Below are 57,671 nucleotides of genomic sequence, written 5' to 3'. Positions count from 1 at the left end.
AAGTGCCCTAGTTGTTCTACTCAACTCTCATTGGATGATGCCCGGTCGCCAAGTGGTAAGGCAGCGGACTTTGATTCCGCCATACGCAGGTTCGACCCCTGCCCGGGCAACCAGTATGCAGTATCGCCTCTCCAAATTAGAAATAGGGAAACCCCTCGACTTAAGGAGCCTTTGTGTCTCGACCACTTCTAGTCTTCTCTGGGCGCTCAAATCCTAATTTTGCTAACGCAGTTGCAACAACGCTCGGGGTTAACCTCGGGGAGCTTGAAGTTGTTCAGTTTAGCGACGGCGAGCTGTCGGTTGAGATCGGCGATAACGTACGGGGAGGGGATGTCTTCGTTATGCAGAGCACCTGCACCCCAGGTAACGATCATTTGATGGAGCTCCTGATTATAATCGATGCGCTTAAGCGTTCCTCTGCAGGGCGCATCACGGCGGCACTACCATACTTTGGCTACGCCCGGCAGGATCGAAAGATAAAGCCCCGTGTGCCGATTACAGCAAAATTAGTGGCTGATATGATCACGACTGCCGGTGCCGATAGGGTTCTGACGATGGATCTTCACGCTGGGCAGATGATGGGATTCTTCGATATTCCGGTTGATAATTTGTATGCGTTGCCGATCATGGTGCCGTACATTAAATCTAAATACGGAAGCAGCGGAGTTACGATCGTATCCCCCGATGTTGGTGGATTGGAGCGTGCCCGATTCTTGGCAACTCGACTTGATAACACGCCACTGGCGGTGATCGATAAACGGCGTGCTGGCCCAAACCGAGTTGATTCAATGAGCGTAGTGGGAGAGGTAGCGGGAGATATCTGCATTATCGTGGATGACATCGCCGATACCGGTGGAACGTTGCTTAAGGCTGCTGAAACCCTGCTCAAGGCGGGGGCGAAGAAGGTCATAGCGTGTTGTGTGCACCCGGTTCTTTCGGGGGATGCCCGCCAACTGCTTAACGACTCAGCTATTGAGGAGGTGATCGTCACCGATACGATTCCGCACAATAAGGGCGCTGCTGGCGATAAAGTTACGGTCCTTTCGGTAGCGCCACTCTTTGCTGAGGCGATCCGTCGTATTCACTCAGATGATTCGGTAAGTAGCCTGTTCCGCTAGTAATTACACTTGGTTGACGAGGCGACTGAGAGCTTTGAGTGGCCCCGTATTGGCCCTAAAGACAAGCCCCTAAGGGGGTCGATTTACTCCGCAAATCGGGGGTGATAGTTACGCATACCAGCTCTTTACCTGCACGGGGGCTTCTGATAACGTCGCCGTTCCATTTTTACTAAGGAAGTTATAGCCGTGGAAAATTTTACAATTCAAGTTTCTGAGAGATTACAGCTCGGTAAAGGCGCTGCCAACCGTAGCCGCAAGCAGGGGTTAATTCCTGGAGTTGCCTACCACCGACATGACACGCCTACAGCAGTGCAGGTTCCGTTTAAGGAATTTACCCTTCTTGCACAGAAGGCGCGTCTTTCTCAGGTCTTTACCTTCAAGAGTGATTCGCCTCTTCTTGATGGCAAGGTAGCGATAGTAAAGGAGATTCAACAGGACTACCTAAAGGGTATAGTTATCCATGTTGACTTTCAGACACTCAAGGATGATGAGCAGATCTCAGTTGATGTTCCTATTAAGATAGTAGGCGACGCCCCGGGCGTAAAGGTACAGAAGGGTATTCTGGCTGTTGTTACGCACGAGATCTCGGTGCGCTGTTTCCCAAGGAATATTCCATCAGTTGTTGAGGTAGATATTACCGCACTCGGCTTGGGCCAATCGATTCACGCTGAGCAGCTAATCTTAAACGCAGGGGTAACGCTCACAGACGATCCTCAAAAGACGATCGTAAGCGTTATTATTCCTCGTGCTATTGAGGAGGAAGCTAAGCCAAGTGCAGCGGGTGCGCTAGCGACAGCAGGTGCTGCAGCGGCTCCAGCGGCAGCAGGTGCTGCAGCAGGTGCAAAGGCTCCAGCTGGTAAGGCTGCAGCTGGTAAGGCTCCGGCTGGCAAGGCTCCATCAAAGTAAGCACTGGAGTATAGCCGTGAGTGTTGGATATCTCACCGTCGTTGGACTTGGGAATCCTGGCGCTAAGTACGCATCTACCCGTCATAATATCGGCTTCGCCGTTGCTGATCTCTTACGCGCTTCATCAGGCGCAGTGTCTCCTGATGAGTTGCATTCAAGATTTGGGACCCATGCAAGAGCAGCGCTTAGTGGCGATCTAGCCGATAATGGTTGGCAGGAGCGGGCGGGGCGACTTGAGAGTACGGCCACCCTGATCGATTGGGAGTCTGCCCTGATCAAGCCTCAGACCTTTATGAACCGTAGCGGAGAGCCGCTGCAAAGCTTTCTCTCCTTTCGTAAAATACCGATCTCTCAGGTGATAGTCGTCCATGATGAGATCGACCTGCCGCTCGGCGTTGTCCGGGTTAAGATTGATGGTGGGGAGGGTGGACACAACGGGCTTCGTTCGATCTCTACCGTATGTGGGGGTAGAAACTATGCGCGGGTGCGCGTAGGCATAGGCAAGCCCCCCCCGGGGAGCCCACTTGCCCAGGATGATGAGGGTATCGCAACCTGGGTTTTAAGCCGTTTTTCACGTGAAGAGGGTCCATTTGTTGAGGAATTGGTTATTAAGGCTGCGGCCGCGGTCGTTCTCCTTGCACGCGAAGGGCTGCGGGCCGCCCAAAATAGGTTTAATGGTTAGCTGATTGGTAACTTATTGATCCGCTGATCGTTAACTTCTCCCTACATCGGTTGTGTTTTTATCCTAATCTGATAGACTTGAGCGGCTTTTAAGGGCGAATGGCCGCTATTCGTCGAGAGGTTCTCTCGCATGGCAATCGCCTGGAAAGCTGACAGAAATTAGGTTCGCAGATTTAGTTAATTAAAGAATATAGTATAGGTGCCTCATGGAAGTTCGCCGTTATGAGTCGGTGGTGGTGTTTAACCCCCGTTTAACCGACTCTCAGATTAAAGATGAGATCAAGAAGGTTGAGGGTATCCTCGCATCAAACAAAGCGAAGATTACAACAGTTGATCAGTGGGGCAAGAAAGAGGCTGCATTTAGCTTTAACAAGCAGCGTTTCGGCTACTATGTTGTATTCAACTACGAGGCTTCTAATCATGAGGCTCCAAATGCTCTTCAGTCGGTTCTTCGTATTACAGAGTCGGTGCAGAAGTTTCAGACGCACCTGATTAAGAGCACAACTCGTAAGTTCAAGGGCAATCCTAAGCGTCTTACGGAGCCTCGTAGGGAATCGGATGATTTCGATTCATCCTCGGATTCATTTTATTAAATTCTAGTCTGCCCATAGCCTGGTGCAAAGTTTAGAAGGAATTACGGTCATGCAAATAATTTTACGCGAAGATTTTCTCTCACTCGGTTATATCGGCGACACGGTAAGTGTTAAGCGCGGCTTTGCCCGTAACTTTCTCATCCCGCGTGGATTGGCAGTTGAGGCTTCGCAGACTAACGATCGATTGCTCAAGCACAAGCTCAGCGTGATCCTAGCAAAGCGCCTTAAGAAGAAGCTCGAGGCTGAGCAGTTTGGAAATATCCTAAAGCAGGTTGTAGTTGAGTTCACACTTAAGGTAGGCGCTAAGGGCAAGAGCTTTGGAGTTGTTACTAGTAAGGATATCGAAGCTTCACTAAAGGTCTTAGGCTATCAGGTTGATAGGCGTCAGATCCGCTTGGTTGATGCAATTAAATCTTCCGGTCTTCATACTGTAGAGGTAAAGCTTCATTCAGAGGTTTCAATCCCTCTTCAGATCAAAGTTATCGCAGCACAACTGGCTGCTCCGGTTGTTAGTGCAGAGGAAGGGGAGACTGGTAAGGGTCGACGCAGGGGTCGTAAAATGGCCGCAGCTGAGGATGCCTTTGACGGAGATAGCGAGGCTGCCGCTCAGACAGACCAGTCGGTTGAGAGCGAGTCCGCTGAGTAGCTCTATCCGCTCGAATCTTCCTGAGTAGCTAGGCTTCGCATCCGTATATGCACGGGTGCATGGACGTGCTACTGCGAAGGGGAACGCCAGATGTCAGGCTCACAAGCCTTAGAAGTTAATGCTGATACTCAAACCAAGCAGGGTGCTTTAAGCGCTCGATCAAGACTGCGTTCAAAGTGGGCCTTGATAGGTGGTTTCTGTGTTGCCTTTATCGCTGCATATCTTGGACTGCTGTGTATAGCTTCATTTTTTGCAGCGGGGCGCTCCTCCTTTGGTGAATCTGGAGGGGCCGTGCTAGATGATGTATTCGACGGCGCCTTAATAGTAAATGCCCCAGGAATTGCTCTGCGTGTGCTGCATGCGCCGTCACTCAATCCTAGTAGTACAACCGATTTTCTCTTTTATGTCTGGTTTAAATTACGCGAGCCGCTCGACAAAGAGGAGCGTGCCTCATTAGTTGCTAAGTACGATCCGCAGAGCAAAGTGCGTAACGGATATGGGATCTCGTTGGCCGGTGGTCCTGATGGTGTTCGTCCGCAGGTCTATTGGCAGGATAAGTTAGGACAGGGACGTTGGTATACCTTTGCGGCTACGCAGATTAAAGCGCAGCAGTGGTATCTACTAGCTCTGAGCATGCGCGAACATAAATTCTTAGGGCTACACCTGGCGGCACTAGCGGATAAGGGCAAGCCCATAGTGTTGGGGGGCTACAGCATAGAATCCTCTGAGCTCCCAGATACAAGTGCGGATCTTCTGGTGGGAGCATTCAGCTCAAGCAAATTTCGTGGTCGCATAGGGCCATTTGGAATTATTCAGTCACGGGGGTTCTCTGATGATCTTAGCTCATTTATCCGTACGATGGCGCAACAGCCGTTGGTCCTTCCTGATTCAGTTACTCCAGAACAGGTAGCACTATGGGCTTCTCCTAAAAAAGATAGAGGAGCAATGGCTCTAACTATTCAACCCGGTAAGGTTGGACATGAGCAGCGTAAAATAAGGTAACTATTCCCAGAATCAGGCCGTGTGAATAGTTATCTAATCGCAGCTCGCTACATTTTGGGGAATATTCTTGAGTAGAGCCTCAAGACGCTTCTTGCGCGCTGCCTTGTCACTAGTCAGGGACTCAAGACCCCGAGGGGTTCTGGTGTAGAGTCGATTAAATAAAGCGTTAATCTTATTTTTATCTACCTTGATAGTGCGACACGATGCCACCACAACCTGGCAGGTGTACGTATTGTAGTAAGTAGAGATCTGCTGCGTAATGGCAGCGAGGACCTCTGATCCACGCTTGGTGATAAAGCGACTGTTAGCTCGATTTTGTTTCGATGGTTTGCTAGTAGCAATTCTGTTGGTCTTAGTAATTTGACTGACAATTACCTTGTTCGTGTAGATCGTAATCTCATTTAGCGCTATCTCGTCAGTTGGAGTGCAGAGTTCGCTATCTCCTCGATCTGCACATATTTCAAGTTGTCCGTCGATAATAGCCTGCTCGCCAAGAAAGTTCCATGTGCCAGCATATGTGCCTGTGCTGGTTGCAAAAGCTGAGAGCTCTCTTGCAAACCCATTCTTACCGATGGCGAAGAGCGTTTCAGGTGCCGGGGCTGGGTTAGGATTGTCGGTAGGTGAGAAAATCTGATTGAGCTTGCTGTAAATAAGAGGAACCTCTATTTGGACGCCGTCCGGCAGGCCTGGAATCGAGCTAGTTGTATTCTCGTATGGGAAGAACGCCAGCTCTATAGCATCGTTTCGCAGAACTCGACAAACGGGGCCGTCGAGACGAACGTTTCTCTGCATCGGTATAATTACAGGGCTGCGTTCGGCAAGGCTCGCACCAGATTCAAGTATATCGGTAAAGGATACCGCGGCTACTCCCCCTAAATTGGCTGGCAAACCAGAGGTGATCTTGTACTCATTTTTTTCTTTCAGGATAACAGCGAAGGCTCCAAGCTCGTCGGTTGTTACAACGTCTCCGTTAATGTCGAGCGGCATGTAGGCTAGCGGAGTTAAATCGATCTGCGCAGATCCGAAAACGTTAACATCGCGGTTAATCGGAGTATCCGTAAATGTTGCGGTAGCAGTTGCTGTCGGTGTGATAGTACTGGTCGGCGTAACGGTAGGAGTCGATGTCGGTGTATTGGTTAGAGTTGCAGTTGGGGTTGTCGTTGGAGTAGAGGTCGGCGTATTAGTTGGCGTAACTGTGGGAGTTGTTGTTGAAGTATTAATTGGAGTAGATGTTGGAGTTAATGTTGGGGTTGATGTCGGAGTGTTAGTGGGAGTTGTCGTTGGCGTTATTGTTGGTGTGTTAGTTGGAGTAGTGGTTGGCGTATCCGTTGGAGTATTCGTTGAAGTATAGGTTGGTGTTACGGTAGGGGTGTTTGTTGATGTATTGATTGGAGTATTAGTTGGCGTTGATGTTGGGGTATATGTTGGAGTGTTAGTTGGGGTGTCTGTTGGCGTGTTGGTTGGAGTCCTAGTTGGTGTAACTGTTGGCGTGTTAGTTGGGGTATCTGTTGGAGTGCTAGTTGGCGTAACTGTTGGAGTGTCCGTAGGCGTATCAGTTGGTGTGTTTGTTGGAGTGTCTGTTGGAGTATTCGTTGAAGTATCGGTCGGCGTATCAGTTGGTGTATCAGTTGGTGTGTTAGTTGGCGTAATTGTTGGAGTATTCGTAGGCGTATCAGTTGGTGTAACTGTTGGTGTGTCCGTAGGTGTATCAGTTGGTGTGTTAGTTGGCGTAACTGTTGGAGTATTCGTAGGCGTGTCAGTTGGTGTGTTTGTTGGAGTGTCTGTTGGAGTGCTAGTTGAAGTATCGGTCGGCGTATCAGTTGGTGTATCAGTTGGGGTGTTAGTTGGCGTAACTGTTGGTGTGTCCGTTGGTGTATCAGTTGGTGTGTTTGTTGGTGTAACTGTAGGAGTATTCGTAGGCGTGTCAGTTGGTGTGTTTGTTGGAGTGTCTGTTGGAGTATTTGTTGACGTATCGGTCGGCGTATCAGTTGGTGTATCAGTTGGTGTGTTAGTTGGCGTAACTGTTGGAGTATTCGTAGGCGTATCAGTTGGTGTGTTAGTTGGCGTATCTGTTGGAGTATTCGTAGGTGTATTGGTTGGAGTGTCTGTTGGAGTATTTGTTGACGTATCAGTTGGCGTATCCGTTGGTGTATCAGTTGGTGTGTTAGTTGGCGTAACTGTTGGTGTGTCCGTAGGCGTATCAGTTGGGGTGTTTGTTGGCGTATCTGTTGGAGTATTCGTAGGCGTATCAGTTAGTGTGTTTGTTGGAGTGTCCGTTGGAGTATTTGTTGACGTATCGGTCGGCGTATCAGTTGGTGTATCAGTTGGGGTGTTAGTTGGCGTAACTGTTGGTGTGTCAGTAGGCGTATCAGTTGGGGTGTTTGTTGGCGTAACTGTTGGAGTATTCGTAGGCGTATCAGTTGGTGTGTTTGTTGGAGTGTCTGTTGGAGTATTTGTTGACGTATCGGTCGGCGTATCAGTTGGTGTATCAGTTGGGGTGTTAGTTGGCGTAACTGTTGGTGTGTCCGTAGGCGTATCAGTTGGTGTGTTTGTTGGAGTATTTGTTGACGTATCGGTAGGCGTATTGGTTGGTGTATTAGTTGGCGTAACTGTTGGGGTATGAGTCGGCGTATTTGTTGGTGTATTTGTCGGCGTGTCTGTTGGAGTATTCCTAGGTGTATTGGTTGGAGTGTTAGTTGGTGTATCTGTTGGCGTATTGGTTGGTGTTGGAGTGTTTGTAGGTGTATTAGTCGGAGTTTTTGTTGGTGTATTAGTCGGCGTATTTGAAGGTGTGTTAGTAGGCGTACTAGTTGGCGTATTTGTTGGAGTATTAGTCGGCGTTGGAGTGTTTGTAGGTGTATTAGTTGGAGTTTGAGTTGGTGTATTAGTTGGCGTATTGGTAGGTGTAGCGGTTGGCGTATTAGTTGAGGTTGGGGTTGCAGTAGGTGTATTAGTTGGAGTCTGAGTTGGTGTATTAGTTGGTGTATTTGTTGGAGTGTTTGTAGGTGTATTAGTCGGAGTTTTTGTTGGCGTATTTGTAGGTGTGTTGGTTGGAGTATTAGTGGGGTTGCAGTAGGTGTATTAGTTGGAGTCTGAGTTGGTGTATTAGTTGGTGTATTTGTTGGAGTGTTTGTAGGTGTATTAGTCGGAGTTTTTGTTGGCGTATTTGTAGGTGTGTTTGTTGGAGTGTTTGTTGGAGTATTAGTTGGAGTATTAGTTGGCGTATTTGAAGGTGTGTTAGTAGGCGTACTTGTTGGTGTATTAGTCGGCGTATTAGTTGGTGTTGGAGTGTTTGTAGGTGTATTAGTTGGAGTTTGAGTTGGCGTATTAGTAGGTGTAGCGGTTGGCGTATTAGTTGAGGTTGGGGTTGCAGTAGGTGTATTAGTCGGAGTTTTTGTTGGTGTATTTGTTGGTGTATTCGTCGGCGTATTAGTTGGTGTTGGCGTATTTGTTGGAGTATTAGTCGGCGTATTAGTTGGTGTTGGAGTAATCGCGTAAATAACGACCGTACCGTTTCCACCGGTTGAGGCCGTTGCTCCTCCAACACCGGCCCCTGAGACATAATCAGCGTCAGTTCGTCCCGCAGCATTTCGCACGTCACCTGAGTCACCACCTGCGGTTGTCGATGCAGTGGTGAGTCCTCCCGTGTAGCCAGAACCGCCGCCTCCACCGCCTCCGCCATAGCTGCCAGTCGCACTGCTGCCTCCTCCACCGCCGCCGTAGTAGCCGCCACCACCACCGCCACCACCGCCCTCACAAGATACATCTGCCCCTGAACCGCCACCTCCGTATCCTCCGGCACCCACAAGGGAAGCGCCTTGCCCCTGGCCACCTTGAAATTGAGTGCCCGCGCCCGCCGCACCGCTATTTCCGCATCCAGCGCGGTATTCTGCGCCCGCTCCACCTGCCGACTGCGTACCGGCCCCACCGCCCGAGTAGCAGATACTTTGACAGGACGTTGATGCGGTTCCACTGCTTGCGCCTCCTGCGCCGCCACCCATACCCGCACTGCTGTAGTAGCCATCCCAACCCGAGCCTCCGCCCCCACCCGCCGTTGCTAGCTCTGTAGAACTTCGGCGAATCGCGGAGCGTCCCCCTCCACCACCAAAGGTAGAAGTCTGGCCACCACCACCAACGATGACCGCCAAGCTTTCGCCTGGTGTCACCGCGAGATAGCCCGTTGTGTAGCCCGCGCCACCTCCACCAATTGAAGATGCAGTTCCAGCCGTTGGTCCCGTTCCGCCTCCACCACCTGCTCCCCAAAGCTTGACCTGAAGACTAGACACATTGGCCGGGACGACATACGTTTGAGAATAGCCTAAGTGTGAGTAAACCGTGCTGCTCTGTGCATGCACCCCCATAGGCGCGAGAAACACCAAAATAAATGTGATCAGGTGGAGGACGCGGACAACACACTGGCTCCAGAGAGGTCGAGTTCTCTTTTTGCGATCACGGATCGCCTTAAGCCCGCGCGGCTGTAAAGAGATGGCGGTAAAAAGGCAAACCGATAGCATCAGCGCTATATATGCGCCCACGCCCCTTATTCTATTCTCTATGTGATGCCACATAGATCTAATGCCCTACGATTGCTTTACGCTGCAACTACCTAGATCGACATGATCTGAGGAAAACTTAAGATCCTCTGAGATGAGGTTATAGGGCTTCAAAAGGCGGGTATGTTTTTCGAAATTTGATAGATTTAAGTGAGTGAAATTATGTAATTTTCTACTAATTTCCTCTCCTAAGTCTCAACCACCTTGTAGTACGGAGATCCACCACCATTTTAGGCAACAAAGAGGGGAAACTCTCGAATGTACTTGATGTTGCTTAGAGTAATGCCCCTAACAGTGATCCAATTATTTCTAAGAGGGGTGCCGCTAAGATTGCTGCGGCGCTACATTGCAACCGCACGCAGCTACTCTCCAGCAACGCTCTTTGCGCTTACGGTAGCCCTTGGACAACTGCTCTGTTGGTTTCTAAGTCCAAGCCTTATGTTATCTACGGTGATGGTGCTTGCATTCCTCCTTGCAGTAACCGCCAGGGGATTTCGCGGTCTTCTAATGGGGCTGCTTATAGGGGTATTCTCCTGTATTGTGGCAATTTACTGCGACAGTAGTGCAGCGCCTAGTAGGGAGCTCGTAACGATAGTTCAGATTGAGGGTGAGCCACGACGCACTACTCCAGGACGGGTCGTATTTAAAGCCCGTGATCTCCTTGCATCTGACTCGCCACTTCTCTCCTGCAGAGCGCTAGAGCTACCGTGGCGTAATAGTGCAAGTCTCCTGCAGGGCGATATAGTTTGGCTGCGTGGAGTTGCCCAGGGGGTGCAGAGAGAGTCTAACCCATGGTCGTGGCAGAGCTGGCTCTGGCGCCGAGGGGTGCGCTACGAGTGCAAGGCAGATTTTATCTCAACACCGATTTGGCGTGAAGCAAGTGCGCCGTTTACAATCGGTAGGGAGATGGTTATGAAACGCGTTGATGGCATCGCGCAAGAGCGCCGCGGAGCAACACTCTTTCTTTCCATGGCGCTTGGATACCACGATCTCTTAAGCAAGCCCGTAGAGGATGCCTTTACACGGCTTGGATTAACGCACCTGCTGGTCGTTTCGGGATATCAGGTCAGCCTAGTATTTGGGGTTGTTGCAGCGTGCTTGGCTGGGCTTGGGGCGCAGATATTATCGGGACGCTTTGTGCGTCTTGCTGTAATGATTGCTGCACTTGGCGTAGCGCTCGTGTATGTGCTTTTTATCGGAGCAGAGATGTCAGCAACGCGCGCCTTCGTAGCCGCTGCCTGTGTTTGCCTAGAATCTTTGGGAGAGTTCGGGCGGCGGTTTGCGCAGCGCTGGGGTGTAGCGTTGCTTGTGATGCAGCTTATATGGCCGTGGGCTGCGCTAGAGATCGGAGTTCAACTGACATTTGCCGCACTCGCCGGAATCGGCGTAGGTATGTGTCTTGGTCGTGGAAGCTGGATTCGAAGCTATCTCTGGATTAATACGGCGGTCTGGCTCTTTACAAGTGCAGTCGTTGTGGCATGGTCCGGCGCAGTTTCGTTTGCAGGCTTAATCCTTAACCTGCTGCTGGCTGCACCGTGGTCGTTTCTGAACTGTACCGCAGGGATCGTTGGATTAGCACTAAGCTGGCTCGATCTACCCCTTAGCAGTGGGCCCTTTCTTGTGGTGGTATGGATCAATGAACTTATCGCAGAGTGCTTGCTTCTGCTAAGTGAATCAGCCCTTGCTGGAGGTACGGTTGAGGGGGTCTGGCAGCTTGTAACGTGTGCGGCGTTAACGCTTGGTTCAGGGCTTATTCTACTGCGCGCCGCGCGCCAGCAGAGTATAAATGCACCCTTAGATCTGGTGCGATAGATCTGGTGCACTAGGCCGCTATACAGATCCCTCGTAAAGTATCGAGGTTCTCTACGACACGCCCAACTCCGCGCATCACGCAGGTAAGTGGATCCGAATCTCGAACGAACTTAATACCACTCCTCTCGCTGAGCTTCTCTGCTAGCCCGCGTAGCAATGCGCCACCACCTGCAAGGTGCACTCCGTTTGCTAGGATATCCTGAGCAACTTCAGGGTTAACGTTCTCAAGGGCGGTATAGATAGCGCCTACAATCGAACAGAGTGGCTCTTGTAGCGCGGTACGAACTACCTCGTTGTTAATCTCCATGGAACGGGGCATTCCAGTTGCAACGTCACGACCAAATACGGTCATGACAAGGTGTGGAACGTGCGTTAATAGAGATCCGATCGTTATCTTTACCCGCTCGGCTTCGAAGATGCTGATCTCAATGCCGCACCGTTGTTTAATGTGGCGCTGAATAGCCTCATCCATTTCGTCACCAGCGATACGAATAGCGTAAGAATAGATCGTACCGCCAAGGCTGAGGATCGCTATCTCAGTTGTTCCGCCCCCTATATCGACAACCATACTGCCGATCGGCTGCTCAATAGGAAGACCACTACCAACGGCTGCAGCCATTGACTCCTCAACCATAAATACCTGACGAACGCCGGATGATAGCGCGGCGTCGAGCACTGCGCGCTTCTCTACCTGGGTGATATCTGACGGAACTCCTATTACAGCGCGCGGACGTACAAGTGACCAACGATTTCGCACAACTTTTAGCATATGCCGAATCATTGCGGTGGTTACTTCAAAGTCCGCAATCACCCCGTCCTTGATCGGGCGCACGCATCTGATCTTGCGTGAGGTTTTGCCAAACATCTGCTTTGCGGCAAGACCGACTGCTAGGATCTCATTGGTCTCTGCATCGAGCGCCACAACCGAGGGCTCATTCAACACAATTCCGCGTCCTTTAACGTAAACTAGGGTATTCGCAGTCCCTAGATCGATCGCAACGTCAGCGCTTATAAGCGCTGACATCCGCCGCCATAGTGGAGAGCCGTAGAGCGAGGCTTTTTCAGGAAGTTTAAGCACGCGTTCCTCCTCCTACCACTACCTTAGTAGCGCTAGCTTTTGACATTGTTTTGTTTGCTGTTGGTCGTTGTTGCAGGATTAGATCAATATCCATACCCTGCCCACGACCAGATCGGGCTGGAAAGGATAATACTGAGACAGCGAATGGCTTCGCCTCTGTACTGAGGTGGCTAGCCAGAGTGCGCAGCTTGTGCTGAAAGAAGGAGCTCATCATATTATCGAGCGCAACCAGGATATCGCCATTAGGAACCCGGACTAGGGGGAAGTGTGGTGGAAGCGCCTGTTGGGCTAGGCGCACGAACTGTTCGCTCTGTTGTACGGCTATTGAGATGCCGTGTTCGTGCTCAACCTGGCTGAACGTATCAACCGAAATGCGTAGAACCTCTACCGAGTCAGAGCCGAGAGCATCCCCAAGTTGAGCTAGCTTTAAACAGAAACTCTCCCAGGAGGACTCAACTGAGGTTGATTGTTTTTTAAAGAGGCCCCAGTAGAGTAAGCGCGAGATCTGGGTCGCAACGTCCTCAAGATGCTTGATCTGCAGCTTTGTAAAGGAGAATGCCTTGCGACTGTCGCACATCAGAACGCCGGCGCAGGGTGGGGCGCTTTTACGAGCATCAGAGGCCTCAGTTGGCATGGTTATAGGAACAGCAACCAGGCTCTTAATTGGCTCGGATTCGGTATAGATACCGAGGGTTGCGCTGTCTAGATCAAAGGGCGCAACGTGAATAGGGCGGCCGTGCTGAGCTACCCATCCGATCAACCCACTGCCGATCTGCAGACGGCAGTCGCGAGTTAGGGTAGTTGAGAGGGAGTGCATAGCCACAAGCTCAATGCTTGTAGGGCTCTGTTCTGAGCTGCGCGCGACCCCCGAGGAGGACTCAATTAAAAGCTCGGTTGGAAGAAATATCGCGCAGGTATGGGACTCAGAGATATTAGCCCCTAGTCTGGCTAGCTTCTTGAGGTCCTCTTTAAGTTGGTTGATAAAGGTCATTAAAACAGCCCGATGTTTACAAGATCTTTTTGGCGGGTAGTCGCAACTTTAAACAACCTAAAGTTAGCAGACTAGCGACATTTCGACAACGGGATTTCGCAAGTTTTCCGGTTCCTCACTGATAAGTGTGGGTACATTAGATGGAAAACCCCTGCGCGGGAACGTGAACCGCCTCCCGTTACCAGCTCCCGCTCCGACAGCGGAAACTTATTTCGAAAAGAAACGATTAATAGAAGATATGTTTTGTCATGAAAAGCTCGAAGTCTATCAAAAGTCGGTTGAATTACTGAATAGGTTATTAGTGTTATTCGCCTCCTCCCGAACGGAAATAGCGATATTGTCAACCAGTGGCGGCACGACGCCACCTCCATTTAGCGGCCATGCTGTTAAAGCTGGTTTTAAAGGGTTAAACGGTATCGGAGCGGGAACAGGTAACGGGAAGCGGTTCACGTTCCCGCGCACGGGTTTTTCAACTAATGTACCTACACTTATCGGTGAGCAACCGTATAAACTTGTCGGCAACTATTCTAGCTAGCGCGTCTAGGCCGAGCACCGCGAGCATTCGGTGCAGAGCTTCCGCGCGTCCCGCTGGAACGAGCGGCTGGAAGGGCAGGAGCGGGTAGTGGTGTTGCGCTCTTGCTCTCTGCACCCAATGTGCCCACCGCGCCGATCTGCGGCGGACTCTCACGTACCCCCTCCATCTCAAAGGCGTACTCGTCGGGCCTTAGGCGACCATCGGGTAGGATCAAGATCTGAACCCCATGTTTCGCCTCTAGATACGAGATATCGGCACGCTTGTTATTAAGCAGAAAGAAGGCAGGCAGCGAGGAGAGACGCGCTTTGACCTTCGCCACATGACCCATAACAACAGCAGCCTGAATCTTGCGGAGCGCTTCGAGCGCAACTAGCTCAGGGTTCTTGATGTGGCCACTTCCTACGCAGTGGTCGCACTTAATATGGCTGTGGCTCGTTAGTGAGGCACGCAAACGTTGGCGCGACATCTCAAGGAGTCCAAACTGAGAGAGCCGACCGAGCTCAATGCGCGCTTTATCCGGTGCTAGGGCATCCTGTAAGCGGCGCTCTACGGTGCTACGGTGGCGTTTGTCGAGCATGTCGATAAAGTCAATCACCACCAGTCCACCGAGGTCGCGTAGACGTAGTTGACGGGCAACCTCATCGGCTGCTTCGATGTTGGTCTTATAGGCGGTCTCTTCGATATTTTGGCTGTCGGTCGCTTTGCCCGAGTTGACGTCGATGGCAACAAGAGCCTCAAGCTGTTCGATTACGATCGCACCGCCGGATTTTAGCTTTACCTCGCGCGCAAAGGTGTCCTGTACCTGTTGATCGATGCCGTGGTGAGTAAAGATCGGCTGCGCCTCTTCATACAAACGAATACGGGAGCGATAGCGCGGCATAACCTGACCGACAAATTCCTTGACCGTCTCGAAGGTTTTCTGATCGTCGATCAATATCTCACGCACATCCGGGGTAAAGTAATCGCGGATCACGCGCGTTGTAAGATCGTTATCCTTGTAGATTAAGCAAGGAGCCTGTGCGCTTTGATTGGCGGTCAGGATGCTCTCCCACAGTTTAAGCTGTATGGTCAGGTCACGTGAGAGATCGCTCTGAGAGCGATCGAGGCCAGCGGTGCGAATTATCATTCCGATGCCGTTTGGCATCTCAAGTTCACGCGCTAGACGGCGCAGACGTAAGCGCTGATCGCTGTCGTTAATCTTGCGCGATATTCCGCCGCGGTCACTGCCCGGCATAATCACTAGGTAGCGACCAGGAAGTGAGAGGTAGGTCGTCAGGGTTGCACCCTTCATATCCCGTTCCTCTTTTACAACCTGTACGACGATCTCCTGACCAGGCTCAAGCACGTCCTGGATACGAGCACGATTGGAGCGACCCTGATTAGCCCGGTAGCATGATGGATGTACGTCGTTAATCTGTAGGAATCCGTTACGCTGTGTTCCGATATCGATGAAGGCAGCTTGAAGACTGGGCTCTATGCGCGAAATTCGCCCACGATAAACGTTGCCCTTAGCTTTCTTTCCTACGTTCGACTCAATTTCGAGTTCAGCTAACTGCGAACCCTCGATAATTGCGATACGGCACTCCTCGGGATGCACCGCATTGATAAGCATTCTCTGGTCCATTAATCCTCTCCCTTGTGGGAGGTGCTTGAAGATAGGGAGCTTGTAGGCAAAGCGTAGATTGAGGCGACGAATCACCTCGTAGCAGGAGTTGTGAGGCAGCTAGCCCCGATCCTGAACACACTTTGTCGTATGGGTAAGTCATATCTCACTCACTAGGCGCCACGAAAGTTGTGTGGCGCAGGCTCCTTCTCATCACAGGGGCTTAATGCGGGACGCAATTTAAGCAATTGTGATTACAGCACCTTCCGAAATTAATATTAAAATTTGACGTTGGATATCCAACTATCCCTTTGGTGTAGCACATATTGACCAAGAGGGGTACTCCATAGTGATTAACGGTGTTAATTATCAAGTATTAACAAGGGCCTTGATTTCCCTAATCAAGTCCCTAGATTTACACGGTTTTATTACTATTTTTGTACATCCTGCAGCGCGTGCTGCCTGATGTGCCTCGGGGTCATCGAGCGCCGTAAAGGCTACAATCGGGACCGAGATCCCCTTGCTCCTAATCTCACGGACGCACTCCTGCCCATTCATTCCTGGCATCATTAGATCGATTAAGATGATATCCGGCTTGCTCTGCTCCACCTCAAGCAGGGCTGAAATACCATCTGAATGCCGAACTACCTCAAATCCCTGACCTTCAAACAGAAGGTCAACGATGTCGAGAGACGTGATGTCGTCGTCTATAACCAGGATGCGATTGTTCATGGTAATATAGTGATGCCAAAAGTGAGTGCTAGGGACCGAAAACTCGCCGGTCGACTAAATTTAGAAACCTTGTTTGACGCTATATACTTGAAAACTAATGGCTCTTAGCCGATATGAATCTATAGGGAAGAGCGATTAGAGTGAACGGAAGGAATAAGTACCTGTAGTATCTACTATCATTGCCCCACCTGTGTGGGGAGTTTCTATGATAGTCGCAGGCTAATGACACGCTATGTTTGCACTAGAGATCACATTTAAGGGCGATTCACCAAGTAGGGAGACGATTTTTATTCGTCGACCGGCGGCGCTGATCGGCGCCCAGGACCCGGCCCACGTAATCGTAGATGAGATGCAAGCGGTTGGATACAACCTGCTGGTGTGTCGCGGTGTTGGCAGAAAGTTTAGCTTAACTCCGGTGGCTATCAGTGGAGGCGCGCAGCCGCCCTCATTCCTAGATGGCATCTACGAGGGCGAATCAACGGTTGATGTTGGGCCACTCATATTGCATTTTACCGCGATCGATGGCGACCTAATGTTGCGCGAGTCGGAGGCTACGGATCGTGCCGGAGTGCGGATCTTGCGCCAGGCCTGTACCGAGCCCACTCCACTCTATCCAGCGCTGATGCTGACCTCAGATCCGCCGGTAGTGATCTCGTTTTCAGCAGAGAGTTCGGTCTTGGTTGGTCGCTCGCGGCAGTGTTCGCTAAGACTCGATGCCCCGAGCATCTCATCTCGTCACGCACGGGTTGGTTATGAGTCCGGGGAGTTCTGGATTGAGGACCTCGGTTCAACCAACGGAACGTTCGTCAATCAACAACAGATCTCAGGACGGGTGAACGTTGCACCAGGGGTTGCGATCTCATTTGGACGCGAGGTTAGCGCGTTAGGGGTTGTTTCTCCTGAGCAGGCAGCAGAGGCGCTGAGCGGCCTAAAGGGATCCGGCGCAAAGCCAGCCATTAGGCAGAAGCGCTATCCCGTTCTGTTCTCACTTTCCGAGAGCGCTCGGCCGGCCCGCATAGTTCTCAAAGCTGGAGATGATTGTGTGCTAGGGCGCGATCCGGCTAGCGATATGTGGCTCGGCGCGCCACACGTCTCACGGCGCCACTGCTCAGTGGAGGTCTCAAAGACGGGAGTTGTGCGGGTTATAGATCGTAGCACCAACGGAACGGCCTATGATGGTGGCATCCTGCATAGGGATGAGGTTGCCGAGAGCTCTGACAAACCGCTGGTACTCGATTTCGGCGGAAACGTGACGGTTGCGCTCTGCTTCTCTGAGCGTGATGAACAGGCTTTTATAGCAGCTGGCGGAGTTGCAACGAGCTTTATTGCAGCGCTCCCCACAGAGGACAGCGCTAGCAGAGCGCAGGAACCAAGGCTGCGTTCAAGGCGAACAACGGCGTGGTTGCAATCTCCAGCACAGTTTCTTGCAGCAGGGGAGCAAGCGCAAAATGGCAGTACTGGTGGACTTAAGCAGCTCTATAGCCGTCTTTCGCTAAAGGGGCGACTGGTTATGGGAGCTATCGCAGTGGGCATAATTGGAGTTCTTTTGTTGCTCGTGAGTATGCTGGTTTTAGGATTGCGTAGGTAAGAAGGGTGCCAAGGGGCATTAGGCAGGTGGTCAGGTGGTGTGGAGAGCGTCAAGTTTTTGATCTTTTCATGTGAAAAGATTTGGTTTTATGAGATATAATTAGGCGAGGTCTAAACATGGCAAGTGAACCGAGTGATCTAACGTTCGTGCGTTGTCCGTCGTGCAGAAGCCTAGTGCCTGCGAGCGCAGCTCGCTGTCGCATATGCAACAATCCGTTAGATTCTCTTGCACAGAGCGAGGGTGGAGGGGAAGCCGCCAAGGGTACGGGGCGCATCCGACAGAGAACCGTTACCGCGGCCCCACAGGATGTAATCTCCGCTGTTGTGGCAGCCAAGACCGAGAAGGCATTAGCGGTCTCTGCAGCACCCTCTGTACAGGGTGATGATGAATTCGATCCCCTTGGTGCGTACCTACAGGATCTTGAAGGCGTAGATGAAGTGGTAGCTACGGCTCCCGAAGCTCTACAGCCCGACCGCACAGCGCCAGCACAGCGGGCGGAAGACGACGATGATGATGAAGAGGACGATCCTTTTGATCTCGATCTATTCGATGAGCCGGTTGTAGAAAAGCCTACTAGCGCTGCGCCCGAGCAGCGCCCGGTCAAGCAGCCTGCGGTAAACGATCCGTTCGATGATGAGATTACGATCGATCCGGTTGCGCCAAAGGCAGTAGTGGCTAAAGAGAGAGAGGCGGAGGTTCGCCCCCATACTCCGATGCCGGCAGCGCCGCGTCGAGAGGAGCAGCGTCCGCGCGGTGTAGAGGCGCAGCAAGGGGGTGGTCAGCAGAGGGGTGGAGGGGAGGCGCGTAAGAACGAAGCACGACCGCCGCAGCGCAGCGAACCACAGCGTAGTGAGCGCATGCAGGAGCAACGTCAGAATAGGCCTGCGCCAACACAACAACGCGCACCAGAACCGCCGCGTGCGCCGGAACCGCAGCGACCTAAGCGTGACGAACGCGATGAGCGCAGGCAGGATCATAACAGACCAGCACAGCAACAACCCCCAGAGCAGCGTCACGAGCAGCGACACGAGCAGGGCCGCCGTGCGGGGGATCCTCAGCAGCACGCCACCGTGTCTGAGCGCACGCAGGCCAGCACCGGTCCAAAGACCGGAAAGATGCGACCTGGAAAGCTCTTCGGATGGCTCGTCAGTTATGAGAGTCCCGACGGCCGAGCGATCGAGCTGCGTGAGGGTAAGTTCTTTGTGACCGCCTCGAGTATCAAAGGTACGGACCTTATTCTCGAAGACCCGAGTATCTCAACCCCGCACGCGCTTATGTCGATCAGTGAGGGCGGATTCCTTGTTCAGGATCTGATGAGCGATCACGGTGTTTTTGTGAGGCACGATGAACGCGCTGAATATCAGCAGGAGGAATCACTTGTGCGTGTTAGTCACGGCGATTGGCTGCGTTTCGGTGAAGTTGAGTTCCTTGTCATCATTGTGCCAGCTTCATCAAGCAGGTAGGTTAGAAAGCTAATGAAGGTACCCACAACCATTATAATGTCCCTACTTGCTTGCGTCATGCTTGGATGCGATTCATCGCCGTTGGCCGGGGATTTAGCGCAGCGCGATGCTAACGAGATAGTGGCGGTGCTTCGAGAACGGGGTATTGAGGCTGAGATCGAACGGGAACGTGGTGCGAAGGGTAAGTATTCCGTGTCGGTGGCTACAGCGCAGTTCGGGGCTTCTGCTGCGCTCTTAACGCAGCTCGGTCTTCCGACAGAGAGGAAGGCCTCCTTCCGAGATCTCGTTGCCCCAAGCGGCATCCTGCCAAGCTCAAGAGAGATTGAAGCGCTCCGTATCGACCGTGCTCAGGCAGCAGAGATCGAGGACCTTCTTTCAACACATACCGCTGTCATTGCAGTGGGGGCGATAGTGCGAGTCCGCTCGGTACAGGGTAACGCAGAGCCCTCAGTCTCAGTCGTCGTTCAGAAACGCTACGGCGCAACGCTTGATATTGCGGTGCTGCAGGAGTTAGTGCTGAGAGCTCTACCGGGTATAAAGCCTGCAGGGGTGGTCGTGTCTATCACTGAACAGAGCCCGCCGCTCGTTACTGGCTCGGGTAGCGAGGTAGCTAGTAGCCCAGAGGCATTAGTTCCGTTCCTTGTATTTTGGAGGGTTCCACAGGGTGAGTACATGGGGCTCTCACTACTGTTAATTGGATTATTGGTTGGAATCTCTGGGATGACGGCGCTAGCGGGTTATATTTTCGGTCAATATACGCAGGCCCGACAGACCGAATCAATGCGTCTTGAAGCTGTTGGTGGCGGGCGTCCCCCTGTGGAACGGCTCGCTGCTTTCGCTGGAGCTGATGGTGTAAAGGATACGGATGATGATGATCAATACAGAGGGGATGATGAGGAATGAGTAATGGCGCGCTGGCACAATTAACACAACACGAACAGGCGCTCGTTGCTGTTGCAATACTGATTGACGGTAACGAGGCAGCCGCGGTCTTAGCCATTGATTCAACGCGTGGTGAGCAGTTAAAAGCCGCAGCGCAGGAGCTCGGCATGATGGAGATAGATACCCGACTGCCCTTCATCGGAACCCTCTTACGTCGTGCACTGGAGGGGGAGAGGTAGAGATGTGGCGCAAAACCTTGAGGAGCTTTCGGCATATCATCTACAGGTTAAGATTGAACTGGATCGGCGTATTGAGCGGATCAGCCGAATTAATAGTGAGCTTGCGGATAACGACTTTAGGCTCAAGGCGCTTGAAAGCTCTGGTCGAACGTTGGTGGGCGATACGGCGCGTGTCTTGGCTCAGGTCTCCTACCGTGCCAAGCTTAAACGAGATCGCGTACGGCATGAGAGTGAGCTTGCTGAGGCGACTGAGGATATGAAACGGGCTGAGGATCGATTGTTTCAGGTTGAGGCAGAGATTGAGAGCGCCGAGGTTGCACCAGAGATAGTTGCAAACGATAAAGAGATGCAAGGTGAGGATTAGGTGAACGAACAGGGAGCATCACAGTCAGGGGAGTCAGGAGAATCGCACGACGTACAGTTGTGGGACCCAGAGCGAGCGTGCCGGAACGTCTCGCCCGCCGAGGCGCAGTGGTCGAGAGGCTTCCTACGCTGTCGGCCCGAGAAGTGGTTTCCCGGTTTCGCCGCACAGTGGATGCCGATAGTGCACGCTATCGGATGTGAGGCCACGATAGCCGATATTAAAACGCTACTGACCCAACCCCCCTACGATGAATATACCTTCGTTGGCGAGATCGGCGGGGAAGAGCTAATTCTCTCAGTTGATGATGAATCGGCACGCATCCTTCTGGCAGAGGTTGTCCCGGGGATTGATGATAAGGCCGGCGCGGTTGTGGCCGAGTATCTGCTCAGACGGATGTTCTTTAGCCTCGTGAGCGCTTGGAGTGGGGCAGAGCTCACTGCAGTTTCGTTTCGTGGCAAGGCTAAAGAATCCTCCACTAAGGTTGTGGCCAGCGTGCGCCTGGCCAGTACAATTAATACGGGTTCGGTAGTGGTCTGGATCGGCTTGGGACAAAAGATGGTAGAAAACCTGGACGGTTTATGGCGACGGCAGGTGCAGTCCTCCTCACGTGTAGCTACAGGAGTCTCCTCGGTTCGTCTTGAGGTGGCACAGCTCGGAGTTCCGCCGCAGATGCTTTCAGATTATCTGATTAAGGGTACGGTGATCGACCTTGAGGTGCGCGCCTCTGATACAATAACGCTACGGGTGGGTAACAAGGCCTGGATGCCGGGTCGGATGGTCAATGTGGGCGGTAATTTTGGGTGTGAGATGGTGCCTGGTGCCGTTGTGGCGCCCTCAGTCGCTGAAGGAACTACGCGCTTGTCGGTAGAGCTGGCATCGATTAATCTTGAGGCGGCGCAGTTAGCCGAACTGGGGCAGCCAGGAGCTATCCTTGTCAGCGATGCTCCGTTAGGAGCTCGCGTTACGCTCGTTATCAACCAGGAGAAGGTCGGTGAGGCGCGGCTCTGTGTTTATGAGGGACGCTTCGCAATTGAGGTACTGTAGTTCTATACATAGCTCATGGTTACAGACCCATAATTAGCAGCAATCATGCACCTCTTTGATACTGGTATAAGGCTCTATCGCATTAGGTTGCTAGCCCTAACATGGGCGTTTGCGCTGCTCACATCACTTAACGGCAATGTCCTAGCTCTCCAAACCGATGTGTTGCAACTGTGCAGCACACTGCTAGTCATACTAGCTATACTGGTCGGCATAGTGCTGCTCAGATCTCCCAGATCACTAATCCTACTGCGGGCCAGCGCTCTTATCTTTCTTGTGATCGCATTAATACAACTTCCAGCCCTGCCAAATCATCGCATCGTACTTGCTCTCGTAGCTTTGACCATTCTCTCCCAGGGGGTAGTGCGCAGGAGCAGCCTCACTATGGGTGCGGGAGTGCTCACCAGCAGCTCCTCAGAGCGCATTACTACCACACTGCAGTGTCTTACCATTATCGTCTACCTTTTTGCCGCACTAGCTAAACTCAACGAGGCCTACATAAATCCAGTAACTAGCTGCGCCGCTACATTCCTCAAGCAGGCTCTTGTACTGCACGGCTTTTCACTCGATGTAGCAATAGCTCCTAACTTACTTCATGGCGCAATCTGGTGGTCTATACTGAGTGAGGTTCTGATATGTTTGCTCCTATTGGTGCCGAGGACCCGTATGCTCGGTGTTGCCTTTGGGGTTGCCTTTCACCTGGCCCTCGCCACCGATTACGTAAAGTACTTCGCCAACTTCTCCGCTGCGATGTTTATCCTTTTAATAAGCTGGCTACCTGAGCACGCTGCCGAGAGGATCTGGGAACGTGGGGTGTCGTTTTGGCGAGTCCTCACACCTTTTGCCGCCGTCGCAATGTCGGTAACACTCCTATGTGTCGGGATAAATATTATCGAGCCCCCTACCTGGATTATCCTGCGGTACTTATTCTTCATGATCTTTGCGAGCGGGCTTTTAATTAACCTAGTACCTCTGGCCATAGGCGATCTGATACGAGGAGCAACACCGCCGATCAGGAGCTGGAAGGCCCCGGCCTGGACGATACTCGCTCTTGCAATAATTAATGGCCTTTGCCCGTATCTAGGGGTAAAATCGCGCAACTCTTTTGCGATGTATAGCAACCTGCGCCTTGATGCTGTGGGGGCAAATCATCTACTTGCTCCCTGCAGCGCGGATATTTTTGGATTGCTGGCGGATCGGGTGGAGGTAATCTCAGCTAGTGATGCCGAATTCTCCCGAAAAATTGAAGCCCCTGGACGGGAGCTCCCCTATATCGCTCTCTGCACATACCTTGCAAATATGGAGGACACCCCCAGAACCCCAGCCGTTGATACAACTGTGCAATATATTCGTAACGGTCAGAGGTTAATAGCTAAGAGGGGTGGTCAACTACCGGTTGATTGCCCTGGGTGGCTCGCCAGGAAGCTACTTTTTTTCGGGCCGATAGGTGAAGGTAGCGAGAAGCGGTGTGAGTGGTAGTTGAATCTCTGCCAGGCTCGCTTCAATCGTAGGCATGTGATGCTGTTATGGTCTAAGTGCCACGGCTAAAGCAGTTTGCAAATTCCTTTAGGCATGTTATTTAAGGGCCAAGCGGAATAGGCTAAATATTAAAGATAGACAATAGAGCGTTATGATAAGAATTGATCAGTTAGTGCAGAATCATGCGGCTTTTATCGCGATGTTGTTGATAGCAATGTGTCTTAAACTAACCGGATGCCGCGCCACCGCTGCGCCGGATGCCGGCTTTCTTGAGCAGCCGCAACTGATGCATGAGGGCGTTGACAGGCTACCATTCAACGCCGTGTGGTTTAAGCCGGGGATTAACTATAGCTCTTACAAAAAAGTATACGTTGCGCCAGTTGATACAACACACCTCCTAAAGCATGACTGGTGGGACAATAGCAGTTTCGCTCCTGGGGATCAGAGCTCTCAGGCGCAGGACCTAGGTGAGTACTTTCGTCAAGAGGTAGGAGCACGCTTTACCGCAGAGTCACCCGAAAGGTTCAAATTGGTAGAGGTTCCAGATAGCGAAACCCTGATCATTGAGCTTGCCATCGTAGAGGTTGTTCCCACCAAGGTCTGGTTGAATACGATCGGATATATCGCCATAGGTGCGCTTAGTCAGGGAACAACCGCATTTGAGGGGCGCTTTAAGGACGGCGCAAGCAAGGAGGTTATCGCTGAGTTTAAAGACCGTGAGTACGGCCAGATTGATATAGTAAGTATAAACGATCTAACGTGGTTTAAACACTCAAAGCACACAATAAGGATCTGGGCTGATGATATTGAGGAGATCTGTACGAGTCAGCCGGACCAGGCTATCAAGCCTATGTCGAGCGTTACTCTCAAGGTCTGGTAGTTCCGTAACGGAATCAGAGTCCAGCGCTCTTAGAAACTAGTATAGCAATAAATAGGGACTGGCTGTGGATACCAGCAGAGATATATAATCTCGGCATGGACAGCTCTGGCTCATTCTTTACTCTGATAGTTACCCTCTTACTTTTCTCCTCCTTTATAAAGGTAGCGACGGTGCTCTCTGTCTTTCGCTACGGGGCCGGACTGGTGGGTATAGAGTTCGGAGTGGTGTGCCTAGTTGTAGCGTTTGGAATAGCAATTCTTGACGCCCCCATCGAGCTTAAAAAGGTCGGCTATCCGGAGCTCTTCTTTTCCGGAGCATCGCAACCGGATGTAGCAGCCGTGACAAAATCCCTCACCCCGCGCATGGTGTCCGGAATTGACCAGGGGATAGCGCGAGCACTCTATGGTCCCGATGCCGTTCCAGGAGAGGGGGAACTTAAGGATAACCTAAAGGCGATCGCTCCGGCATTCCTCTTTTCGCAGCTTAAAGAGGCACTAACGCTCGGTGTTATGCTGCTTATTCCGTTCGTTGCGCTCGATCTCCTTGTCGCGCACCTACTTGCGCTGATAGGCATGCAGCAGCTAGGCGTTCAGGTCGTTTCGATGCCCCTAAAGCTCCTGCTCTTTCTAACCGTAAATGGATGGGGGCTTTTTGCTAGTAAGGTCTTGGGGCTTGGAGGTTAAGCACTAGCATGGATACTCAGATACTAGATCTATTTGAACAGACATTACGAGTGCTCATAATGGTGTGTGTGCCAACGTTACTTATTCCGCTGGGTGCCCTGATCGGATCATTAATGCTGGGCATGCTTGGTATTCGCGATGAGGGGCTTCAGTATGCCGTGCGAGTTCTTGTGCTGGCTCTGGTGATAATAGCGTTCGGTGCATCTGCCACAGATTCGTTTGTGGAGTTAATGCAGGTAGCGTTGAGGTAAAGCGTGATCTTCTTGGTGCTGATCCTATCGATCCTAGGGCCCCTTGCGCTGAGCTGCATATCAGTAGCGCTCGTGTACTCGTTGATAGTGGGAGGGGGCACAACCACAGCGCATTCAATCGGTATCCTGTCTTTGGCTACGATGCTCCTTATACCGGCTCCAATAGCAAGCGGAACCTCGGTATCTATTCTCTATCGTTGGTGCTTTTCTGAGGGGAGCGCGCGTTCAGCAGCGTTGCTTGCAACCCTTGCAACCCTACTTGCGATGATCTGTAACCCACTTGTTCTCAGCCTCGTGCATAGGGCCGAGGAGCGCGTTGTGCACGGTGCTAGTTATGTTAACCGCGCAGATCTAGTCGATCTCCTGCGCCTTACGCAGGAACTTACCGTTGTGTGCGCAATGACGGTCGTTATTGTTATGCTGGCGGTACTACTTTTTGAACTGCCGCTTAGGTGGATTACAGCCGGTCTTAAGAGCGTCGAGTACGCCGGAGTGCTGAAGACCTTGCGATGTGTTTTATCGATAACGTTGATCGTATCTGGGTGGTCCTTCATTGCAGAGGGACTAGCTGGCAGGGTTGCAACGGTAGTTATTGAGATGACGAGGTAACGATGGAGGAGCGGGTCTTACCAACGCGCGAGGAGCTTCAGGAGCTCAAGGCGCAAGGGATCATATTTAGAAGTCCGCTGGCAACACGCGCGGTGATCTTAAGCGCCGTACTTATAACCCTGCTGTTTACCCTTAAGGGGAGCACAGTAACGGGGTCGATGCCAGTGGACGTTACGGGACTAGAGAGGCTTGCAAGATCGCTACTCTCACTGGTTGTAACAACGAGCGTGGTTGCCGTACTAGCAGGGGTAATCTTTTCGCTGTTGCTGAACGGGTTCTCTATCTCGGCTAAGCTGATTGCAATCAAATGGCGTCCGATAGAACGAACCGGCGTCCTAGTTCAGCTAGCTCTCTTAGCGCTTGGGGTGGCGCTCGGGGCAGAGCTGCTCTATGCCCTAACGGGGGATCTCTTTCTTTGGTTAAGGGCTTCAACGGAGCTCTTAAGCGATCCGAGTCTGATTAGCTCTTCAGAGCAGGCCAGGAGCTCCTTTATTGAGCGACTCTCAACTCGTGTGATTGTTGAATGCGTATTTTTGGCTATACTAGTGGCTGTTACGGCGCGGGTACGGTTTCTCTATCAAAACCGAGTACCCAAGCACGATGGCTTAGGTGGCCGCTAGAATTTAGGATTACGCTATGTCAGGCAATGTCGGGGGTCCGCCGGATCCCTTCTCACTCTCGCCACTTTTATCCCTTCTGCCATCGTGCGGAAATTTGACCCGTTTAGAGAATCTAGTTTCCTCCCTCTTCGCCCGTCACGAAAAGGTTGAGACCTTGCGCGAGGAGGCTAAGAGCAAGGAGCTTGAGCGGCGCTATACAGCCGAGGAGGCGATGCTTCGGCAGATCCTTGATTGGCTAGCCGTTAAGCCCATGGGAGGTGAGTAGTGGAGCTTCCAGCAAAGAGGGCAGCGGAACTGCTCCGTAAAAGTTACTCTCAAGATGAGCTCTTCGATATATACGAACTGGGTAAGCTGTGGCTTGAGTCTGGTCAGCACCGACGTGCTGAAGCGATCATGAATGGCCTTAATGAGGTGGCATCAGATTTTGCACCGGCTTGGCTCGGTACCGCATTCTTGCGTTCCATATCTGGGAATTATGAGGGGGTTTTAAACGCCGCAAAGCAAGCACTGAGGATAGCCCCAGAGAGCATCGAGGCGATGTTGTATATCGTAACAGCAGCGCTAGCGCTTAAGGACCTAAGTACGGCGGGGACATACCTAGGCGAGGTCGGAGAGCGGATCGAGCAGGGCGGGGTGAGTAACCCACATGTAAGCCGCTTCTTTAAAATGCAGTTGGCACGTTATCAGAATAGAGGCTAGGGCAGAACAGAGGCTAGGCTAACTTCTCGTAATCTTAGTTATTTGCGCCTTTATTAACTATCCTTTGAGTAGGCGCTTGTAGCAGGGTACAATCTGCTCCACTTGTTATACTAGGTAAATAGCCGTGAACCAGAGCTCAGATCAGCACAGCGCAGGACAACCGCCAGAAGGATCCCAGACCGACTCGAAATCTAATCCTCTCCAAAGCTGTTTTCTTAGTACCACCGATCAGGTCCGGGAGCAGAGGCAGGGCAGCGACCGCCACCGCGAGTTTACCGGCAAAGAGGTTCAGAAGCCCTTCTTTATGCGCTCGGTGATGGACCCTAACCACGGCATTGATATCGATAGAACGTGCCCTTTAGAGCGCGTGGTTCTCAGCCTACTTGATTGCAACTGTGTGCAGCGCTTAAACGATATCAAACAGATCGGGGGAGCGGTGCGCGTATTTCCGGATGCGACTCATTACAGATTTGGACATTCAATTGGGGTCGGCATGCTTACAGCAAGGGTGCTTAATTCTATCCGAATGCATAGTACCGATCCGCACGTGCTGAAACAGATTGAAGAATGGGGGCCAGTAGTGGTCGCTTTTGGAGTTTTGCATGATATAGGACACGTGGCGCCCGGGTCTCATATCGCTCAAAAGGTTTGGTTTCCAAAGGAGAAGGATGCACATGAGGAGATCTCGCGCAGGATAGTCAAGCATGATGGGGGACTACGAGAGGTCCTGAACTCTGTGATCGGAGAGGGAGCTGCAGAAAAATTAGATAGCATTATGTCGGAATGTCCGAGCGTTCCGCGCTGGACCTGGCAGCTTATAACTGCCGGGGGGTGGAACGTTGATCGCGGAGATTGGGTTGGACGCGACAGCTTAATGTGTGGCGTAAATTACGGCACTAACGATCAGGTGATTATCATTAAGGGGTTAAGAATACACCCCACTCCTGATGGAGCCGCTGGTGAGTTGGTCATGTTAGAGAGGTGCGTTGGGGCTCTTAAACCGTTTTTCAGCGGTCGTACAGCTCTGTACGAAAACGTTTATGGGCATCCCGTAGCGCGCATATATGAGATGATGTGTGTGCAGGTTGGTGAGCGGGCCCGTTCGCTTTATCGTGCTGGCAATCTTTCCTTTGCGGATGATGGCATGCAGGCTGTCTTGGCAGCAGATGCCTCAGTTCAGGTGCCGCTTGAGCACCTTATGAATATGGATGAGAGCTGGTTCAGGAATCACCTAAAGTCCTGGGCTAAGGAAGAGGATGTTGCTCTTCGGGAGTTAAGTTGCGAGATACTTAATCGAAGATCCTTTAAACAGGTGCCGTTAACCGATGAAAATCGAGAGCTCCTGCGCAAACTTGTACGAGAGTCCGGGCGAGAGGAGGCGTTCGCTATGATGGAGTTATCTGAGCATACGATTAATTTTGAGAGGGACCTTAATAAGGCGCCGAGCGTCATGTGTGCGAATGGCTCTCTGGTCCCTTTAATTGAGTATAGCGACACTATGCGCAAGCTTGCGGAGCTTAAGCAGATTAAACTCGAAGGTATTCTGGCGGTGTCCCTCTCTATCTGTAAGAACCTACCGGTAAGGCACTAGTTAGTATAACCTACTGAGATTCTCTCCATTACTTCTTAAATAGATCATCGAGTGCATTCAACGCACCTTTTTTAGTATCTTTAGCGGGAGCGCCAGCCGCTGTGTTTGGCCTGAAATACTCACAGATGTTGCTACGCTCCTTATTCTTAACCCACTCAGCGGAGCTTTCTCGACAGTCGTGATGCGCTGACTGATCATGAAACTCGCAGTTCAAGCAGACGTGCAGGTCGGCATGGCAGTATAGGCAGCTATCCCTAAAGCCAATTCTTGTAACGCTTTGAGAGCTAGCGAGCTCAAGCGGTTTTTTGCAGTGGAAACAGGTAATACTCATCAGCCTATCCTAGCTTAAGCGCCATCAGCTGCCGACCCCTCCATACGGCGACATTATAGAACGGCGGTCTAGAGAGAGGGGGAGGGGGGAGATAGAGAGGGGGCAATTCCATAGCATGAACCACGATACGCACTATATTTTATGACGTTTAACGTTAGTTTTACAGATAAACCTGGAACGAGAGGGCATCATAACCTAAGCGTATTGAGCTTTCAGTTGGTTAGCCCCATTATCAGTACCGATGACACAGGCATGCATGAACACGATTGATGAGCAGGAGGTAACAAAGCATACGAAACCGAGGGTGGGGATACGCCACAAGGGACTTCTGCTGCTGGGCGAGGTGAAGTGGTTCTTCAGGGTACTGCTCTCATCATGTGATCGTTTTTACTGGGATAACGGATTCTCTCGAGCTGCCTCACTTGCATACTCCTCACTGCTCTCATTGGTTCCTCTTACGGCGCTCTGCTTCGGAATCCTTGCAGCGTTTATGCAGACCGAAGATAGCATGGCGCAGGTGCAGCAGTTCCTGTTTCGACAATTTGTACCGGGGACCGCGCTCCAGGATCTGCTGCCCTATCTGCAGCAGTTTAGTGAGAACATGCGGGGGCTTAATTTCGTTGTCTTAATTACCCTAGTTGTAACTTCGCTGCTTCTGCTCAATTCAATCGAGTCCACATTAAATCAGGTATGGCAGGTGTATGAGGTGCGCACGATTACGGATCGACTGGCGATCTTCTGCGCTATTATCGTACTGCTTCCGTTTTTTGCCATATCTGGCTACTACACTAGCGTTAAGGTTGAACCACTTTTTGCGGGGCTCGGGGTCCTGACGGCGCTCTACCGGGATCTGCTCCCATTTCTAATAGACTTTCTGGCTTTCGTAGCGCTGTACTATTTAGTACCAAAGGCCCCGGTTAAGATTATTCCCGCCCTTTTTGGTGCAATTACCGCCTCTATGCTGTTCGGTTTTGCCAAGCACTGGTTTGCATTTTATCTGATTCGCTTCGCTACCTATACGCGTGTATATGAGGCGATCGCTTTAGTTCCAATCTTTCTCTTTTGGCTATATATCTGTTGGACGGTTGTTCTCTTTGGGGCTGAAATCTCTTATCAGGCACAGCATCTGCCGCGGGTTGGCAAGTTATGGAAGCGCTCACTAATGAGCTTCGGTGATGGGGCGATGGTTATCGCTGTTCAGAGCCTTGTTATGATAGCCAGGGCTTTTAAACGGGGTGAAAAGGTCCCGAATGAGTTGGAAATCGCAGAAACCCTGGGATGTAGCTCGATGGTATTAAAAACGAGCCTACTTGCCCTTGAGCAAGCGGGGATCATAATGCGCGGTGAGGGGCGAGATATGCCGATCCTACTGATGCGCACACCAGATTCTGTCTCTGTTGCAGATATTCGCGATGCGGTATTTAAGAAGCGCTCCTCTATGTTTATGGGGGTTGAAATGGGGAAGGTTTATCAAAGTCTCGGTCCCAAAGGCGATCCGAGATCTGTGACACTTGCTGCATTGGTTAGTGATTAGCTGGAGTTGTGTGAATGATAGTTACTGAACAGTTAGCAAACGGACTCTCTGTTATAATTGAAGAGATAGGACATGTTGAATCGGCGGCATATGATCTGCTGATTCCAGGTGGACTGATCTGTGACCCCTCCGACAGGATCGGCTCGGGCCTTATCTTTGCGGAGATGATCGGCCGAGGTGCCGGCTCTCTTGATTCCAGAGCGCTCTCGGAGGCCTTTGAGGACTCCGGAATTCGCCATGGTGAGTGGCTTGGAATGGATCGCTTCGGTTTCAGTGGATCGTTGATAGCCAGCAAACTTTCCCGTGCGCTTGAGCTTGTAGCTCTGATGATACAGGAGCCTAGGCTTTCGGAGGAGGATATTCCTAATATTCAGAGCGTACTGCTGCAGGATATTGCAGCGCTTAATGATAATCCAGCGCGACGCGTCTCAATTGAGCTCTCAAAGAGGTACTATCCAGCCCCCTTTAATCGCTGCTCACTTGGAGAGGCTGAGGGGATTCGCCTAACAGATCGCGCATGCATGCTTAATATGCACCGAGAAATGTTCGGGCCACAGAGAGCGATCCTCTCTATCGCTGGTAAGGTCGATGCAAGCAAGGTGTTAGGAGAGTTAAAGAGCATATTTGGCGGATGGCAAGGAAGCTCTATCGACCTACCAGAGTTCGCCACTATTTCTCCGCATGAGTACGCGCATATCGAAGTTGATTCGGCGCAGATGCAGATCCTGATGGCCGCACCTTCAGTAAAATTTGCGGAGTCTCATTATTACACAGGCAAGATTGCGGTGAGTTTGCTCGGCTCATCGATGTTCGGGCGATTGTTTATGGAGTTACGAGAGAAGCGCGGGTTGTGCTACTCGGTATATGCGCGACATGGAGCAAATAAATCGTACGGAACCGTCACCGCATATGTCGGAACAACGCCGGAACGTGCCCAGGAGAGCCTGGATGTATTGCTTGCAGAGTTCGGTCGATTGCGAGGTAGCGTTACTCAGGCTGAGGTAGATCGGGCAAAGACAAATCTGAAAGCCGCGCTCGTTATGGGAGAGGAGTCGCCAGGTTCGCGCGCCTCGTCTAATGCCACCGATTGGTGGCTACTTAAACGGGTTAGAAGCTTACACGAGATCAGTGACGCTATTAGTGCGGTATCGATCGCTGATATTAATGAGTTTTTGGAGCAGTTTCCATTTGCACCCTGTTCAATCGTAACACTTGGGCGCACACCTTTGCAGGTTCCATCAGATATTGTAAGGAGTATTAAGTAAGCCATGGCTAGTAAGTTCTATAAAACAGCTCTATCCAACGGGTTAACGATCCTCGGCGAAGCAAATGAGGCGAACGTCAGTGCAGCGATCGGCTTCTTTGTTAAGACCGGCGCGCGCGATGAAACAGATCTTGAATCTGGGGTCTCGCATTTTCTTGAGCACATGTTGTTTAAAGGAACACCGACTCGTTCCGCAATCGATATTAACCTTGAGCTGGGTAATCTTGGGGCGCAGGCGAATGCTTTTACTTCAGAGGAGAGTACAGTTTACTACTCGGCGATTATTCCTGAAAACTTTCGCGCTATGCAGGAGCTCCTAAGTGATATGATGCGACCGCTTCTGGATCCAGAGGAGTTCGCGATGGAGAAGAAGGTTATTCTAGAAGAGATCGCTCTATACCAAGACCGACCCCATTTTTACCTTTTTGAGAACGCCTTTAAGGATTATTTCGGACAACATCCTGCCGGTAACTCGGTGCTTGGCAGCCATGAATCGGTGTCTGCTCTCTCTCGTGACGTAATGAAGAGCTACTTTGACAGGCGTTATTCCCCTTCAAATATAGTACTCGCCGCTACCGGAAATTTTTCGTGGGAGAGCTTTGTAAGCGATGCCGAAAGGTTGTGCGGTGGATGGGAGAACTTTTCAGTTCTGCGCGATACTCCGCGTTATGCAGGAAAAAGCGGTAAGCGCAATATCCTACGTAAGAACCTTAGCCACTCGCATGCGGTGCTGATAACAAGCGGCGCCTGCGCCCAGGATCCGGAACGCTATCCGCTATCTCTACTGGCAAATATTTTGGGCGATTCCTCAGGTTCAAGGTTATATTGGGCTTTAATCGACAAAGGACTGGCAGATTCAGCTAGCGTCGACAACGACGAGCGCGACGGGACCGGATGTTTTAGCACCTACGTCAGCACCTCACCGGAGAGGCTTGATGAAGTGCTCTCGATTGCGCGTAGTGTGCTGGCATCTCCGCTAGATTTTTCTGAGGCCGACCTGGAGCGCGCAAAATCAAAGATAGTCTCCCGTATAGTCCTTGATGGAGAGCTTCCGATGGGACGGCTTATGGCGCTCGGTATGGAGTGGAGCTATCGACGTGAGTCTACACCGCTAAGCGTAATCGTTGAGCGCGTACAAAACGTAACCAGGGGCGATATAGAGATTGCGCTCAAACGGTTTCCCCTCAACGAGTGGTCTGAATACCGATTGCTTCCCGAGTAGCCTATAAGCGCAAAAAAGCCCGCCACTGCTGTGCAGGGCGGGCTTTTCAATAAAAACGGAGCTGAGAGATAGCTTTACGGCTAATCCTCGTCTTTGTCCTCATCTTTCTCGTCTTCATCTTCATCTTCGTCTTCATCTTCATCTTCGTCTTCATCCTCGTCGTCCTCATCCTCATCCTCGTCATCCTCATCTTCGTCGAGGTCATCGTCCTCCTCGTCTTCATCTGAGGATTCAGCAGGCTCTCCGTGGGTAAAGACCTCCGGATCGATATCTTCTAGAGCCTCCGTGAGAGCTGATACGATCGATGCGAGGTCCTCTGGCGCGCAGTCCTCATTCTCAATAACAGCCTCAACAGCCGCCTTAATCTCTGTCATCAAGGCCTCCTCAAGATTGGTGGCGCTCTCCTCGTCTGTATTTTTATTCGCACCCTCCTTGTCGTCGTCGTCTAGATCTGGATCGTAATCCTGCTCTAGGCGCTCTTGAAGTTCAGCGAACCCGTCCATAAGTTGGGTAAGGGCGTCGATAATTTTTTCAGTGGCCTTCGTACTCATAGCAATGTATCCAAGAAAATAGCACCTAACTGTTCTCAGTAAGGCGTCTTTCTAATCCTTTATAGTTATAATTATAGAAGGGTAAATCCTTTCGATGGGGTAGATCAATAGGCAACTCGATCTTGATAGAAATGATGCTGCCGCCAGCATAGTTATCCAACATATTTTTAACAGGTTCTTATGATTCTTCATATTTGAGCATGGATTCGGCTGAGTAGTTTAAAAAACTAGAGATAAATAGGGCTGGTTAGTCTTGACTTTGAGTTATACAAGGGATGAGAGGCAGACTTTAGTGATGGATAAGGATATGCTAACAGCTATGATTTGCACAAAAAGCCCAATTACCCGGATATCCAGGACACTTATACTGACGGGGACCCTTATACTGGCGGGCTGTCTTAACAAAGGGGTGCATAGTGCTGCTGGTAAGGGAGATACCCGTGCCGTAGTACATAAGGTGTCGGCAGGCTCTCCCCTCAGTGTTCAGATCTATAATCCTACCAGACTCGCTTCGATTAACTCCCTAGGGGTGCTAGAGCCAAAGCTATCAAATACGGTCATCGATCCAGGGCTCTCCGTAGAAGGGTTGTATGAGCTCGTAATGAGCCGCGCAAACGAGGCTCTGGCGCTAAAGGTGGTACGGGCCTCCCCTAAGGAGAGAACCGATGCAGTTCTTAAAACAGAGATCGTGACCTTTAAAGATCGTAGCGGCTCCCTTGTCGGAGGAGAGCCAGCCACGGTAGCTTTTACTATGACCGTATCAAGGATCTCAGATCAGGCCGAGTTATGGCGAGCTAACTATTTCTATCGACAGGAGGCGCTCTCAGATAATTGGTTAAAGATCGGTGAACGGTTCGGTTCCGATGGAACGGGCCCCGGCTGGCGCTCGGGACGGGAGCTCCTGGATCGTGGCATTTCAAGCGCAATAGAGGACTTTGCAACCCGCCGAGAGCAGCAGTTCTTAAGCGCGCCGGCTAGATAACTACCTTGTAATACAGGTGTTATTGCGGCTGTAGAGCTACGTAGATTAAACACTACAAAAAAGATTACCCCTAACGCTAAGGATCTCTAAGTGTTAGCATCTTAAACAAGGTTTCCAAATTTGGTTTGGATCAGTAGTTCGTAAGATCGTAAGAGTTTAGGTAACGGTTAATAGCGGTAAACATGGCAGCAATTCAAAAGAGAAGGATATCTTCTAGGGTTAAGAGTCAGAAGGCTGCCAGGGTATTGCCCAAGGGTGGAGCCCCAAGAGCGCCTCGCATATGGCTGCGCGACTCGGTGTCTTTGCTATTCCTTGCAGGTGGGCTTCTACTCCTACTTAGTATCCTCTCGTATGCGTACATCCTCATATCTGGAGCGGAGCTCCGTCCTCTGAACAACGTGATGGGACCGTCGGGGCACATCGTTGCAACCCTTCTGGTTGGAACGCTTGGTGTTGCAGCCGTACTACCTGTCATGGGGTTGGTGTGGTTGGCCTTTTTTCGTGCCCATAAGGTCTCAGATCGGCCACGTCTTTATACCCCAACGGTTGTGGTTGGAGCAGCGCTAATGCTGGTAGGTAGCACCGCAGGTCTGCTTGCCATGATAGGTGGAGAGCCCCTTGCGGGCACGTTAGGAACGCGGGTACTGAGATTTCTTTCGAGTAATATCGGTTCTGGTGGCACACTGGTTCTACTTCTTTTGATAGATGCTGTTAGTATAGCGATCGTCATCCAACGTTCGCTTGGCGACGTAGGTCACGGAATACGGCTGGGGGGACAGTGGATCTTAACGTTACTGTGTTGGCATGCACCGATTCTGCTTGCTCGCTTATGTCTAAGTGGCCTTGGCTATGGGTGGAGGTTCGCGCTAGTAGTCGCAGGTATTATTCCAGGGCTATTTGTATCACGATCTCCACAGCCGTTATCATCCGGTAATCTACTATCATCAGGTAATCTACCACGGCCACGGCTACGCAAGAACACGTTGTCATCGGAGTCCGATCTTGAGTCGCGCGATATTACAAGAGTAGCCGAGACAATAAGAGCAGCCGCTCCATACGAACGCATAGAGCCCCTAATAATTAAGCCTAAGCTGATGGAGTCCTCGCACTTGAGGACGCTGCGACCACAGCAAGAGAAGGTTGTAAAGCAGGATAAAGATGGACCACCGCAACCTGCGCCGAGGTTCAGTGAGTATGTTGCGCCCGAACTAAGTCTATTGACGCGCGAAGAGAATTTAAGTGTTGGCGAGGATGATGACGAGTTGCGCCAAAAAGCTGAGCAGATCGAGGGTAAACTGCGAGATTTTAATATCGCGGGCCGAGTTACACAGGTGCATCCTGGTCCGGTGATTACGCTCTTTGAGTTCGAACCGGCTGCTGGGGTTAAGGTAGGTAGGATCGCAGCGCTGCAGGATGACCTGGCGATGAGCCTTAAGGCCAGCAGCATTAGAATTATCGCACCGATTCCAAAGCGTGGTACGGTTGGGATTGAGGTTCCAAACAGAAACCGCGCAATCGTACGACTCAGGGACTGTCTTGAGAGTCCGGCCTTTGTGGAGGCTGATTCGATCTTGAGCGTTCCGCTTGGAAAGGATACCTACGGGGACGCAGTTGTTGTGGATATCGCTACCATGCCGCATCTCTTGATGGCGGGCGCAACCGGAACCGGTAAGTCCGTATGTATTAATGCACTGCTGGTGAGTTTGCTGTACCGCGCGCACCCGTCAGAGCTCGGTCTTATTCTGATCGATCCTAAGGTGCTAGAGCTAAGTGTTTATGACGGTATTCCACATCTCAGGGTCCCGGTAGTAACCGATCCAAGGCAGGCTAAGGCTGTACTCTCCTGGGCGGTAAAGGAGATGGATCGGCGCTATCGTTACATGCAACGTTTCGGCGTTCGTAACGTTGATGGCTACAATAGGCTTGTATCTGGTGAGGACGGCGTGGCGGATACTACAGCTGGAGTATCTCGAACCTCGGAGCAGCTAGAGCTGCCTGGACAGGAGCCGCTAACTAATCTCAGTGCTTCTGTGGGTGCAGAGGCGCGAGAAGATGGGGTTGATCCGATCCATTCGATCGCCCCAGAGCAACTCAAACCGTTGCCGAAGCTCGTTATTGTAATAGATGAATTAGCTGATCTGATGCTCACGGTCGGGCATGAAGTTGAGGAGCTTATTACACGCTTAGCCCAAAAAGCTCGAGCAGCAGGGATTCACCTGATCGTTGCGACGCAAAGGCCGTCGGTTGACGTTATTACCGGCCTAATTAAGGCGAACTTTCCGGCCAGAATCTCATTTCGTGTGGCAAGTCGTATCGATTCAAGAACCATCCTCGATTCGATGGGGTCAGAGAAGCTACTTGGTCGTGGAGATATGCTGTTTATGCTGCCTGGAGCAGTGCCTTTGAAGCGAGTTCATGGGGCCTTTGTTGATGATCACGAGGTACAGCGCGTTGTGGCGGCGCTTAAATCGCAGTGCGCGCCGCAATATGACGAGGCTATTATCGCTGCTTGTGACAAGGCCCTTGCTGAGGCAACTAATGGGGAGGGGGGTGCCACCGGAGGAGAGGGTGGAGTAGACGAGGACTTCGATTCTTTTTATGATAAGGCAGTTGAGCTTGTTCTAGAAAAGGGACAAGCATCGACCTCTATGATTCAGCGCACTTTTCGTATTGGATACAACCGGGCAGCTAGAATCATTGAGATGATGGAGCGCGAAGGGGTTGTTGGAAAGATGGACGGAGTAAGGCCACGCGAGATCCTTGCCCCACCGAATGTGCGCGCTGAGCCGTAATATCAAAAAAGGATAGTGGATAATGAGCAAGGACAATAAAGATAAGCCGGCCACACACTCCGAAGCTGAGGGCAGCAAGGGGCCAGGTGGATTGCTTGAAAAGATTAAAACTACCCTGGCAAATACGCCGGCCGAGCGCTGGGAGCAGGGTGGAGAGGATCTAGATCCATCAAAAAAGCACCAAAGGGCGCAGGAGTCCTGGGAGCAGCTGTATTGTACAGATACAAAAACTGGGGTGCTTGTACTAAGGTATTCAATCCCTGTTGTTAGTAACTTTTTTGCCGGTGGATACAGCTTTGTAGAGTCCGGTATCCCTCGTTACCTGATTGAATTACGACCACGGGGATGGACTCCCAGGATGATCATCGATCCACATTATCGTGGAGCAGGGGCGGCAGAAAGGTCACATCAGGTATTGGCAGATGGTGATGTTGCTAGGCAGCTTTATATCGAGGTGCATACCGCTATAAAGCAATATCGAGAAAGCCTCCGCCGTGATTTTAATGACTCGGTAGAGCGCTTGATTGCAGGCATTCGAGAGCAGGTCCAGATGACCGCTGCCGATGATTGGCAGGCCGTCGAGGGTGAAGACAAATATACTGGCTATCGTGCCGATATTAACGGTATGACGGTTACCGTTGGGTGTCTTATTAAAGCTCTCTCTGCTATGCACTCCATGAACTTTAGCAAGTACGGGCTTAGATGGGATTGTCGCGACTCAAATCTGTGCAAAGAGATCTTCGCTGTTGTAGATGAGTCGGTACGTCAGTCCTCGCTCGAGCAGCTTGGTAAAGTTTTGGATGATATGCTGTAGGGGTCTTAAGACCCGAGCTGAAGATCGACGAGCTTCGTATACTCGTTCTCAAGGTCTGTATATTGGCTTCTCATCGCTGAAAGGCGCTCATGGACAGATTGATAGTCTACTATAACGTCGCGCAGTTGAGCGCTGGCAGTAGTAAGTGCATTTGTTAGCTCCTGAAACACCGCACGCTGGTCTGGGCTCATAGGATTCTCAGCTACCATGGCATCAAGTGTCCGCAGAGTTTGGGCAAGCTTGTGTTCCAGCGCTACGGACTGCGTCGAAAAGTCCTGATAGTTAGTCATTACCTCAAGCAGCACCTTTTCATCTTCCTGCCGTGCTGTTTTGATCTCCTGCTGGGAGAGCTCGCGTTGGATAACGTTTTGCTGAGCCTTGGTTAGGCGGATCTCGGTCTCTTGAAGGTTGTCCTTCTGCTCTTTAAGCGCTGCGGTAAAGCGCTCTGTTTGAGTAGTAAGGGTCTGAATCTGCCCCTTTGAGGCAACTTGGTTAATATTACTAAGGAGGCCTATCATCTGATCTTCAAGTTTCTCAGACTCTGCCCGTAGATTGGCGATCGTTTCATCTGTAGCTCTACCGGCCAGCCTCTTGCTTAAGGTGAAGGCGGCAAATAGCGCTAGAGCAGCGAGGATAATGGATGCTACTACATAGAACTCTTGCATAGGATTAAACCGTGAGAAGCCTTATTGTTGTAAGGATAGCATGCCTCAGTCTAAAGAGAGGAGTCAAAATTTAATTACCCCTTTTTTCAAAGCGATTTTTAAAACAGAGCGTAGAATCGCCAAGGACCAGTTGAAACAGCGCGCCGCTTGAGGAGCAGGGGACGTTGGAGGAGGAAACCTTAAATGAACGGGTGTTACTTGCAATTATTTGGTTGGTAACGATGGGTAGCCATGCTCCAAAACGGGTGGACCCCGCCTCTGAGAGGGTAAAAGATGCTGTTGCGTTGAGCTTTATAGGTTGTTGATGTTGGTCTAGCGTCGCCGAGCCCTGTCCAATCATAGTGCCAAACTCAGAGCGCAGGGTAAGATCGTTAACGGTAAGGATGTCGTCCTTTGCGACCCCCTGTAAAGAGGCATCGACAGTATCTGTCGCACTCAGTTTGAGAATTGAGGTGTAGATATTATTGGGGATCGTAAAGCTCTTTAGCTCTAGGTTAAAGGTGCTGGTTGGGACCGCTTTGATTCCAATTGAGTCAGCTGAAATATGCCCCCCCAATATGCCCCCCCGGATTCCGAGCGCCCGTATCTCTGGATAGGCCGCAAGCTCTGCGAGATCTAGACCTGAGAACTGCAGATCAATTGATGGTTTCGAGAGAATCGAGCCAAGTGATCCGGAGATAGAACCACCGTAAGCATCAAAAGAGAAGCTCAGGGCGCGGGAGCCTAGGAGCGTCGACATAAGCGCTGGTCTTAGCCAGATATTCTCAATCGCAATGCGTACCGGCAACGCCTTGATAATTTCAGAACCACCTATCGGAACGAATGTTAATGCCTCAATGGAGTCTATGTGAACGCCGCTCCAGGAGCCACTTATGCCGCTCCATACCGGACGAAAGCGTGGGGAATAAGAGCTCTGCAGCGCATACTGCACAGCGAAGCTCAGGATCGTTGGCCACAGCATAATAACGAGTGCCAATAGAGCTAGCAGCGTACCGAGCAGATATATTCTTATTCGCTTCGTCATAATCCACTACTTGGAGAGCGCCTCAAAGCCACTCACCTCAAGTTGTACGGTAATGGTGTCGGCAGCCCCGCGCTTATCCAGTGTGATGGCTGAGAGTAGCATCGGCTGCGTGCCGGTTGTTAACTCCTTAAGGAACGCCGAGAGGTTCTCCATGCTCGTTGTTTGAAAATTTACTAGGAAGATCTTTGCCACATAGCGCTCTCCGAGCGTTGAGCCCTCGCGTGGGGTAACGTTGTACGGACCGGAGGCCTTGGCGGTGTCACGCAATAACTTTTCAATATATGAGAGGGGATCTGCAGATAGGTCAACCCCACTGTAAAACTTCTCAAGATCCTGCCTACGGGTTAACAACTTGGCGTAGCGCGTAAGCACTGCAGGTGTCACGTTGTAGGTCATTGAAAGATCTTCAAGTTGTTTCGATTGTCGCGCGAATGCCTCTCGTACCGGTGCAACCAGGAGAGGATAGAGCATCATGCTGGCTAGGGTGATAATGGCAACCGCCCCCATTGCCTTCTCACGGGGCGTTCGTTGTTGGATGAACGCAATTAATTCCTCCTTCATTTCATCCCCCTTATAACGCCAATGTGGCTTCGATAGTGAAATTAAACTTCGTGCCGCTTGGACTCGTTCTTGGTGGCTCAACCCTACTGAAAAAATCCTTACTTACCTTGAGCGCCTTAGAAACCGACTCACTTGCACTGATCGATGGTACGTTACCGGTTATAGTGACCCGAGTTCCGTTTACCTTAATAGAGGTCAGGACAACTCCGGCGCCCTCGGGGAAGAGCTTCATGATCTCTAGCAGGGCGTCTAGCGGAGATACCTTGGCAGGAGAGCTGAGCACTCCGAGCTCATCGGAGAGCTTCTTTTCAGCCGTGGCCAACGCCATGCGCAGATCCTCATCCGAGCTCTCAAAGTTAGGCAGAACCATTTTAATCTGCTCAAGCAGCGCGTCCTTAGTGCGGGTGATAGTGTAGGCTCTAATCCCGTAGATGCTAGCTATTCCAATTAGGAGCGCCAGTGTAGCCGTTATCATGTATCTACGCGCACCAAGTAAGGCTCTTAGGAACTCACCAAAACGGGGAGTAAAGGAGAATTCGCGGGTCCTAAAGTTTGAGAGTGGTGAGAGGGTCGTTTCATCCTTAGCAAAGATGGCTCCGAGAGCAGCGATACTGACCTGTGGATCACTTGTTTTGAGCACATCTCTAAACTGCACACCCTCAAGTGGGCGTCCGAATAGCTGTTGTAGGTTAGATCCCTTAACGTCTCGGCCGAGTAAGTAGACGCTCTCAATGCGTGTGCCGTAGCGACGTTCTGTCGAGGCGATCATCAGTTTAAGAGCCGTAAAGATATGCTTGATGTCATCTTCACGGCGACCCTCTAGCTGTGCCGGAATAATATTGGACGCCAGCAGGGCACGCTCGACCCGCACCTCGCCGTTAATAAAGATAGCCATTGAGTATTCCTCTCCGCGATTGAAGATTACAGCGGAGTTAGCCTTAAAGAAATCCTTGCCGAGGTGATACACGGCCGCTATCGCGCTTGAAGGAACGGTTAGGATATTGGGCTCAAGCCCAGAAGCTTTGCATAGCTCCAGTAAATTTCGCACGAAGCTGCGTGGAATAACCCCGACATGAACATCGAATGGCGCTGTTTTCCCCTCCTCCTCCGCACCTGTAATACCGGTGCCAGCTTCAAAGATCCCGACGGTTGAATATTGAACGAGGAATTCATTGATTTCGAAGGGCAAAACATCCTGGACCTCAAGGTCAACGATTTTCCCTAGGTTCTTGGCGTCCCCAAATGGCAGGTTAAGATTGAGCGCAATATGATCGTGGGCTGGAATAATGACCGTTGAGGCCGTCCATTCTTGCCGAAGGGACCCGAGCGCTTCGCGTAGAGCTGTAACGGCCTCAAGTACCGCACTGCGGAGCTGCTCCTCCTTGGATGTGTCCTGAGTATCGGTGGGCAACTCCCCTGGAAGTTGGTCGTCGTTCTTTTTTTGTAGAAATGGGCGCAGATCGCTGTTGCAGAGTAGCTTTCTATCGTTGAGTAGAGGAAGTGCCGCAGTGGTGCGTTCCAAGACCTCAACGTGCTCGCCGTTAACGCAAGACACTGTGATTTCACACGGCTGAGAGCTTAGATCGACACCCAAGATATACTGCATATATCCGAGATCATTACTGGATACTCCATGACTGGGCAAGGGGAGTTCGGTGTTCGTAGACTAAATAGTGGCAGCCAAAGGGTCTAAATACCCTACCGCTGTCCTCCAAAGATCGAGCGCCAGAAGCTCTGGTCCCGCCTATTATTAGAGGGGTCATAGCGTTGTGGTAGCTGCTGCACCTCCCCCAACTCTGCTGGGTGCATGGGACAATCATGGCTGGGCTCCGTCCCGTGTACAAAGACCTCGGTGGTGCGCGCACTATCAGGGCAATTTTCAGTTATCTTACCACCCGAGGATCGGTCGATCTCAACAAAGCTGACCCCTGCTGGAGCGACAAAGGGGGCCGTTGGAAGGTAGTTTGAGCTGCACTCCATAAAATCACCCCAGATCGGGGCCGCAGCACTCCCTCCAGTAAGATTAATGGGGGAGTTATCATCAAATCCGCTCCAGACCCCAACAACCAGGTTAGGCGTAAAGCCAACGAACCAGGCATCTCGGGCGTCGTTTGAGGTGCCTGTCTTTCCAGCCGCCTCTCTCGTAAAGCCAGCGGCGCGAGCGGCTGTGCCAGTTCCACGGCTCAGAACACCCTGCAGGATGTTAGTCAGAACGTAGGTCGCGTTGTCATCTGCAACCCGCTCTTCGAGCAGCTCTGAGGTCATAAGACGCTCTCCGTCGTTATCGAGCGCCGTTATAAAGAGCCTGGGTTGAATATAGATACCGGAGTTGGCGAGTGCTCCGTAGGCAGAGGTAAGTCGGAGTAGGGTGGTATCGAGTGCGCCGAGCGCGAGTGATGGCACCTCCTGTACATTATCTGACAGCTTAAACGCTGATAGGGTGCGGCGCAGCGCGGGTAGCCCGATCCGTTCCGCTATGTAGATCGCCGGCATGTTGAGGGACTTTTCAAGGGCGTAGCGCAGTGTGACATCTCCGCGGAACTCGTGGTCGTAGTTTTCCGGATTCCAGGTCGCTTGGTGCTTGAGCTTTACCTCAATCGGTTGATCCTCAAGGATGCTGATTGGAGAGGCGATCTTATAGGAGTTTAGTGTACCGTCGAGTGCTGTAAGGTAGAGGAACGGTTTAATAGTAGAGCCTACCTGCCGCACAGCCTGATTGACCCTGTTAAACTGACTCTCTCCGAAGTTTCGACCACCGACCCAAGCTTTAACGAGACCTGAGTACGGTTCAATTGCAACCAGGGCAGCTTCTATTGGGCGCTCCTTATTGCGTAGCTTTGGATGAGCGCTCTCAAGACGCTCTACTCCACGTGCGATCGCCTGCTCGGCACAACGTTGCATTCCGAGGTCCATGCCGGTGTAGACCGCAAGCCCTGCACTAGGAGCGGATTCTAGATCGATCGTTTGCGCGAGCTCTAATTCTAAAGCCGAGGAGTAAAAGGGAGCGATGCGGCGGTGCTCCTGATGTTCGATAACTTTGATCGGGCGCTTTTTTGCAGACGCATACTCTGAATCTGAAAGCGCACCAAGCTGATTCATCTTACCAAGCACGACGTCACGACGCTCCACGGCGCGTTCAGGATGCTTACGTGGATTGAAATATGAGGGAGCCTTGATAATGCCCGCTAAGGTTGCGGCTTCATCAGGGGTAAGGTCTCCTATCTTTTTCCCGAAAAGGGTGTTCGCAGCCTCGGGCATGCCGTGGATGGCAACCGCGCCCTCCTGTCCGAGATAGACCTCATTTAGATAAAGCTCAAGTAGTTGGTCTTTGCTTAGGTGTCGTTCAAGGCTAAAGGCGGTAGGAACCTCAAGTAGCTTTCTAGTCAAGGTTCTCTTTGGTGAGAGGAAGAGGTTCTTCGCTAACTGTTGGGTGATGGTGCTGCCGCCCTGAACGAGCCGTGCTGCAAGGATATTGGTGACCAGAGCGCGGGTAATGCTGATCAGATCAATACCCATGTGATCATAGAAACGCTCATCCTCTATAGAGATGACGGCTTGTTGAACTAGCTTAGGTATTTGAGCGAGGGGGGTAAAGGTACTCGCCCGCACATCGGGGGCGTTAAAGTACGAGATTACCTGTGGTTCGAGCTGCGCACGTTCATTCGTGGGGGCATCAAGCGCTAGAGAGACCTTGCGTGCCTGAATCGTAGCCCCTATTGAGTTACGGTACGAGCGGATCATAACGCTAAGTGTTGTGGGAGAGATCGAGAATTCACCGGCGCGCGCCGGGGAGCCCTGCACCTCTGAGTAGCGTCTGTCGTTAAGCACTGCGCGTAGCCGAGCAACTTGCGAGGCGCCGTTATCATCCATGCGAGCTACAAGCCCCCCTAGATCAAGGGGCGCAGAGTACACAACCGGCAAGCTGGAGCCGTGTAACGAATCGAGGCGGGCGCGGACCTTGCGGTCGATAACGTAAAACAGTCCGTAACTACATAAGCCGGCAATCACTAGGCTGATAAGAGCGCCGCGTAGCAGTAGGCGCTTGCGAGGAGCGCTGGGCTTAGTCGAGGATCGAGCTCTGCGGGCCTTAGAGGGGCGGCGGGTTTTTGGTTTGTTTGTCTTCTTCTTTGCTGGCATAGCTACTAAAGGGTATTAATTGCAGAAAGGTAAGCGAATTGGAGCGAGACACGACACCTTGGGAGTGATATTAAGTTCATGGGCAAAGCACTTTGAGATCGACACATGATAAGCAGATTAAACGGTGAAGTAATTGAGGTTAATGGTGATTCCATAGTAATCGACGTTGCAGGGGTCGGGTATGAGGTGGCCTGCACCTCGCTAACCCTATCTCGCATAACGATCGGCTCCCGGACCGTTATCAGTATTTACACCGATGTCCGAGAGGACGCCATTCGGCTTTTTGGGTTCGATACTCAAGCTGAGCGTCAGATGTTCCTGCTCCTTAACCGCGTATCCGGCATTGGCCCGCGATCCTCCTTAGACGTGCTTTCTAACGTGGCTATTCGAGATTTATTGCGAGCAATCGGTTCCGGAGATGTACGCGCACTTATGGCTATTAAGGGGGTAGGGAAGAAGAAGGCCGAGCGCATCGTAGTTGAGCTTAGAGACCTGGTGGCGAATATGGCGGGCGAGCGCTCCTCTGCACTAAGGGCCATGGTAAGCGTTGAGGGTAACGCAGAGGCGACTATTCCGAGTATCTCAGGAGATGCTGTCGCGGCACTTGAGGTGCTTGGGTTTGCTCGCAGGGACGCCGAGGCTGCGGTTTCTCAGGCTAGCCGGAGCTCTCAGGACTTAACTGTAGTTGGGGATCTGGTACGGGAGGCACTGCGCCATGTTTAGAGCGCCATGTTTAGCGCGGCATGTTTATAGCGCCCTGTTAGTTAGCGTAACCTGCTAAAATACAAGCATAAAAACCTTTTGAATAGGTTAAACTAGGCTCTCGCAAGCCATCCTCAAAGTGTACTATCATATATAGTCATATTTAGAGATAAGGGAGCTGCATGTCGGTCACCGTAAAAAGAGGGGATGAGGGGGATGACTTTGACGATAGCGTTGAGATCTGGGGTGCTCCCGCAGACTCAAGCAGCGTGGAGGGGCCGCTAGCGCGTTCACGCGATGAGTCTCTAGCGCGTTCACGCGACGAGTCCCTGGCGCGTTCACGCGCAGATGACGACGAGCTCCTGGTTACTTCGCTACGCCCGAGCCGTTTCGATGAATACATAGGTCAGGAGCACGTACGGAATAATCTTCAGATCTCCTGCAACGCTTCTAAGCGCAGAGGTGAGGCGCTCGATCACGTTCTTCTGCATGGGCCACCTGGGCTCGGTAAGACCTCCCTTGCTAGGATCCTTGCTGGAGAGCTTGGGGTGGGATTCAAGAGCACCTCGGGACCGGCGATAGAGCGACCGGGCGATTTGGCTGCGATCCTTACGTCGCTTGGCGAGCGCGATGTATTCTTTATCGACGAGATCCACCGACTTTCACGTGTTATTGAGGAGGTGCTTTATCCTGCGATGGAGGACTTTGAGCTCGATATCGTAATCGGACAGGGCCCAGCGGCACGCTCAATCAAGATCCCCTTAAAGCCATTTACCTTAGTCGGCGCAACGACCCGCTCTGGAATGCTGACCTCACCGCTGCGAGATCGTTTCGGGATAGTTCATCGGCTTGATCTTTATTCTGTTGGAGAGCTAAGTCAGATCGTATCCCGCTCGGCTGGAATATTGGAGATCGAATGTGATACAGAGGCTACCCTAGAGATAGCTGCGCGTGCCCGTGGAACTCCGAGAGTTGCAAATCGACTCCTTAAACGGGTGCGAGACTACGCGCAGGAGTGTGCTGAAGGGGTAGTTACTAAGCAGGTTGCTGAGCAGGCGCTCGGCTTGCTTGAGATCGACTCAGTTGGCCTTGATCGCACCGATCGAGCGCTACTCTCGATAATCATAGATAAATTTGCGGGTGGCCCTGTTGGCATTGATACGATCGCTGCGGCTATGGGCGAGGATAGCGAGACCATAGAGGATGTATTCGAGCCGTATCTGTTGCAAGAGGGCTTTCTTGCTCGAACAAAGCGTGGACGAGAAGCGACCGACCGAGCCTATAGGCATCTCGGTAAGGAGCTGCCGCAGCGCGTTAATCAAGGGTCTCTGTTTAGTGGTAATGCTAGTGGTGATTTTAGCAAGGATTAGTCTGTGAGGTTGTTTCTCGGTATTGTAATCGGGGTATTTAGCCTCTCAACGTCATTTCTTTCAGTGAGCTGGAGCTCATGGGAAAAGGAGAGCGTTACTATACGTGCGTCCGGTCTTGAGGGGGCGGTCGTTGAGTGTCTCAATTCAGCTATGCAGGCGCATGTAAGATTTGAAGCCCAGTTGTGCCGTCGTCGTGTGGGATGGATTGATCGATGCGAGGCAGCGCGCTCTGAGTTGCATACCATAAAGTACGATGGAATTACGGAGAGCTATAGGGTTGTCTCTGATCGCTTTGGCGATAGCCTTGATGCTATGGCTGTTGGTATTCCGGCTCGCGCTGAGGCGATCAGGGCGGAGCTTTCTTTTGAGAACCTCTCGCTGCGCTTCCTTGGGCGAGAGCAGGAGGAGCTGATTAAGCACCCTGCTGCCTACATCTCAGCTAGAACAATATTTCGTTGCAAGGGCGGCTCAAACCGAACCCTTGCGCATCTTTCCCAGTTTTTAACCCTTGGCCTAGTGAACGTGGTTGAATCAACATCTGAGTGGTTTGAGTTCTCTCTTCATCCTGGTAAAGAGGGCGTACAGATTAAAGCGCAGGAATCAACGCCATGAGGTCTTTGACTACGCTCGTGTATAAGTTGCGCTGGGCGCTTCTGGTGAGTGCGGTCTTGCTGGCCTTGCTAGCGGTTTCAAAGATTATCGATTGGAGATCTGAAGAGGATTCCTTTGCAAGTAACATCCTCGTTTTCTTCTTAGTAAACCTCAACATCATGGCGCTGCTTGTCCTGATAGTGATGGTTGGGCGTAACGTCGTAAAGCTTATTTTTGAGCGACGCCGGGGTATCCTTGGAGCCAAGTTGCGCTCGCGGCTGATGGGTGCCTTTGTATTGATAGCGTGTATTCCGATGGTGCTCTCCTTTATCGTTGCGAGTGGTCTGATTAATGAAGCGATGGAGGGCTGGTTCAGCACTCAGATCGAATCTGCTGTGACGAGCTCTATGACCATAGCTCGTCAATATGTAAGTGGCGTAAAGGTTTCGGTTAAGGCGGCGGCCGAGCGGGTAAAGATCGATCTTGTTAATCGTGCTACCAATGCAGACTCTCTGTCTGGGTTGCGGGGTCATCTTGAAAACCTGCGCAACCTCAATGACCTATACGCCATCAAGATCTTATCAAAGAGCGGCGAGTCTCTACTCGAATCTGTGCATCCAGCTGCCGCAGTTGAATCATTTGCCGAACCCCCGCTTGATCAAGAGGCGTTGCGTAATGCGGCTAGGGGTGAGGATTCTCTGCGCATTGAAGAGCTGGGAGCGAGTCAGTTTGTCCGTTACTATACACAGCTACGAAGCCATATCATGGTGATCTCGTTCCGTATGGATCCTGATATCGTGCATGCGCAGGGGGTTGTGAACGATTCCTTTAATGAGTACGAGCAACTCAAGTCCTTCAAGCACCCCCTAAAATCAAACTTCTTTCTGACCCTTGGATTGTTCAATCTGACGACCCTTTTCGGTGCGATCTGGGTTGCGTTCTTTGTATCAAAGCAGATCACTGGACCGATTCAACGATTGGCGGAGGGAACGAGGAGCGTAGCGCGAGGAAACTACGATTTTGAGCTTAAGCCAACGCGTGATGATGAGATTGGATTTCTGGTTAATTCATTTAATCAGATGTTGCGAGATCTAAGATCTTCGCGTGACGAGGCCGAGCACCGCGGCGTGCTAATTGAAACGATCCTTGCAAATCTAGCGGTAGGAGTAGTCGCGCTAGATAATCAGAAACGGGTAACGACGGTTAATAGCGCAGCAGGAGCCCTTTTGCAGGTCGATCATATAAATTTCGTACCTGGAGCACCCCTATCGGAGCTACTGCGACCACAGGATCTGGCAAATATAGCACCTTTACTTAAAGCGTTGGCGCCTGATAATGGCAAGAGCTCAACCTCGATTGCAGAGGTTGAAACCCGCATTGAGAGTGGGGGTAGAGAGCTTATAGTCGTGGCTACAGCGGGTCGAATAATATCGGGAGAGGGCGCTCACTTGGGCTATGTTCTGTTGCTTGATGATGTAACTGAGCTGTCAAGGTCGCAGCATCTTGCGGCATGGCGTGACGTGGCGCGCCGTATCGCGCATGAGATTAAGAATCCACTCACCCCGCTCCAACTCTCCGCACAGCGACTTGAGAAGCTGATGAAGGGCAGTGAGCACGCAAGCTCTGTTGAGGAGTCCACGCGCTCAATCGTTGAGCATGTAGAGATTATTAAGCGCCTGGCCAATGAATTTTCAGAGTATGGACGAATGCCAACGGCGCAATTCATTCCAACTGATCTGACAACATTACTAACTAATACCGTCCAAAGTTTTACAGCAGAGCATCAGGATCTGACCTTTGGTTTGACAGTTGAGGAGAAGATTCCCGAGATGCTACTAGATCCGGAGCAGATTCGTGGGGTATTTAGAAATATCCTTAATAATGCGGTCGCTGCGATCCGTTCCTATAATGTTAGTAAAAGTGGAGAGGTGCTTGCAAAGCTTAATTTCGACCGCAAGACTATGCGTGCCGTGATTGAGTTTGCAGATAACGGCCCCGGTGTGCCGGCCTCGGATAAGAACAGGATCTTTGAGCCCTATTTTACCACTAAGAAGGGGGGTACAGGCCTTGGACTTGCAATTGTAAGCACCGTTATCTCAGATCATCAGGGAGAGGTGCGTGTGTTTGATAAACAGCCGCACGGTACGCGCATCGTTATAACCCTGCCGCAGTATCCGCAACACACGACTATCCGCAAGATAACGGGGATTTCACACGAGGTGTAGGCGCGCAAGCACTTAAGAGTCCAGCGCTTTTTCAGAATCTTTTTTTTCTATTTGGAGCTGATAGCAGTGCTAAGCTATACTTGGTGGATAGGGATTGAATGCCACATTCACCGTTTCGGCCGCCTAATGGACCGTTACCTGTTGTTCTATCCGTAACTTGAGTAGTTCCTGAAACTCGTACCTGCTTTGCGCTCGCGCAGTAAGTTTTTATGCGGATCTCGTTAAGCAGCAGGTAATTACACGCTCTTTATATCTTGGCGTGACAAGAACTAGATCTGACCTCTCGATTGAGTAATTGATCGTTACGGTTCGTCATATGCTGCTTGGTGACGCAAAATGATTCCTACCCAAACGTTAAGCCGTTTTATCCACTCAAAGAGAGGTCTCTATCCAGATAGTACTGGGGAGCTCTCAGACCTGCTTGTCTCGATCTCGCTTGGAGTAAAGCTAATTAGCCAGATGGTGGCTACGGCTGGCTTCAAAGGGTTGCACGGGTATACAGGTAAGATTAATTCGCACGGCGAGGAGACCCGGCTGCTTGATCAAGAGGCAGATGAGGTGTTGGTTGAACTGCTCGGATCCTCGCGCCACTTTGGGCTTCTTGTTTCAGAGGAGCGCGACACCGTTATCACGACACAGGCCTCGCACGATGAGGGGAAGTACGTTATTGCGTTTGATCCGATCGATGGCTCTTCGAATATCGGGTCGAACATTCCGACAGGAACGATCTTCTGTATCTTTAAAAAGAAGGATCTTTCCAGGCCCGCCTGCCACGACGATTTCTGTCAACCGGGAAGCCAGATCGTTGCGGCTGGTTATTCTGTATATGGAGCAAAGACCTCCTTTGTATATTCAACCGGTTCGGGGGTACATGGATTTACCTTAGACCCAGCGATCGGAGAGTTCGTTCTAACTGAGGAAGATATTAAGATTCCGAAACGGGGCGCGATCTATAGCGTTAATGAGGGCAACACCTATCTGTGGAGTCATGAGGTCAGGCAGTTCGTAGAGGAGATTAAACGATCAAATCAGGGATCTAAGACGCCATACTCCGGTCGCTATGTAGGCTCGCTTGTGGCGGACTTCGATCGCACCCTGCGCAAGGGTGGCATCTTTCTTTATCCGGTCGATGAGAAGCGCCCAAAGGGGCGGCTAAGATTACTCTACGAGTGTATGCCGCTCGCCTTTATTATGGAGCAAGCGGGGGGTGTGGCGATCGACGGGCCGCAGGAGATCTTAAGCATCACTCCGGGGGGTATTCATGATCGCTGTGCCTTTATCGCGGGGAGTGAGTATGAGCTCTCTTGGTATCGCCGTACGGTGCATGGGGATGGATCTCTCTAAATATCACATTATTTCCCGAGCATAATCTTGTCGCTGGTTAACTTAACGTCTCCTAATCGGGGACGCTCATCTTATTGGTAAATAGTTACAAGAAAGCTCTCGATTACCCCATTATCTCAGCAGCTTGCCACGCATGCTCAGTGTCCGCGTTCCTTTGCTATAAATCCGCATATCTCTGCTAAGCGCATAATATTATGGCGCAATTTCTCCTTTAAGCGCTGAGCTATCAAGGTCTAAGGTTTTTATGCCGATTTAGTTAATGGGGAATCTCATGAAGCAATGAAATACTTTGCTATGAAATTGCTACTAAAATTATTCAGCATACTGCTGCTAGTGTTAAGCTGGCAGCTGGTGCTCATTGCTGACGGCATGCCGGGGTCTGATGGGCGTGTGCCTGCGCTGACGGTTGCGGTAAAGAAGAACAAATTTTCGGTCTCCTCGGTGGCTTTTTCCAAGGGTGGCATGATCCCCATCCTAAACTCCTGCTCGACCAACGGGCAGAAGGGGACCGGCGAGGGGCTCTCACCCCCACTTAGCTGGAAAGCTATTCCCATAGGCACTACTCATGTTGCCATTCTCGCCCATAATGTGACCACTGACATGGTGCATTGGTTTGTGGTCGCCAGTAAACGGAGTCGGTACTTCAAGAAAGGCTTTCCTCAGGGCCTCCCCAAGGGTGCTCCCATGAACAGCGCCTCTTTTTATCAAAAGCTTAACGACCTGGGGGTCACGGGCTACAGTGGTCTCTGCCCGATGCTAGGAGAAATTCACCAACTCCGTTTTGAAGCGTACGCGATAAAAGGAGCCAGGATGGGCGGCTATCCCGAGACCGCTAAGGCTATTCGTAAATCAATACGGCAAAAGATCTTAGCCAAGGCGTCGTACGATGGGTATTTCCTCGGGGTCGAGGACTCGATCCAGCCGCCAACCCCAACCGACACACCAACTAACACTCTAACCGCTACTCCAACTCAAACAATAACACCAACTTCAACTCACACACCAACAATAACACCAACAAGCACTCCTACTGATACTTCTACGATAACACCCACGACGACTCCAACGAATACATCAACCAACACCCCAACCAGTACTCCGACCTATACGCCAGCTCTTACCCCAACTCACACACCAACAATAACGCCAACTAACACCTCAACCGCTACTCCAACTCAAACACCTACAAGCACCCTGACCAATACACCTATAAGCACCCCTACTGATACTCCAACGATAACACCTACGACGACTCCAACGAATACATTAACCAACACACCAACCAATACTTCGACTAATACGCCAACTATTACCTCAACTCACACATCAACAATAACACCAACAAGCACTCCTACTGATACTTCTACGATAACACCCACGACGACTCCAACGAATACATTAACCAACACACCAACCAGTACTCCGACCGATACGCCAACTATTACCCCAACTCACACACCAACAATAACGCCAACTGATACGCCGACCAATACTCCAACTAACACACCTACTAATACTCCAACAGATACACCAACAGACACACCTACCAACACACCAACAGATACTCCAATCAACACACCAACTAATACTCCAACAGACACGCCAACAGATACACCAACAGATACCCCAACTAATACTCCAACCAACACACCGACCGATACGCCAACTAACACCCCAACCAACACGCCAACAGACACGCCAACTGACACACCAACAGATACCCCAACTAATACTCCAACCAATACGCCAACAGACACTCCAACTAATACGCCAACAAACACACCAACTAATACGCCAATAAACACACCTACCAATACGCCAACAGATACACCAACTGACACACCAACTAATACTCCAACCGATACACCAACAGATACTCCAACTAACACCCCAACCAATACTCCAACAAATACACCAACTAACACTCCGACCAACACTCCAACTAATACGCCTACTAATACACCAACCGAGACACCTACCAACACACCAACCAGTACTTCGACCAATACGCCAACTATTACCCCAACTCATACACCAACAGTTACGCCAACAAGCACCCCTACTAATACTCCAACGAGAACACCTACGACGACTCCAACTAATACACCAACCGCTACACCTACCAATACGCCAACTAACACACCAACTCGAACTCCAACTAATACACCTACAAATACTCCAACTAATACCCCAACTCAGACTCCAACTAACACACCTACTGCAACCCCAACCTCAACTAATACACCAACCGCTACACCTACCAATACGCCAACTATTACCCCAACTCACACACCAACAGTTACGCCAACAAGCACCCCTACTAATACTCCAACGAGAACACCTACGATAACTCCAACGAGTACCTCAACCAACACTCCGACTAATACTCCAACTATTACCCCAACTCTCACACCAACTAACACGCCTACCACTACTCCAACTAGAACCCCAACTTCAACTAATACGCCAACTCCAACCCCAACGTACACATTTACGCCATCACCGACCTACACGCCCAGCTCTTACTATTTAACGGTTAATGTGGGTGCGGGCGGAACAGTAAACTATGGTAGCGGCTCCTATGCCACAGGAAGCACCATAACCATGAGCGCTTCACCATCCTTCGGGTACTCATTCAACGGATGGTCCGGGGAGTGCAGCGGAGTAGGAACCTGCACCGTTACCATGAGCCAGAGCAGAAGCGTCACGGCATCGTTTACGGGCTGGTACTTCACAGGTATTACTGCAGTCAATCCGGCCTCGGGGACCTCCTATATCTATGGAGGAATGGGGCCCTCAGGCAGCTACTCCTTTTACCCGTATTCAGGCTGGACAGGCGACATCTATGTGGGACACTGTCACTTTGACGGCGATGGCCTCGCAGACATCGTTACTGGCGCGGGCCCCGGTGGAGGCCCGCACGTGATTGTCTACAGTGCTGGTGCTGGTGGTTCTATAGTTACGAGAAAAAGCTTCTACGCAACAGATCCGTCTTATACTGGTGGAGTACAGGTAATCACCTGTTACGGAAATCAATGCCTGCGGGTGCGGTTTGGTAATGGTGTTGAGGCAGATGTCTGCCCATAGAATGATCGCAACTATTTACCACAGTGTAAGACGGATCTGTGGTTACGAGGATTAGATCTTGTTATCGGTCCCAAAGAAACACCCTTCTTGACGTTCCCTGATCGGGGGTGCGGGTCTCGGAGGCATCTATTTGGATCACGCGTGAATAGGATGGGTGCCACCAGCAAATGAACCCACACTTATCGGTGAGGAACAGTTTTTAAGGGTTAACCGGTATCGGAGCGGGAGCAGGTAACGGGAAGCGGTTCACGTTCCCGCGCAGGGGTTTTCCATCTAATGTACCCACAATTATCGGTGAGGAGCCGTTTATACTGGTGTGAATAGTTACAAGATAGCCGAACTTTGATAACTATAATAATCTCGTAACTGGTCACCGTAGTTTAATGTCGCGATTTAAGAGATCCGTTTTCTATGCAACTAGGTAGTTACCCATTCCCACGGAGAGCATTATGTGGCGCGGTGCTGCTCTATTCGATCCTGCAGATTACGTTTCTCGGGTTGGCGGCGATTGGTGGCAGCACAGAGGCGCGCGAGGCGCAGGTCGTTGAGACGATCCTACGAGAAGGGGAGTGGATACTGCCCCTTAGAAACGGAATCATTCCATCAAAGCCTCCGCTCTTTCACTGGGTTGCAGCGCTGCTCAGTATCTTGCTTGGCGGAGTAAGTGAGTTTAGCGTGCGGCTGCCCTCACATCTTTTTGCTGTGGGTGTGCTCGTCTGTTGCGCGCTGAGCGCCTATCGCCTTGCATGCTTAAGTCGTACGGCAGAGAGTGAGGTGCACTGTAAGCGGGTCGCACTGCTAGCAGCGGCGATACTCTCCCTGACCTATGGATTTCATCAACTGGCTAACCAGGCCATGGTTGATATGAGTTTTTCGTTCTGTGTCTGGGGAGCCATAGCGTCGTTACTGTGGAGTAATTCCAGGGATTGGGCCGCTGACTACGGAATTACCTGGCAAAATCGGGCCCTCTTTTGGGTCTTTTGTGCGGGGGGTGTTCTGGCTAGGGGGCCGCTCGGTATAGCGCTTCCGATCCTATTGGTCGGTGCAGTTGGTTTAAGGTTAACAGGGTGGCGAGTTGTTATTAGGGAGCTCTTGCGTCCAAGCCTTGGCTGGCTAGCATTCCTCGCACCGATCGCCTGGTACAGCGCCGCCTGCATGCGCGGTGGAGAGGGTTTTATTGAGAGGCAGCTTCTCTTTGAAAATGTGCAGCGCTTTATCGGAGGATCTCGGGTAAATACAAAGGGCTGGTTTTTCTATATTCCATCCCTATTAAGAACTACCTTTCCATGGGGAGCTCTGATGGTGTTGGGATTGTTTGCAGTTCAGCGGCGATTTAAGACCGTATCATATCCTTATACGGCTGCCAGATTTGCTACGGCTCCTTTCGTAGCGCTTTTAGCAGGGGTGATATTTTTCTCGCTCTCCTCAGGTAAACGCCATTCGTACATGCTGCCACTGCTACCCCTAGTAGCTATTCAGGTTGCACTTATTTTTTCGCAGTCTATGGAGCGGAGTGGCGCACGCCTGCCGCAACTGATTTGGAGCGGGGCGCGCCAGGCTGAGAGGGGGCTGATAGTAACAGTTCTCTTACTACTTATCGCAACCTGCGGCGCTTGGTACGGCGACTGGAGCTCGCATCCACTGGAGGATCTACTAAAATTCGAAGTTAAGAGCAGCGTCATGCGCCTTGCTGTAGTTATGACACTGGCAGCCACGAGCGCAGTTGTGCTTAGAAATAAAGCTCCACAGATGCGCTACGCTAGCGTTTGGATCTTGATGACGGTGATTCTCACTACGACTATCTCCTTTGGCTCCGTTGTAAAATCAAAGCTTAAGGGCTTTGAATCTATGGGGGAGAAAATTCGCCTTCTTGCTAATGAGCAGCAAACGATCTCCTTTATAAAGGACCAATATGATGAGTACTTTGATCCGATTCTGTTCTATCTGCACAAGCCGGTGACTATCCTTTCCGCCGCTACCGGTCTAGCTGCATGTGATCCAAGCGTAGTGTACGTTGCTAGGCGTGAGTGGTTCATTAACTTTATGCCGCACTTGCCGGGTGTGATAAGGGAGCTGGCGAGCTTGCAGGAGACCATGCATGCACTTAATCGTGATGGAGTTATGGAGGTGGTGGTATTTACCTGCAACGCCGCGGCACTTCAGAATGGGGTGATTGGAGCCGAGTGGCAGGAAGCGTCGTTGCGGCCCATATAATATAATATAGGGTGATTATAGACAGTTAAGATCTCTTAGGTAACGGGAGCAGAGGAAGGGGCCATAATAGCTAGGACACACAGTAGAAATATCTGATATAATTAGCTGCTATAGTAGTTTGACCCTATAAAATATATGAGCCTCTGGCAAAATTTGCAAAAATTTATTTCATTTGGCAACTCAGCCGAGCAGAAAGGCCAGCAGGGCGAGGTAAGGGGGAGCTGGCTGGATCAACTGAGCTTTGCGCCACGTACCGCGAGTGAGTTTCCAGTAGCTGTATTTAAATATATAGAAGCTTCGATTAACAGCCAGGGGCTCCAGAAAGGAGCGCAGGTGCGGGTGCACGGCAGGATAGATCCTGAGCTGCCACTTAGTCGTGGATACAGGATTGAAATTTTGCCAGATATTTCTGGTGTAAATATAAAAAACGCAATCGTCTCATATAATCCTGAAATTGCGGAGCAATTTAGAGTTCTTTATAAAAACGGTGCGGGCTTAAATATAGCACAGCCAATTTATCAACTCCGTTCTGAGATTGCGGTGGCACTGGTCGCGAAACTGCCGGTATATCAGGCTAAAAACGATAGTTGGAAGATGCATCGGGATCATGGTGGAATGCTGCTACCTGCAGAGATGCGGCGATATATAGACAAACTTTGTTGTGCTATCCCAAACTATTCCGCAGATGGGCTTAGCCCTTATAGCTCGAAGGTATGCATGCAAACATATCTAAACGCGATGCTAAGTACCACTGGATATAGGGATATATCTCAGGAGGATCGTGATGATTTTGAGAGAAAATTTGCAACGACTAGTGAGGATTTTCGTTTGGCCTTTGGTGCTGTAGAGCTAGAGAGATTTAACGCAAGACTAGGCTATGATGCCGAAAGCGGTCGCTACCCAGAGCCTGAAACATTTGGGCCTATCTTAAACTACCTATATGAGTTCCATAATATAAACGGGTATGAGCAAATCACGGAGGGAGATAGAATTGCAGGGCTACTAGAGCGTTCGAACGCTATTTCGCCTGTAACGGAGTTTAATAGTGGTATAGATATCTCAATAATGCAGGGTGAATACAGGAGTATATCCGATGTCCCGACGACCCTTAGGGTCTCTTATCTTCGCGATAATGAGGGGCTGGTAACTAATCAACGTAACGTCGTTGTTAAGTTGGGTGGTTTTGATAGTGGGGCCAGGGGCACTGTCTCTTTTCAGCGCGAACTTAACGTAGTCTTTAGACCTGAAGCACTTGAGCGACTGCTCAATGCTAAGAGCAGTGCAGAGATCGGCGGGCTACTTAGTGAGGTACAGAGAGAGATCTCGCGAGTTTTTCCGGTTCCTCACCGATAAGTGTGGGTACATTAGATGGAAAACCCCTGCGCGGGAACGTGAACCGCTTCCCGTTACCTGCTCCCGCTCCGATACCGGTTAACCCTTAAAAACCAGCTTTGACAGCATGGCCGCCAAATGGAGGTGGAGGCGAGGCGCAACTGGTTGACAATATCGCTGTTTCCGTTCAGGAGGAGGCGAATAACACTAATAACCTATTCAGTAATTCAACCGACTTTTGATAGACTTCGAGCTTTTCATGACAAAACATATCTTCTATTAATCGGTTC

56 protein-coding genes and 1 tRNA gene are annotated in these 57,671 nt (G+C 51.1%); 42 read left to right on the top strand and 15 right to left on the bottom strand.

The window, feature by feature from the left end; translation table 11 throughout:
• The first annotated feature begins 38 nt into the window (after window positions 1-38).
• The 7 genes from NTV65_10485 to NTV65_10455 all read left to right on the top strand — a co-directional run bounded on the left by NTV65_10485 (window position 39) and on the right by NTV65_10455 (window position 4,946).
• A tRNA-Gln gene (locus NTV65_10485) sits at window positions 39-113 on the top strand.
• 60 nt (window positions 114-173) lie between these two features.
• Window positions 174-1,118 (top strand): ribose-phosphate pyrophosphokinase, encoded by a 945-nt coding sequence (locus NTV65_10480; protein MCX6115621.1) that lies wholly within the window; start codon window positions 174-176, stop codon window positions 1,116-1,118.
• 186 nt (window positions 1,119-1,304) lie between these two features.
• Window positions 1,305-2,024, top strand: a complete 720-nt coding sequence (locus NTV65_10475; protein MCX6115620.1) for a 50S ribosomal protein L25 — start codon at window positions 1,305-1,307, stop codon at window positions 2,022-2,024.
• A gap of 16 nt (window positions 2,025-2,040) precedes the next feature.
• Window positions 2,041-2,706 carry an aminoacyl-tRNA hydrolase gene (pth, locus tag NTV65_10470; GenBank protein ID MCX6115619.1) on the top strand — a complete coding sequence of 222 codons (666 nt, stop codon included), beginning with the start codon at window positions 2,041-2,043 and terminating at the stop codon, window positions 2,704-2,706.
• A 205-nt stretch (window positions 2,707-2,911) separates the two neighbouring features.
• Window positions 2,912-3,298, top strand: coding sequence for a 30S ribosomal protein S6 (gene rpsF / locus NTV65_10465; protein ID MCX6115618.1), 387 nt, complete (start codon window positions 2,912-2,914; stop codon window positions 3,296-3,298).
• 49 nt (window positions 3,299-3,347) lie between these two features.
• On the top strand, window positions 3,348-3,944 hold the full coding sequence (gene rplI, locus NTV65_10460) for a 50S ribosomal protein L9 (GenBank protein MCX6115617.1): 597 nt from the start codon (window positions 3,348-3,350) through the stop codon (window positions 3,942-3,944).
• Window positions 3,945-4,034: 90 nt separating this feature from the next.
• Window positions 4,035-4,946: a hypothetical protein gene (locus NTV65_10455; protein MCX6115616.1), complete on the top strand. Its 912-nt coding sequence runs from the start codon at window positions 4,035-4,037 to the stop codon at window positions 4,944-4,946.
• A gap of 33 nt (window positions 4,947-4,979) precedes the next feature.
• On the opposite strand, the gene NTV65_10450 is transcribed toward NTV65_10455, so the two are convergent.
• Window positions 4,980-5,933 carry a hypothetical protein gene (locus NTV65_10450; GenBank protein MCX6115615.1) on the bottom strand — a complete coding sequence of 318 codons (954 nt, stop codon included), beginning with the start codon at window positions 5,931-5,933 and terminating at the stop codon, window positions 4,980-4,982.
• A 100-nt stretch (window positions 5,934-6,033) separates the two neighbouring features.
• Between NTV65_10450 and NTV65_10445 the strand changes: the two genes are divergently transcribed.
• The 5 genes from NTV65_10445 (at window position 6,034) to NTV65_10425 (ending at window position 11,311) form a co-directional block, all read left to right on the top strand.
• A complete protein-coding gene (locus NTV65_10445; protein ID MCX6115614.1) occupies window positions 6,034-6,297 on the top strand; it encodes a hypothetical protein in 264 nt (87 codons plus the stop codon).
• 18 nt (window positions 6,298-6,315) lie between these two features.
• Window positions 6,316-7,569, top strand: coding sequence for a hypothetical protein (locus NTV65_10440; GenBank protein ID MCX6115613.1), 1,254 nt, complete (start codon window positions 6,316-6,318; stop codon window positions 7,567-7,569).
• Window positions 7,570-7,599: 30 nt separating this feature from the next.
• Window positions 7,600-7,821: a hypothetical protein gene (locus tag NTV65_10435; GenBank protein ID MCX6115612.1), complete on the top strand. Its 222-nt coding sequence runs from the start codon at window positions 7,600-7,602 to the stop codon at window positions 7,819-7,821.
• A gap of 251 nt (window positions 7,822-8,072) precedes the next feature.
• Window positions 8,073-8,264: a hypothetical protein gene (locus NTV65_10430; GenBank protein MCX6115611.1), complete on the top strand. Its 192-nt coding sequence runs from the start codon at window positions 8,073-8,075 to the stop codon at window positions 8,262-8,264.
• Between the two features lie 1,553 nt (window positions 8,265-9,817).
• On the top strand, window positions 9,818-11,311 hold the full coding sequence (locus NTV65_10425; GenBank protein ID MCX6115610.1) for a ComEC/Rec2 family competence protein: 1,494 nt from the start codon (window positions 9,818-9,820) through the stop codon (window positions 11,309-11,311).
• A 10-nt stretch (window positions 11,312-11,321) separates the two neighbouring features.
• On the opposite strand, the gene NTV65_10420 is transcribed toward NTV65_10425, so the two are convergent.
• Window positions 11,322-12,335, bottom strand: coding sequence for a rod shape-determining protein (locus tag NTV65_10420; GenBank protein ID MCX6115609.1), 1,014 nt, complete (start codon window positions 12,333-12,335; stop codon window positions 11,322-11,324).
• Between the two features lie 46 nt (window positions 12,336-12,381).
• Window positions 12,382-13,380, bottom strand: coding sequence for a GAF domain-containing protein (locus tag NTV65_10415; GenBank protein ID MCX6115608.1), 999 nt, complete (start codon window positions 13,378-13,380; stop codon window positions 12,382-12,384).
• Between the two features lie 127 nt (window positions 13,381-13,507).
• Between NTV65_10415 and NTV65_10410 the strand changes: the two genes are divergently transcribed.
• Complete coding sequence (locus NTV65_10410) at window positions 13,508-13,915, top strand: hypothetical protein (GenBank protein MCX6115607.1); 408 nt, start codon at window positions 13,508-13,510, stop codon at window positions 13,913-13,915.
• On the opposite strand, the gene NTV65_10405 is transcribed toward NTV65_10410, so the two are convergent.
• Both NTV65_10405 and NTV65_10400 read right to left on the bottom strand, forming a co-directional pair.
• A complete protein-coding gene (locus NTV65_10405) occupies window positions 13,908-15,539 on the bottom strand; it encodes an Rne/Rng family ribonuclease (protein MCX6115606.1) in 1,632 nt (543 codons plus the stop codon). The genes NTV65_10410 and NTV65_10405 overlap by 8 nt on opposite strands.
• 348 nt (window positions 15,540-15,887) lie before the next feature.
• Window positions 15,888-16,250: a response regulator gene (locus NTV65_10400; GenBank protein MCX6115605.1), complete on the bottom strand. Its 363-nt coding sequence runs from the start codon at window positions 16,248-16,250 to the stop codon at window positions 15,888-15,890.
• Window positions 16,251-16,482: 232 nt separating this feature from the next.
• Here NTV65_10400 and NTV65_10395 point away from each other — a divergent pair, with 232 nt between their 5' ends.
• The 15 genes from NTV65_10395 to NTV65_10325 all read left to right on the top strand — a co-directional run bounded on the left by NTV65_10395 (window position 16,483) and on the right by NTV65_10325 (window position 28,639).
• Window positions 16,483-17,838, top strand: coding sequence for an FHA domain-containing protein (locus NTV65_10395; GenBank protein ID MCX6115604.1), 1,356 nt, complete (start codon window positions 16,483-16,485; stop codon window positions 17,836-17,838).
• Between the two features lie 116 nt (window positions 17,839-17,954).
• Window positions 17,955-19,301 (top strand): FHA domain-containing protein, encoded by a 1,347-nt coding sequence (locus NTV65_10390; protein MCX6115603.1) that lies wholly within the window; start codon window positions 17,955-17,957, stop codon window positions 19,299-19,301.
• A gap of 12 nt (window positions 19,302-19,313) precedes the next feature.
• Complete coding sequence (locus NTV65_10385; GenBank protein MCX6115602.1) at window positions 19,314-20,204, top strand: hypothetical protein; 891 nt, start codon at window positions 19,314-19,316, stop codon at window positions 20,202-20,204.
• Window positions 20,201-20,422, top strand: coding sequence for a hypothetical protein (locus tag NTV65_10380; GenBank protein MCX6115601.1), 222 nt, complete (start codon window positions 20,201-20,203; stop codon window positions 20,420-20,422). The genes NTV65_10385 and NTV65_10380 overlap by 4 nt, the downstream gene beginning before the upstream one ends.
• Before the next feature lie 4 nt (window positions 20,423-20,426).
• Window positions 20,427-20,786, top strand: a complete 360-nt coding sequence (locus tag NTV65_10375) for a hypothetical protein (protein MCX6115600.1) — start codon at window positions 20,427-20,429, stop codon at window positions 20,784-20,786.
• A complete protein-coding gene (locus NTV65_10370) occupies window positions 20,787-21,830 on the top strand; it encodes a FliM/FliN family flagellar motor C-terminal domain-containing protein (protein MCX6115599.1) in 1,044 nt (347 codons plus the stop codon).
• Between the two features lie 45 nt (window positions 21,831-21,875).
• Window positions 21,876-23,306, top strand: a complete 1,431-nt coding sequence (locus NTV65_10365; GenBank protein MCX6115598.1) for an HTTM domain-containing protein — start codon at window positions 21,876-21,878, stop codon at window positions 23,304-23,306.
• Between the two features lie 151 nt (window positions 23,307-23,457).
• Complete coding sequence (locus NTV65_10360) at window positions 23,458-24,186, top strand: DUF3313 family protein (protein ID MCX6115597.1); 729 nt, start codon at window positions 23,458-23,460, stop codon at window positions 24,184-24,186.
• 95 nt (window positions 24,187-24,281) lie between these two features.
• The gene (locus NTV65_10355; protein MCX6115596.1) at window positions 24,282-24,869 is read left to right on the top strand and encodes a hypothetical protein; all 588 of its coding nucleotides are present in this window, start codon (window positions 24,282-24,284) and stop codon (window positions 24,867-24,869) included.
• Window positions 24,870-24,877: 8 nt separating this feature from the next.
• The gene (locus NTV65_10350) at window positions 24,878-25,120 is read left to right on the top strand and encodes a hypothetical protein (protein ID MCX6115595.1); all 243 of its coding nucleotides are present in this window, start codon (window positions 24,878-24,880) and stop codon (window positions 25,118-25,120) included.
• Between the two features lie 3 nt (window positions 25,121-25,123).
• Complete coding sequence (locus NTV65_10345) at window positions 25,124-25,729, top strand: hypothetical protein (GenBank protein ID MCX6115594.1); 606 nt, start codon at window positions 25,124-25,126, stop codon at window positions 25,727-25,729.
• A 2-nt stretch (window positions 25,730-25,731) separates the two neighbouring features.
• Window positions 25,732-26,349, top strand: coding sequence for an EscU/YscU/HrcU family type III secretion system export apparatus switch protein (locus NTV65_10340; protein MCX6115593.1), 618 nt, complete (start codon window positions 25,732-25,734; stop codon window positions 26,347-26,349).
• Between the two features lie 16 nt (window positions 26,350-26,365).
• Window positions 26,366-26,614, top strand: coding sequence for a hypothetical protein (locus NTV65_10335; protein ID MCX6115592.1), 249 nt, complete (start codon window positions 26,366-26,368; stop codon window positions 26,612-26,614).
• On the top strand, window positions 26,614-27,048 hold the full coding sequence (locus NTV65_10330; protein MCX6115591.1) for a hypothetical protein: 435 nt from the start codon (window positions 26,614-26,616) through the stop codon (window positions 27,046-27,048). The genes NTV65_10335 and NTV65_10330 overlap by 1 nt, the downstream gene beginning before the upstream one ends.
• Window positions 27,049-27,172: 124 nt before the next feature.
• Window positions 27,173-28,639: an HD domain-containing protein gene (locus NTV65_10325; GenBank protein ID MCX6115590.1), complete on the top strand. Its 1,467-nt coding sequence runs from the start codon at window positions 27,173-27,175 to the stop codon at window positions 28,637-28,639.
• 28 nt (window positions 28,640-28,667) lie between these two features.
• Here the strand turns inward: NTV65_10325 and NTV65_10320 are convergent, their stop codons facing one another.
• Entirely contained in the window at window positions 28,668-28,970 is a 303-nt protein-coding gene (locus NTV65_10320; GenBank protein ID MCX6115589.1) for a hypothetical protein, read from the bottom strand.
• A 241-nt stretch (window positions 28,971-29,211) separates the two neighbouring features.
• Here NTV65_10320 and NTV65_10315 point away from each other — a divergent pair, with 241 nt between their 5' ends.
• From NTV65_10315 to NTV65_10305, 3 genes are read left to right on the top strand one after another with little or no spacing between them, the layout of a single operon-like run.
• Window positions 29,212-30,504 (top strand): YihY family inner membrane protein, encoded by a 1,293-nt coding sequence (locus tag NTV65_10315; GenBank protein MCX6115588.1) that lies wholly within the window; start codon window positions 29,212-29,214, stop codon window positions 30,502-30,504.
• Window positions 30,505-30,518: 14 nt separating this feature from the next.
• Window positions 30,519-31,769 (top strand): pitrilysin family protein, encoded by a 1,251-nt coding sequence (locus NTV65_10310; protein ID MCX6115587.1) that lies wholly within the window; start codon window positions 30,519-30,521, stop codon window positions 31,767-31,769.
• 3 nt (window positions 31,770-31,772) lie between these two features.
• Entirely contained in the window at window positions 31,773-32,990 is a 1,218-nt protein-coding gene (locus NTV65_10305) for a pitrilysin family protein (GenBank protein ID MCX6115586.1), read from the top strand.
• An 80-nt stretch (window positions 32,991-33,070) separates the two neighbouring features.
• Here the strand turns inward: NTV65_10305 and NTV65_10300 are convergent, their stop codons facing one another.
• The gene (locus NTV65_10300) at window positions 33,071-33,541 is read right to left on the bottom strand and encodes a hypothetical protein (protein MCX6115585.1); all 471 of its coding nucleotides are present in this window, start codon (window positions 33,539-33,541) and stop codon (window positions 33,071-33,073) included.
• A gap of 307 nt (window positions 33,542-33,848) precedes the next feature.
• Here NTV65_10300 and NTV65_10295 point away from each other — a divergent pair, with 307 nt between their 5' ends.
• From NTV65_10295 to NTV65_10285, 3 genes are all read left to right on the top strand, one after another.
• Entirely contained in the window at window positions 33,849-34,523 is a 675-nt protein-coding gene (locus NTV65_10295; GenBank protein ID MCX6115584.1) for a hypothetical protein, read from the top strand.
• Window positions 34,524-34,705: 182 nt separating this feature from the next.
• Complete coding sequence (locus NTV65_10290; GenBank protein MCX6115583.1) at window positions 34,706-37,315, top strand: DNA translocase FtsK 4TM domain-containing protein; 2,610 nt, start codon at window positions 34,706-34,708, stop codon at window positions 37,313-37,315.
• A gap of 22 nt (window positions 37,316-37,337) precedes the next feature.
• Window positions 37,338-38,129 carry a hypothetical protein gene (locus NTV65_10285; GenBank protein MCX6115582.1) on the top strand — a complete coding sequence of 264 codons (792 nt, stop codon included), beginning with the start codon at window positions 37,338-37,340 and terminating at the stop codon, window positions 38,127-38,129.
• Window positions 38,130-38,134: 5 nt separating this feature from the next.
• Here NTV65_10285 and NTV65_10280 read toward each other — a convergent pair whose 3' ends face one another.
• The 5 genes from NTV65_10280 to NTV65_10260 form a co-directional block, all read right to left on the bottom strand.
• Window positions 38,135-38,794: a hypothetical protein gene (locus NTV65_10280; GenBank protein MCX6115581.1), complete on the bottom strand. Its 660-nt coding sequence runs from the start codon at window positions 38,792-38,794 to the stop codon at window positions 38,135-38,137.
• A gap of 70 nt (window positions 38,795-38,864) precedes the next feature.
• A complete protein-coding gene (locus NTV65_10275) occupies window positions 38,865-39,818 on the bottom strand; it encodes a hypothetical protein (protein ID MCX6115580.1) in 954 nt (317 codons plus the stop codon).
• Window positions 39,819-39,824: 6 nt separating this feature from the next.
• Complete coding sequence (locus NTV65_10270) at window positions 39,825-40,379, bottom strand: hypothetical protein (protein ID MCX6115579.1); 555 nt, start codon at window positions 40,377-40,379, stop codon at window positions 39,825-39,827.
• A gap of 10 nt (window positions 40,380-40,389) precedes the next feature.
• Window positions 40,390-41,985: a hypothetical protein gene (locus tag NTV65_10265; protein ID MCX6115578.1), complete on the bottom strand. Its 1,596-nt coding sequence runs from the start codon at window positions 41,983-41,985 to the stop codon at window positions 40,390-40,392.
• 92 nt (window positions 41,986-42,077) lie between these two features.
• A complete protein-coding gene (locus tag NTV65_10260) occupies window positions 42,078-44,516 on the bottom strand; it encodes a PBP1A family penicillin-binding protein (GenBank protein ID MCX6115577.1) in 2,439 nt (812 codons plus the stop codon).
• A gap of 105 nt (window positions 44,517-44,621) precedes the next feature.
• Here NTV65_10260 and ruvA point away from each other — a divergent pair, with 105 nt between their 5' ends.
• The 5 genes from ruvA to fbp all read left to right on the top strand — a co-directional run bounded on the left by ruvA (window position 44,622) and on the right by fbp (window position 50,748).
• Window positions 44,622-45,239, top strand: coding sequence for a Holliday junction branch migration protein RuvA (gene ruvA, locus NTV65_10255; protein ID MCX6115576.1), 618 nt, complete (start codon window positions 44,622-44,624; stop codon window positions 45,237-45,239).
• A gap of 161 nt (window positions 45,240-45,400) precedes the next feature.
• A complete protein-coding gene (ruvB, locus tag NTV65_10250) occupies window positions 45,401-46,588 on the top strand; it encodes a Holliday junction branch migration DNA helicase RuvB (protein ID MCX6115575.1) in 1,188 nt (395 codons plus the stop codon).
• A gap of 3 nt (window positions 46,589-46,591) precedes the next feature.
• Window positions 46,592-47,200, top strand: a complete 609-nt coding sequence (locus NTV65_10245) for a DUF4390 domain-containing protein (protein ID MCX6115574.1) — start codon at window positions 46,592-46,594, stop codon at window positions 47,198-47,200.
• Complete coding sequence (locus NTV65_10240) at window positions 47,197-49,404, top strand: ATP-binding protein (GenBank protein ID MCX6115573.1); 2,208 nt, start codon at window positions 47,197-47,199, stop codon at window positions 49,402-49,404. The genes NTV65_10245 and NTV65_10240 overlap by 4 nt, the downstream gene beginning before the upstream one ends.
• Before the next feature lie 336 nt (window positions 49,405-49,740).
• Window positions 49,741-50,748, top strand: a complete 1,008-nt coding sequence (fbp, locus tag NTV65_10235; protein MCX6115572.1) for a class 1 fructose-bisphosphatase — start codon at window positions 49,741-49,743, stop codon at window positions 50,746-50,748.
• A 1,451-nt stretch (window positions 50,749-52,199) separates the two neighbouring features.
• Here fbp and NTV65_10230 read toward each other — a convergent pair.
• From NTV65_10230 to NTV65_10220, 3 genes are all read right to left on the bottom strand, one after another.
• Entirely contained in the window at window positions 52,200-52,754 is a 555-nt protein-coding gene (locus tag NTV65_10230; GenBank protein ID MCX6115571.1) for a hypothetical protein, read from the bottom strand.
• Between the two features lie 279 nt (window positions 52,755-53,033).
• Window positions 53,034-53,237, bottom strand: coding sequence for a hypothetical protein (locus NTV65_10225; GenBank protein MCX6115570.1), 204 nt, complete (start codon window positions 53,235-53,237; stop codon window positions 53,034-53,036).
• A gap of 90 nt (window positions 53,238-53,327) precedes the next feature.
• Window positions 53,328-53,483, bottom strand: a complete 156-nt coding sequence (locus NTV65_10220) for a hypothetical protein (protein MCX6115569.1) — start codon at window positions 53,481-53,483, stop codon at window positions 53,328-53,330.
• Window positions 53,484-53,527: 44 nt separating this feature from the next.
• Between NTV65_10220 and NTV65_10215 the strand changes: the two genes are divergently transcribed.
• The 3 genes from NTV65_10215 to NTV65_10205 all read left to right on the top strand — a co-directional run bounded on the left by NTV65_10215 (window position 53,528) and on the right by NTV65_10205 (window position 57,402).
• Window positions 53,528-53,674 carry a hypothetical protein gene (locus NTV65_10215; protein ID MCX6115568.1) on the top strand — a complete coding sequence of 49 codons (147 nt, stop codon included), beginning with the start codon at window positions 53,528-53,530 and terminating at the stop codon, window positions 53,672-53,674.
• A 572-nt stretch (window positions 53,675-54,246) separates the two neighbouring features.
• Window positions 54,247-56,049 carry a hypothetical protein gene (locus NTV65_10210; GenBank protein MCX6115567.1) on the top strand — a complete coding sequence of 601 codons (1,803 nt, stop codon included), beginning with the start codon at window positions 54,247-54,249 and terminating at the stop codon, window positions 56,047-56,049.
• A gap of 135 nt (window positions 56,050-56,184) precedes the next feature.
• Complete coding sequence (locus NTV65_10205; protein MCX6115566.1) at window positions 56,185-57,402, top strand: hypothetical protein; 1,218 nt, start codon at window positions 56,185-56,187, stop codon at window positions 57,400-57,402.
• The last annotated feature ends 269 nt before the right edge of the window (window positions 57,403-57,671 follow it).

It is taken from the genome of Pseudomonadota bacterium (genome assembly GCA_026390555.1).
Lineage (GTDB): Bacteria > Bdellovibrionota_C > UBA2361 > UBA2361 > OMII01 > OMII01.
The sequence above is the reverse complement of the archived record's forward strand: the minus strand, read 5'-3'. Positions and strand labels throughout refer to the sequence as shown.

Excerpts from the sequence above, each read along its gene's own strand:
- rpsF (MCX6115618.1), top strand. The coding sequence starts at position 2,912 with ATGGAAGTTCGCCGTTATGAGTCGGTGGTGGTGTTTAACCCCCGTTTA.
- NTV65_10455 (MCX6115616.1), top strand. The coding sequence starts at position 4,035 with ATGTCAGGCTCACAAGCCTTAGAAGTTAATGCTGATACTCAAACCAAG.
- NTV65_10265 (MCX6115578.1), bottom strand. The coding sequence starts at position 41,985 with ATGCAGTATATCTTGGGTGTCGATCTAAGCTCTCAGCCGTGTGAAATC.
- NTV65_10240 (MCX6115573.1), top strand. The coding sequence starts at position 47,197 with ATGAGGTCTTTGACTACGCTCGTGTATAAGTTGCGCTGGGCGCTTCTG.
- NTV65_10210 (MCX6115567.1), top strand. The coding sequence starts at position 54,247 with ATGCAACTAGGTAGTTACCCATTCCCACGGAGAGCATTATGTGGCGCG.
- NTV65_10395 (MCX6115604.1), top strand. The coding sequence starts at position 16,483 with ATGTTTGCACTAGAGATCACATTTAAGGGCGATTCACCAAGTAGGGAG.
- rplI (MCX6115617.1), top strand. The coding sequence starts at position 3,348 with ATGCAAATAATTTTACGCGAAGATTTTCTCTCACTCGGTTATATCGGC.
- fbp (MCX6115572.1), top strand. The coding sequence starts at position 49,741 with ATGATTCCTACCCAAACGTTAAGCCGTTTTATCCACTCAAAGAGAGGT.
- NTV65_10280 (MCX6115581.1), bottom strand. The coding sequence starts at position 38,794 with ATGCAAGAGTTCTATGTAGTAGCATCCATTATCCTCGCTGCTCTAGCG.
- NTV65_10400 (MCX6115605.1), bottom strand. The coding sequence starts at position 16,250 with ATGAACAATCGCATCCTGGTTATAGACGACGACATCACGTCTCTCGAC.
- NTV65_10295 (MCX6115584.1), top strand. The coding sequence starts at position 33,849 with ATGCTAACAGCTATGATTTGCACAAAAAGCCCAATTACCCGGATATCC.
- NTV65_10385 (MCX6115602.1), top strand. The coding sequence starts at position 19,314 with ATGAAGGTACCCACAACCATTATAATGTCCCTACTTGCTTGCGTCATG.
- NTV65_10380 (MCX6115601.1), top strand. The coding sequence starts at position 20,201 with ATGAGTAATGGCGCGCTGGCACAATTAACACAACACGAACAGGCGCTC.
- NTV65_10420 (MCX6115609.1), bottom strand. The coding sequence starts at position 12,335 with ATGTCAGCGCTTATAAGCGCTGACGTTGCGATCGATCTAGGGACTGCG.
- NTV65_10310 (MCX6115587.1), top strand. The coding sequence starts at position 30,519 with ATGATAGTTACTGAACAGTTAGCAAACGGACTCTCTGTTATAATTGAA.
- NTV65_10215 (MCX6115568.1), top strand. The coding sequence starts at position 53,528 with ATGGAGGAATGGGGCCCTCAGGCAGCTACTCCTTTTACCCGTATTCAG.
- NTV65_10390 (MCX6115603.1), top strand. The coding sequence starts at position 17,955 with ATGGCAAGTGAACCGAGTGATCTAACGTTCGTGCGTTGTCCGTCGTGC.
- NTV65_10355 (MCX6115596.1), top strand. The coding sequence starts at position 24,282 with ATGGACAGCTCTGGCTCATTCTTTACTCTGATAGTTACCCTCTTACTT.
- NTV65_10450 (MCX6115615.1), bottom strand. The coding sequence starts at position 5,933 with ATGCCGCTCGACATTAACGGAGACGTTGTAACAACCGACGAGCTTGGA.
- NTV65_10270 (MCX6115579.1), bottom strand. The coding sequence starts at position 40,379 with ATGAAGGAGGAATTAATTGCGTTCATCCAACAACGAACGCCCCGTGAG.
- NTV65_10300 (MCX6115585.1), bottom strand. The coding sequence starts at position 33,541 with ATGAGTACGAAGGCCACTGAAAAAATTATCGACGCCCTTACCCAACTT.
- NTV65_10320 (MCX6115589.1), bottom strand. The coding sequence starts at position 28,970 with ATGAGTATTACCTGTTTCCACTGCAAAAAACCGCTTGAGCTCGCTAGC.
- NTV65_10365 (MCX6115598.1), top strand. The coding sequence starts at position 21,876 with ATGCACCTCTTTGATACTGGTATAAGGCTCTATCGCATTAGGTTGCTA.
- NTV65_10315 (MCX6115588.1), top strand. The coding sequence starts at position 29,212 with ATGACACAGGCATGCATGAACACGATTGATGAGCAGGAGGTAACAAAG.
- NTV65_10335 (MCX6115592.1), top strand. The coding sequence starts at position 26,366 with ATGTCAGGCAATGTCGGGGGTCCGCCGGATCCCTTCTCACTCTCGCCA.
- NTV65_10305 (MCX6115586.1), top strand. The coding sequence starts at position 31,773 with ATGGCTAGTAAGTTCTATAAAACAGCTCTATCCAACGGGTTAACGATC.
- NTV65_10360 (MCX6115597.1), top strand. The coding sequence starts at position 23,458 with ATGATAAGAATTGATCAGTTAGTGCAGAATCATGCGGCTTTTATCGCG.
- NTV65_10285 (MCX6115582.1), top strand. The coding sequence starts at position 37,338 with ATGAGCAAGGACAATAAAGATAAGCCGGCCACACACTCCGAAGCTGAG.
- NTV65_10290 (MCX6115583.1), top strand. The coding sequence starts at position 34,706 with ATGGCAGCAATTCAAAAGAGAAGGATATCTTCTAGGGTTAAGAGTCAG.
- ruvA (MCX6115576.1), top strand. The coding sequence starts at position 44,622 with ATGATAAGCAGATTAAACGGTGAAGTAATTGAGGTTAATGGTGATTCC.
- NTV65_10275 (MCX6115580.1), bottom strand. The coding sequence starts at position 39,818 with ATGACGAAGCGAATAAGAATATATCTGCTCGGTACGCTGCTAGCTCTA.
- NTV65_10205 (MCX6115566.1), top strand. The coding sequence starts at position 56,185 with ATGAGCCTCTGGCAAAATTTGCAAAAATTTATTTCATTTGGCAACTCA.
- NTV65_10350 (MCX6115595.1), top strand. The coding sequence starts at position 24,878 with ATGGATACTCAGATACTAGATCTATTTGAACAGACATTACGAGTGCTC.
- NTV65_10340 (MCX6115593.1), top strand. The coding sequence starts at position 25,732 with ATGGAGGAGCGGGTCTTACCAACGCGCGAGGAGCTTCAGGAGCTCAAG.
- NTV65_10405 (MCX6115606.1), bottom strand. The coding sequence starts at position 15,539 with ATGGACCAGAGAATGCTTATCAATGCGGTGCATCCCGAGGAGTGCCGT.
- NTV65_10260 (MCX6115577.1), bottom strand. The coding sequence starts at position 44,516 with ATGCCAGCAAAGAAGAAGACAAACAAACCAAAAACCCGCCGCCCCTCT.
- ruvB (MCX6115575.1), top strand. The coding sequence starts at position 45,401 with ATGTCGGTCACCGTAAAAAGAGGGGATGAGGGGGATGACTTTGACGAT.
- NTV65_10415 (MCX6115608.1), bottom strand. The coding sequence starts at position 13,380 with ATGACCTTTATCAACCAACTTAAAGAGGACCTCAAGAAGCTAGCCAGA.